Here is a 57,671-nt window from a genome sequence, read left to right on the forward strand (position 1 = left end):
TGTAGGACCATATTTTCCCTTTTTCCGTCATTTGGACGGTTTGTTTGGGTTGCCTATTTCTGTTCATACGTGCGTTAGCTGTGGATTTCAGACTTATACATTCTCCTCGAACTCTCCAACAAAATGCTCATGAACATGATTAATTAAGGTAGTATTCCGAAGATTCAGTCCATCCAAGAAGCCCTGTCTATAGATTATTTCGTTGGCAAATGCAGCTTGATAATTTGCTTTATCTTCAAAATCAAATAATAACTCTTGGCATGAATCTGGAATGCTTCGCATCATTTCTTGAAACGAACATCGTTTGGTATTCACAAGCTCCTTGTAGTATAAATTCTTCATTAAAACTACTTGCCCAATTTCTTCAGTTCTTTTTCCAACAAAACAATCAAAGTAATGCTCTAAATCTTTAAGCATTTAATTCCCCTCCAATTTGGTGATGTCACTTAGAAATCACTTCACATTTCCATTCTATGGTGAACTCGAAGTGATGTCAATATGAATGTATTCTCAGTGACTTCTAAGTGATAATATAGTGCTATCACTAAAAAGGGGCAATAATCGTGGCAACTAATAAAAGGGTCTTTACTTTAAGATTAGAGGATACAAACTTTCAAAAAATTAAATATATTGCAGACAAAAATAAACGTTCTATTGCTATGCAAATTGAATATTTGATTGAGCAGCACATCCAAGAATACGAAAAGAAAAACGGCCCCATTCCTACAGAGAATTAAAAGTCCTCCTAGAATCACTTCTAGGAGGACTTGCATATCCATAAATCCTTAACACCGCTACCTTCACCAATTCCAGGAATACTTCATCTCCCGAAATCCAACATCCCACACCTTTTCATTTCCCTCAATCGTTATTGTGAGCTCCTTGGCCTGTTCGACATAGAGGCTGGATATCTCCGGCTCTTGACGTTCATCCGTCGCTGATACGGATAGGTACTCCTGTCCATCCACGGAAATGCTCAGGCTCCCGCGAAGATTCTCTTGATCGGGAATGCCGTAGTTGAAGTAGAGATACAGCTCGTTATTGCCCAAGGAATAGGTGTACGTTTCAACATTATTGCCCCCAGCGCTGTACACATTATGCTTGGGTTCTACGTCTTGGCCGCCAACTTTGAAACTGTACGGCTTTGCTCCCATCGCCGGATTTCCGCTGCTGTCCTTCAATTCGCTTAGCGCAACAAACGGCCCCAGCTCTTGGACGTAGGCTTTGTTAAAGATCCCGAAGCTCCCCCAAACTCCGCCTAGAAGGATAACAACGGAAATGCCCGTAACGACTATATTTCTCCTGACACTCGTTGTCCGAAAGCCAATTTTGTAAGCTCCGAATCCGATTGCTGCGCCTATGGAGTTTTGAATGACATCGTTAAGATCGAAGCTGCCGAGCATAGTTAGAGCCTGAATGGTTTCAATCGCAAGAATCGACAGGATGAACAAGGCGATGAATCGAATAAAGCTGATCCGATATAACAACGGAATCAATAAGCCAAAAGGGATGAAAGCTGCGACGTTGCCAATACCCACAAGGTCCATCACGGTCGGATGCAGAAGCAGATCGGACAGACTTGGAAGCCTAAAAAAATCGAGCGGGAAGAAAAGAAAGGTGTAGCCGGCCTCTCGATCCACGGTGCCTGTTCTCCCAAAAGCGAGAAGCATAAAATAGAGAATCATAAGGGTATAACATGCGGTTATGGCTAAAACGATCTTACGTTGTTGTGTGGTCATGGGTCTCTCCTCATATACTTTCCTGCTTCAACGCATCCATCAGGTTTTCTCTTTTCACTTTCGCGGCGGAATAGAGCATCGCGGAGCCGACGATGACGAATACGGCGGCAATGACCGCAACAATGCTCGTCCAAGGCATGGCGAATGCAAAGCCGAATTTGTTCGAAAATGCTTTATAAATCAAAACCATCACGATGAAGCTGACGGGAAGCCCGAACAACAGCGACTTGACCCCATAAAAGATACTTTCGTAGTTAAGCATTTTCGTAAAGCTTTTTGGCGTCATGCCAACGGACTTCAGCATCGCAAATTCCCGTTTGCGCAGGGATACGCCTGTCGAGATCGTATTAAAGATGTTCGCAATGGAAATCGCCGAAATCAATACGATAAAACCGTAAGAAAAGACGGACATCAGTAGAACCTGTTGTTCTTCGCTTTTTCTGGATTGATATAAATTGTAGGTCTGCAGATTGGTCACCTGCATCTCCTCGATTTGCTGCTGCGTTCTCATCGGATCCGCACTTTTCAAATGGAGGAAGGTCTCAATGTTCGCCATGTCCTCTTCGTCTGCCAGGCGATTCATGACGCGCTCCGAAACGATGATATTCAGCCCGCTTACCCCTAACGGGGTCATCCCCATAGGCGCTTGATCCGTCAACGCGGCAACCGTCACACTGCTTCCCTTAGTCTCTTCTCCGGTTTCAAAATCCACATTCGTTAGCTCGATACGTTGGCCGATCTTCGTATAGATCGCCTTCGTCTGAACAAATCTCCCCGTGCCCCTTTCCTCGTAACGAATGGTATCAATCACGATCGCAGCGGGATGCTCCGGGTCCGTCAGTTGTTCGTAATCCGCACCAACCGCTTTGGCGTAGGCTTGCAGACCTGAATCGTTTAAGGCATGAATCTTAATGGTGTAAAGATATTTTCCGTCTTGAACTAAACTTATATCCTCCTTAACCAGCTCTTGCAATTCATCGGCGAGCTGTGCTTCAGCGACCCATGTGTCCTTATAAAGTTCGTCTATCACATTATATTCCGTCACGTCATCTAAGGACGCAATCGAGCGAATCAACTGGTCGTCTAACCTTTGCCCATTGCCGTATGAGACTTCAATATCGTATTTAATGCCTTGCTGAGACAGCTTTAAGGATTGTTTCAAACCCGCGGTAAAAAACGATACCGTTAAAAATAGTACGATGCTGATAACGAGCGAAAATACGATCGTATGATATCTCCGTTTGTTCCTTTTCAAGTTTTTTAATCCGATTTCCGCCTCGATTCCGAACAGCTTACGAATGAACTTCGACGTTTTCACAGATTTAACTGTAAGCTTTACGTCGGAGGTCTGGCGAATCGCGTCCATGGCAGAAATCTTGGATGCTTTGACAGCGGGGAGATACGTGGAAATAAGAATCGTCAGCATCGAAACCGCGCAGGAAATTAGAAGCGATAACGGCGTGACGGCAAGCGCCAGCTTCTCCTTGGTCCATAGCGCCCCTTGTATCATGGGATTCATAAACCAGAAAGTAATCCCGATTCCGGCAAGACCGCATAGGATTCCAACGGGAATGCTGATCAGGCCAATGACGACACCTTCAAAAAGCACTGAATTTCTCTTCTGTCTTTTCGTAGCCCCTACGCTCGCCAGCATTCCTAAATGGCGGGAGCGTTCCGAGACGGATATCGCAAAAGCATTATAGATGAGCGAAACCGAGCCGATCATAATCACCGCCATCAGGATCGCCGACAAAGAAATCATCGTGCTGGATGAAGCTCTGCTCTTGGATAAGCCGTAATAATGAAGCAAATCATTATTATATTGGACCGTTGCGATATGGTTGCTTTCCGCCAATTTTCCCGCATGTGCGAATAGCGATCGATTGACTTTCTGCAGAACGACCGCCGCATTGACTCGTTGATTAGCTCCGATGAGATCTTCGTCGATATAGCTAATAACCGTATATCCCGGAGCCCAAGCCGCTTCCCATACGGGACGCTTGATGAAGCCTACCACCGTATAATCTTGCGTCTCGATGTGCTGCAGGGTTTCGGTCAAGTTGCCTTCTTCCCTGCGGAGCGACTCGGTTTGACCCAGGGGCTGGTCGTTCCCTTGTTCGAATCGTTCGCCGACGCGAAGGGTTAAGCGATCGCCGATTTCGTATTTCACTTTGGCGTTCGTTACGACGGCTTCGGAAATGACGATTTCCTTATCCGTTTGCGGAAGACGCCCCTTGCTCAGTTCAACCTGAAATTGCGCGATCCCTTGTGCATCGTATTGTTGGATGAACAAATACGGCTTATTTGGATTTTCTCCTCCTATTGCGGCATAGCCAAGATCTCTTGTAATCGCAACGGTTTTGGTTGCGTCATCGTCCAGAATCGCCGCAAGCTGATCCTTGTTAACCTCTTGATATTGAACGTGCCATTCCCCTGAATTCGCGATGGTCTGTCTGATCATTAAATCGGAAAAGGAAGAAACAAGCGTAGCGACCGCAGTCACCATGGCTACCGAAATGACGACGCCTATGAGGGTGACAAGCGTTCGTCGCTTGTTCTGCTTCAAATGCCGGATCGTTAATTTATTGACGATGTTCATCGACGGATCACCTCGTCCTTGGCAATCCTTCCGTCTTCGATCGTAATGATCCTGTCGGCTTGCAGGGCGATTCGTTCGTCGTGCGTAATGACGATCAACGTCTGATGATAGGTTTTATTCAGCATTTTTAACAAGTCGACGATCTCGCTGCTATTCTTGCTGTCCAGATTTCCGGTCGGTTCGTCCGCCAGCATAATCGCAGGATTGCCTATGACCGCTCGGCCGATTGACACCCGCTGCTGCTGTCCGCCGGAAAGCTGATTAGGCAGATGGTTTAAGCGATGCTGCAGATCCAACGTGCTCACAAGACTGTCCAAATGCTTCCGATCTACCTTCTGTTGGTCCAGCAAGAGCGGCAGCGTCATGTTCTCCTCCACCGTCAGGACCGGAATCAGATTGAAGAACTGGTAGACCAGGCCGATCTGTCTGCGGCGAAAAATGGCTAGCTGCGTTTCATTCAAGGCATACATGTCCGTGTCCTCAACCCACACCTTACCGCCTGTCGGCTGATCTACCCCGCCCAGCATATGCAGCAGCGTCGATTTTCCCGAGCCGGACGGACCGATAATCGCGACGAACTCCCCTTTGCGAACGGAGAACGAAACATCGTCAAGCGCCTTCACCGCCGAATCGCCTTGCCCGTATATTTTAGACAGATGCTCGATTTTTAAGATTTCCATTGTCAGACCTCCATAGTGTTGCTGCTGAATATCATTTTATCCGGCTAAAATGACTTTCAAGTGACGATGAAGGTGACAATTTAGTCACTTACAGGTGCCTTTAAATGACTTGCTTATAAAATTTAATCCGGAACTGTGTCCCCGTCTCGCCGTCGCTCGTCACGTCGATCACGCCGTTCTGACTGGCCACTATGCTGTGAGCCATCGCGAGACCTATGCCGATGCTCCCTTCGGCAGCGTTCTTTCCTTTGTAGAATCGCTTAAAAATATAGGGCAAATCCTCTTTGGGGATGCCCTTCCCGTTGTCGGCAATGATTACTTCCGTAAATAACGCGTTTTCGGAAAAGGTTATGGCGATAGCCCCGCCTTCGGGCGTGTGCTCCACGCCATTCTTCAAAATATTGATGACCGCCTCGGCAGTCCAGTTGAAATCGCCAATAAACGAGACATTATCGTCGCCCACGATGGAAAGCGTCTGTCCCTTAATATCCATCGGAATCATCACCGGTTCCAGCGCTTTTTGGATCAGATTTTTGACAGATATGCGATCTTTCTTAAATGGAATCGTCTTCGCGTCGATTTTCGACAGCTTTAACAAGGAGGATACAAGCCAATCTATGCGTTCAAGCTGAACGCGAATATGGTGGGTGAACTCCGATCTCTTGGCCGGAGAGAGGTTAGGGTCGCTTAATAAATCCGCCATCATCGTCATGGACGTGAGCGGCGTTTTGAGCTGATGCGAAATGTCGGAAATGGCGTCCGTCAATTGAACCTTGTCCCGTTGCAGAAGCGAACGATGCTCCGATAACATAAGCGTCACTTTATAAATGTTGTTTTTCAAAATGCTAAGCTCGCCCTCCTGGTTATCGCGAACGTCAAGCGTATCGTTGCCGTTGCTGATTTCCCCCATGTAGACGGATAACTTGTCGAGCTCGCGGTATCTCCATCTAGTGAATAACAAACTGCTGCCCATGAGTAGAAGGGATAGGATGAAAACAAGCAATGTGGAGACAGGTGAAATGAAGGCTGCGACAAGGATCGCCGTTAAGCTGATCGCGCCCATAACAAGCAATAAAAATCGAATCTCCCGATTGCGCAGCATCTAATCACCGACCTTATAGCCTAGACCACGGACCGTCTTAATCAATGTCGGCTGTTGCGGATCATCTTCCAGTTTTTCCCTCAGCCGCTTAATGTAAACCGTTAGCGTATTATCGTTTACGAAGTCGCCGGCCACGTCCCAGATTTGCTCTAACAGTTGATTTCTGGTAAGAACCTGGCCCATGTGGTTGCCGAAAATCAGCAATAAACGATACTCCAGTGCGGTTAACGGAATTTCGACGCCGCTTTTATGCACTTTGCCTTCCAGCGTATGGATTCGCACATTGCCGATGTCTACGATCGCCTTCGTTTGCGGCGACTTCTGATATCTCCGCAGGACGGTCTTGATCCGAGAGAGCAGCTCGCGAACGCGAAAAGGCTTCGTAATATAATCGTCGGCTCCCATATCCAGCCCCATTACGACATTGACCTCATCGTCGACTGCCGTTAAGAAGATAACCGGTATGTCCCGCCGCCCTTTAACCATTTTGCACAGCTCATAGCCGCTCCCATCCGGAAGCGACAAATCCAATAAGCATAAGTCGATTTGATCGATGTTGTCGGCGAGCACCCGCTTGGCCGAAGCGACATCATGGCACAGCACCGTTGCAAAATGTTCCTGCTGCAGCGAATACTCCAGACCGGACGCAATCGTCTTATCGTCTTCGACCAATAAAATCTTCATCCTCAGATCATCCTCGCGGTGGAAATAAGATTCGTTTTGAAATTTTGAAAGCCTCCATTTATTCTAGCTGTTATTTCAGCCGCTTGTAAATTGACACTATATACAGTATCATTATAAATGACATCATGATATTACATATGGTATCACGCCATGGAGGTGAATCCCGTGTGTCTCGGATAGACAAACTGGTTCAGAAGATGAAAAACCAACCACATAACATAAGATATCCTGAAGCCGCAAAGGTATTGGAGCATTTTGGTTATCAGTTGGTTCGAGCAAGTGGTTCTCATCGTCATTTTCGGAATTCTGAGGGGTCGCTAATCACGGTAAAGGAGGACAAACCCACCATCAAGCGAGCGTATGTGGAGGATGTTTTGAGCAGGATTGGGGAATAAGATTCCCCTTTCCTGATTAAATTTAATAATAGATGATCTGTAGAGAGAGAAAATTTGACGTATTGGGGAAATCGATTCTAAGGAGGGTGCGGGTGAGGGCTTTAATGGAAAAAAATCTTGAGTATTACTTGGGATTAGAGTATACGATGGTTATCAGACATGTCATGGAGGATACAGGAAATTATTATTATGGGAAATATGTAGAATTGGAGGGATGTCAAAGTACAGCCGACACTATTGAAGAACTAATCAAAAACCTCGAAGAGGTTAAACAAGACCACATAGAAATTAAACTCGAATTCGGCGATCCTATCCCCGAACCTAGAGAACTTCCTAGTGGCAACATCATGCTTAGAATGCCAAAAACATTGCACAGAGATTTAATTGATAATGCAGAGCGTGAGGGTGTAAGTCTAAATCAGTATATTCTATATAAACTAAGCGGAAAAGCAAAATAATAACCTAACGAGAACTATGCGCGAATTGCGGACAGTTCTCGTTTTGGTTTTGAGAGCGTGAGAGCGCTAAAAAGAAACGATCTTCATTTCCCCTCTCCCCTTGGCTAGCGATATCACCTAGGAAAGAAACGCTCAATTTGTTCAAGATCCCCCTGATCTAGCTCCCACCCTAAAGCATTTAGATTATCGGCAATGTGCTCCTTTTTCGCAGCTTTAGGGATTGTAACCAAATCTTCCTGTCTTAACACCCAGTTTAACGCCACTTGATAAGCGGTCTTGCCGTGTTTGGCCCCTATGGATTCCAGGACATGGCGTTCTTGCGATCCGATCTCAGGAAAACCCTTCGCGCCGAATACATGAGGAGCATATCCAAATGGCGAGTACCCCATAATGGTAATCCCGTTCTTCTTTGCAAAGGGCAATATTTCACTCTCTATGGTTCTATCGTTCAGATGATATCCGACTTGATTACAAACCAAGGGTATGCTGCCTAGATGGGATTGAGCCTCCTGCATGAGGCGAGTGGAGAAATTGCTTACTCCCACATATTTGATTAGCCCTTTTTGAACTAATTCCGCCATAGCCCCCATCGTTTCCGAAACCTCATATTGCTCGCTGGGCCAATGCTGTAAATATAGATCGATGTAATTTGTCTTTAAACGTTCTAAACTAGCCTCTGCTGCGCTTAGAACGCCTTTGTAAGAGCAATTCTTTGCAGAAACCTTCGTTACCAGAAACACATCGCTTCTAATATCTCGAATGGCCTGGCCAACAACTCTCTCCGATCCTCCGTTGCTATATTCTTCTGCCGTATCAATCAGAGCAAGCCCATGTTCAATTCCGAAACGCAAAGCCTCGATTTCGTCTTTCTCCGAATGCGGATCTTCGCCAAATTTCCAGGTTCCTTGTCCAATAGCAGGAATACGTACTTCTGTATGGCCTAGCTTGCGACGTAGCATGCAGAATACCTCCCAGAATCGGTATAAGTCTATCCGTATTTATTCGTATTGTAACACTGTTTGTCTGAGAAAACTGTCCATCGCACCTTAAAAGGCCGCCGATGACGGCAGCCTTTGTCATGAACACTCTATATCCATAGTATAGGCAGTTAAATCTCTGGTCCGGCATTCATGGCCGTTCTATACATTTTTTCTGCTTCGATCGGACTTTCCTTGGCCGTCACATGATACGGGTTAACCCGGTATACCTGAACCGGTCCGCCGAATACAGCCGACCGATACTTGTCCACATGCTGTTTCGACAAGGGACGGTTATAGTAGCCGGGTACATATTTATTGATCATTTCCTGAAGAACATGGGTGGCTTCGTCCAGATCCGCGATTGGCTCCGCTTGACCAAAAATCATAACACTCATATACGCTGTATCCGTTTTGGCAGGAACGGGATCCGTAATCGTCCCGTATTCCTCGCATACCGTAAAACAAACCTCTGAATTGTCACTCATGATATGATTGCGTCTTCCGCCTCCCGCCCCATGAAAATAAAGCTTGCCCTCCGTCCATACATAATTAAGCGGTACAACATAAGGCAGCTTCCCGTCAACCAGCCCCAGATGGCCAATTCTCGCTTGGCGAAGGAAACCTTCGATTTTCTCTTGATCCCTACATTCCCTGATCTTGTAACGAACCGGATCCATTTCAAAATCGCTCCATTCACTCATAAGATAAGATATCATTCCACTCCAACCTGTCCTGACTCGCTATTCTTCGAAGTGCAGCAACGACCAGAAATCCCGGCGTTATTACGGTAGTATATCAGCGAGTGGATTGTAGTAAAATATCCAAAACATAACGTTGTTAGCAGTCCATAATTATTAAATGGTTGGAGCTTCTATTTGGAGATAGGTATCGAGTTCGATCCTAGCGCACAAAAACTGCCCCGGCTAGTGTCGGGGCAGCTTACTAACAAGTTAATCTCCTACTGATACTGAAATGCATCCACGAGGACATAATAGCCGGTAGATGATGGATTCTTATCCGACCGTACGACCAATTTAATGGTGTGCGAGCCAGGGGATAATCCCGTTTTGGAATACAATACCTGCTGCAATTGTTCGCTCGAGGCATATAAATCAATTGCCGAAGCATCCAGAACCCCGTCCATATACACATCCGCTTTCCCTTCGTTGATTCCTTTAGGACCAATCCAGCTTATACTCGTCCCTGTGAAGGAAAACTGTGCATAATCATTTGGCGTATTCGAGACACGGTAATCGCTATTATAGTATCCGGCATAAGCGCTGTACGTCCAACTACCGGAATACGCGATACCCGGTTCGGTATCGTTTGCTATCGTGTTGGAAGCTTCTCCTTCCGAACTCCAGCTTGTTCCGTTCACCTCCATATTGTATATCATGGCTTTATTAATATCTGAATCAAGTACGGTTTCCCTAATGTAGCGGTAACTACCGGAAACATCGGCTGACAGCTCCGAGCTTACCAGCTTTACACTGTCGATACTGAATGTACCGCTTGTCGCACTATTAACAGGGTCTATACGAAGCTGTTTGAGAGTACCGGAAGCATTGGGCGCATAATCAAGGTCGAGTTCATAGTCGGTATAGCCTTCATCGTTTGCAACAAGGTAAATCGGTATGCTCTTCGTTTCATTAAAAGTGGGATCGGCATTTGTTGTGTAATATAAAGTCCCCATCGTATCCGAAGTGCCATTTTTCATCCGAATGACAATGTGCTTATCCCCCACACCGCTGAGCAGCACATTCAGATTGTCCGGTGAGTAGACTTGCGGATCGGCTCCTGTTATTGTGCCTCCTATATATCCTCCGCTCTTCCAACCAAAGCCGCTCATATTAGAGCCAGTCCAACCTTCAGCGTTGCTGATAAAATGATGTTTTAAGTTGTTCGTATCCAATAAAGCGGTCCAGTTTGCACCGTCGTTCGAAGCTTCGATTTTGCTCTTCCACGCATCTTTTAAATAGAAGCCGCTTTTAACCGTTGATACTTGGTAAGAGCTTCCCATGTCATAGGTCAGCGTCTGCGGAAAACTGCCCGTAGATGCGCTCCAGTAGCTTGTGTTGCGATGGTCAAGCGCTTTTTCGGGGCCATGACCCGCATCCAAAGACGAGCTTGCGGAAGCTGTCGCAAATTCACTGAGATTTTGAGAATAGCCCATGCTTATACCCTCAATGGAGAACGAACCGCTTCCTGCATCCCATGCCGGAAATATCATCAACTGAGACAGTAATCCTGTATACGCCGGTGCTTTAAAGTAATAATCTGTATACCCCGTATCATTCGGTGTAATTGTAAAGTACATAGATTGACCGTAATTCCATTCCGCATCGTCAGCTTGCCTGAATATGACAAGTGCGCGACTGGAAGACGTGCTATTTTTCAATCTGACTTTGAAAGTCGGCGATCTGGAAATATCGATGTTCAAGTGACTTGGCGATAGAATATGACTGCCGTTATTAATGGTGATGTCCCCGCCCATCGTTCCCCCTATCTGCCATCCAAAATTGGAAATCCCCGTAGCTGAAGAGGCCGTCCAACCCTCCGCATCCGTCGAAAACGTCCATTTTTTCAAAACCAATGGAACTGTCTGCAATCGGATATAATCCACGCTGAAGGTACCGCTGTTTGCATCGTCAACGGGGTCCAGCCTAAGTTGTTCGATTGTGCCTGTCCAACTCGAAAGCGAAGACAAATCTACGGTGTATTCCGTATAGGCTTCATCATTCGGTATAATCGTGAAGGACTTACTCTTAGTGTCATCCCACGTCGTGTCGGCAGTTGTTGTAAACGAGAACTTGGCTTTTGTACCTACCGTATCGTTTTTCATCCTGATTCTGAGTGTTTTGTAGCTTGATGCTGTCAAATTCAAATTTTCAGGAGAATAGAAATGCGGATCATTGGCGCTCACTGTCGCACCTACAAAACCTCCGCTCTGCCATCCAAAACCGGCGCTACCCGAAGCGCTGCCCCAACTGTCGGCATCATTCGTAAAATCCCAGCCGCTCTTTGCTACGCTAGAAGGCAAACCTGGATTAGCGGTGTCGAACGCCTTAATTTCATAGATTGCAGGCTTAGTGCCGGTTTGCATAGCGTTTACGGTAAGCTTTATCAGATGGGTATTCACAGCCGCAAAAGTATCGACCTGAACATCCGCCATAGAAGACCCTGCCTTTGCAGTACTCCAGGACTGTGTAGATTCATTCCAATAGGATAGGGTGTAGTTGCCTATTCTGGAGTTGGCGGTGTTCTGTAAAGTTTCGATTTTGTCTATCGTTATCGGCCTGCCGAAGTCCAGCCATATACTTCCCGTACCCGTTCCTTGCCAGTATGAGCTGTTATCATTATCGTTTACCTGTCCGGGATTTACGGGATAAAATTTGACAGCATCAAAATTGTCCGCATAAGCACTCGACTTTAAAGCCAGATTCTCTCCAGGTGCGGGAGTTGGTATGGCAGCATTCCCAACCCTATATTCCATTGCATCATTGTACAGAGATCCGCTTTCGAATTTCCATTGTATTCGCATCGTATGATATCCATCCGACAGACCGTATTTCTCAAAGGCTACAACCTGTTTTTGAACCTGCGCGCTACTTAAATCCACGATTCCCTGAGACAAACCATCAATGAATATTTCCGCCCGGGTGGCATCCGGCGATTTCGTCGTGATCCACCTCACGCCGTTGCCGAAGAAACCGATCGAACGTGTACTGGTGCCGAATTTGAATTCCGACTGATCGGCAAAATAATTAGTTGTCGTCGCTTGCGATCCCCCCGAATAGCCGGCATCAGATTCGGTCCACCAGTTTTCATTTGGAAACGTGTTAAATTTATCCCATACCGGCAAATGATCATCCATTTTATAAAACCCGCTTGGGACTGGAGCGGGAGCAGGTAAAGTTGCCAATTGCGTCGTCTGATCGATACGTCCGGCATAGGTCGATGTACTGTATAAGTAGTTAAATCTTGCATCCGGCGCAGCATCGCCGTATTTGTAGAAATCCATTAAATTGTCATCGTTCTGCCAGTTGTCAACCCATTTAAACTCTATGCTAAGAGGATCCGCAAGATTGCCGAGTGAACTTCTGGGTATTTTAAGCATGATTTGATTGCCTGAAACGCTATAGCTGATATCGGTTGCAACGGTTGTCCAGTTCCAGCCGTCCGTACTTCTTTCAAGGGTACATTCTGTGCTTGAACCTGGAGTAGTACGGTTAATCGCATAATCATAGCCCTTCCAACCGTTTGTACCGTCTCCGTCTACATTCAGATACAGGGTCATCCAATGAGAATCTGTATACGGCGTTATATCATTAACTGTTTTTACATAGAAATATACGTTGTCTGTATCCCTTGCGATCTTGGTTATATCGAAGTCGTTTCTTCCGGTAGTATCCCTGTATACTTGATTGTCCACGCCTGGGTAATCCCTCGCCATCGTGTCGCCTGTGAAATCCTTGAGAGCAGGGTTAACGTCCGTCCATTGGCTAAAATCCGCGTTTATGGCGATGGTCTTGGCCTCACTCGGTTCGGCGGGCGCTTCCGCCCCCTTGTATCTTCTTATATTCTGAGCCAGTTGCATATAATAGTTATCGTTAAATCCGCCATCCATCGGCTCCAAATCTTTGCTGTATCTGTCATCAAATTGATCATAAATAATGTATTTATCCGTTTGCGTCGTCTTCTGCCAATTTCCCGCTATCCATTCATTCCAAGTCATTACCGTGACTAATAAAGGGTCCTGCGCTATTGCATAGTCAAACTGTTCTTGATTAAAATATCCGTAATCTTGAGACCCCGTTGAAAGATCATCTGCTCCATTATGATAAGCTCTACTCTTACTTAATGGCATTTGATTATAAATATAGGGAATAGATAACGAGAAAATATTATTTTTCCCAAAACTCTGTGCCGTATTTACCGACATATTCTCCTTTTCGCCCAAGTCATTGTAGCTGATATGTTGCGGAAGCGCATAATCCGCTCCGATCTCAAATCCATTGGTATAATATTCACCCGGCCATTGCACTATCCTAAGCGTAAAAAAGTCTTTTACGGTAGTACTTGCATGTTGGTCTCCAACAATCAGCGGCTTCCCTTTCCAGTAAAACCATGTAGTCGGATGATAGTACGGGGCATCGGGAGCATAGAAGGATTCGTAGATCTCATCCATTAAACTTACTGAATTCGTATGCGTAATTAGTGCAATCTTGGGAACTTTGGCACCTGTTCTCTGCAAATCTTCTATAGTACTCATGAGTAAATTGACTTGCGGCTGAAACACTTGATTATTCGTCAAATCTATGGCTAAAAAATCAACCCCTGCCAAAGCCAACATTTGTAATTGCTTTCTTAAAACCCATTCGTCGCCGGATGAATAATATCCGAACAAAGGTTTATTCCAATAAATAAAATCACCGTTCGGTCTCGGCATTAAAGGATTATTGTATTCTCCCGAAGCATTCGGCTGAAAAATGTTCGGATTATTATTCAGTATGCTTTGCATATTGAAAACATTATTGTATTCGTCAATCTGCTCTTCACCATGCCATAACGTATAAAACATACCTACAACCCTGTTTTCTCTTGGTTGAACGATTCCTGTATCGCCTATTTGCGGAAGCTTACGCCCAAGATCGTCGGTTCCTGCCAACGAACCCCATGATACCCTGTCTTTTGCCGCTATTTTTATATAGTCTATGCTGAAAGAACCCGTGTTCGTTGTACCATCGTCTACAGGGTCAATTCTCAATTGCTTGATTGTGCCGGTCCATCCGGCAAGGCTTGAAAAATCTATTATATACTCTGTATATCCGGTATCATTCGGAATGGTAGTAAAAGACAGATTATTCGATCCCCAATCGGGATCGGCTACTGTCGTGAAGAATACTCTTGCGATATTGCTGCTTGAGCTGTTTTTCATTCTGATTTTTAAGACAGGCTTCGAACTTGCGCTTAAGCCCAGATTGTCGGGAGAATAAAATTGCGGGTCGGGTCCCGAGATCGTGCCGTCTAAGTAACCGCCCGTTTGCCAGCCAAAGTCGGTAATATTACCTGCGTCTCCCCAGCTTTCCGCATCATGGGCGAAATCCCATCCATCGCCCGTTCTTATATAATCTATACTAAAAGAGCCTGTGCTTGTTGTTCCATCGTCTACGGGGTCAATCCTGAGCTGCTTGATCCAACCCTTCCAGCCTGATACGTCCGATAAGTCAATGGTATATTCTCTGTAGCCGGTATCGTTGGCAACCAGAGTAAATGCCTTGTTATTCGATCCCCAACCGGTATTGTCGCTTGTAGTGAAGAATATTCTGGCCGATGTTGCGGACGTGCTGTTTTTCATTCTGATTCGGATCAGACTGTTTGTCGATGCATCCAAGCCGAGATGATCAGCCGAGTAAAACTGAGCGTCGGATCCTGAGATCGTCCCCCCGATGTACCCGCCTGTCTGCCAGCCAAAACCGGATATATCGCCTGCGTTTCCCCAACCTTGAGTATCGCCAGCAAATTCCCATCCCTGTCCCGCAGCATACGCTTTAACAGGATGAAATAGCCCCCCAGGAATAACAAATAAACTGCCCAACATAACACAAACCCCAATTACAAACGAAATGATCCGGTCTTCCTTTCCGATTTTTAACATAAAATACACCTCCGTTAGTTGAATAAATGTTAGTTGAATAAATCTCTGCAAACGCTTCCAAATTTGCTTGTCTTTGAACCGCGCACCCCACTGTATTTACTCTCGTAATCGTAAATAATGCGGGAGGCACGGCGACATTCATGACTTGCCGAATACGTTCCGGATGGCTTCCAAATATCCGAAGCCGTGCTGGGTATCCGGCTCCAAACATTCCCACGGATCTCAGCCGCTTATTCCTTGACGCTGCCGAGCACAATGCCGGCCATAAAATATTTTTGGAGAAACGGATACAGCAGCAGCATCGGCACCGAAGCCATAAAAATTTGTGCCGCTTTGACCGTCCGGTCGGAAATTTCCGACAAAAATTTCACCTGCGCCGGATCGATCGTGGAAAACGCGGAAGTCGGGTTTACGACGACGGTCTGCAAATAGCTCTGCAGCGGATAATGATTGGGCGAGTTCATCAGAATGAGGCCGTCGAACCACGAGTTCCAATGGCCGACAATCGTGAACAGGGCAATCGTGGCCAACGCGGGTTTGGATAGCGGCACGAAAATGCGCCACATCGTCGTCCAATGGTTCGCTCCGTCGATAAAAGCCGCCTCTTCCAGAGCTTTGGGCAAGCCGCGAAAAAAGTTCAGCAGCAAAATGCAGTTGAATACCGGCACGGCCCCCGGGAGAATGAGCGCCCAAATGGAATCGAGCAAGCCCGTCTCCTTGATCGTCATGTACCACGGGATAAGACCGCCGTTCAGCAAAATCGTCGTTACGAATATCCAGGCGTAAAGCGTACGGCTTTTAAACTCGGACGTTCCCTTGGACAGTGGATATGCGATAAGAACGGTCAGCAGCAAGTTCACCGCAGCCCCCAACGCTACCCGTTCCACCGAAATGAAGAACGCTTCGAAAAACTGTCGCCGAATGAATACGAACCGGTAGGAGTCGAATGTGAAGTCGACCGGCCAGAAGCCTACCACCCCGGCAGCAGCCGCCGACTTGTTGCTGAGCGACATCGCCCATGTGTTGATGACGGGAAAAATGCATAATAACGCAAACCCAAGCAGAAATGCATAGTTGAAGGCGTTAAATGTATAGCGGCCAATCGATTTATCTCCGGGCATCCTCTTGCCCCCTCTGTTCTAGAAAATTCGATAGTTGACAAGCCGGTAGGCCAGGAAATAGGAAATGCCTATAAACAGGCAGGACACGAGCGACTTGAAAAGCCCGACCGCCGTCGCCACTCCGTATTGCGTGTCGATCATCCCAATCCGGTAAACCATCGTATCGATAATGTCGCCCGTTGAATAGACCTGAGGGCTGTACAGATTAAAAATTTGGTCAAAACCCGCGTTCAGCACATTGCCCAAGCTAAGCGTCGCCACCAGCACGATGATCGGCATCATCGCCGGAAGCGTGACATGGCGCGTCTGCTTCCACCGGTTTGCCCCGTCGATGATGGACGCCTCGTACAGCGTCGGGTCCACGCTTGTAATCGCGGCCAAAAACACGATCGTATGAAAACCGCTCTCTTTCCACAAATCCGATACGACGATCGTAAAGCGGAACCAGGCCGGGTCGCCGAGGAAAAAGACCGGGTTAATCCCAACCGACTGGATCAGCTTGTTGACGATGCCTTCCGACGGAGAAAGAATGTCGATCAGAATGCCGCTAAGCAGCACCCAGGAGAAAAAGTAAGGTACGTAAATCAATGTCTGTACGCCGCGCTTAACGAATTTAATCCGCACTTCGTTCAGCAGCAGCGCCAGTAAAATCGGAAACACGAGGCTGAGCACGATTTTGAACAAAGCGATCACGACCGTATTGGTCAATACCTGAGCGGTATCGGGCATATCCCAGACGTACTTGAAATTGTCCAATCCGACGAACGGGGAATGAAAAATGCCCTTGCTCGGCACATAATTTTCGAAAGCAATCCACAAGCCCGTCATCGGACCATAGCTGTAAACGAGAATAAGCGCGAGGCCGGGAAGCAACATCAGGTGCAGCGGCAGCGTCCTATTTATTCTGTGAAACATGGTTAACCTTCTTCCTGTCGAACGAACGGGGAGGTCGTTGCCTCCCCGTCCGCCGTTATGCGATTTCGGTTCAATGTTGCGCCGCAAGCCAATCGTTTACTTCCTGCGTAATCGCGTCTCCGCCGAGCTTCTTCCAATCGCTGACGAACTGGTCGAACATATCGAGCGAGCCGCCCATAATGATTTTCGTAAATCGTTCCAGTTGCAGCTTCTCGAGCGTCGCTTTTTTCTGAACCATCGTCGGCGTATCCGACCCGTAAAACTGATTGCTTGTCGTCAGGTTGTTGTCCAAATAGTATTGGAGGATGCCCAGCCCGGAATTTTCCGGAGCGGCCCACAGCGCGTTCGCATAAGAGGCCGGGTTCTTGGTGGCCATAAAGTCGGCCACCAGCTTGTAGTTCCCCACCGCGCTGTCGTTCTTCATCGCGTTCTGGTCATTGTTCTCCATGATCGCTTTTACGCCGCGGTAAATATTGATGTTCTGGTTCGGATCGGCCACAATGACGGCTGCAAGCGGCCATCTGGAATAGCCGTCGGGATTGTTGCCGTCCTTGTCGGTAGGCTGATGGAATTGCGTATCGTACCCGCCCGTCTCGAATCCGTATTCCTTGTCGACATAATAATTCGCCAGCTTGATCAGTGCTTCAGGATGCGGAGAACCTTTCTTGAACACGAAGTAGGCTTGGTCGATTTGTTCCTTGTTGATACCGAGTCCAACCGAAGGCACCGCCGGATTTGCGTCCGCCGATACGATCGGATAAGGCCGCCAATCGGCTGCCGGATCTTGTTTGTATGCGTCCGGGAATGGATAGAAAGCGTTCCAATGCGCGCCAAACTCCATGCCGATCTTACCGGAGACGACCGACTCATTCACTTTCGTGTTGTCTTTGACGCCGAACTCCGGGTCGATCTGTCCGGCTTTGAACATCTCCTGCAGCTTGCCGAGAGCCGTCTTCATGTTAGGCTGCGTGGCGCCGTGCACTAGCTTGCCGGATTCGTCTTGAATCCAGGTGTTGTATGCGTGATATCCCTCGAAGAAGCCGGTCAAATCATAGAGCCCCGTTCCGTACAAATCTTTCGTAAGACCGAGTCCGAACGTATCCTTTTTTCCGTTGCCGTCAGGGTCCTTGTTCGTGAATGCGTCGGCGATCGACAGTACGTCGGCCATCGTCTTCGGCTCGGGCAAGCCGAGCTTATCCAGCCAATCTTTGCGCACCCAGATTAACGCGGCGACGTCGATGCTCGCCGCCGGATCGGGCAGCGCCAGCAGCTTGCCGTCGAACGTGGCCGTCTTGAGCGCCAGTCCGCCGTTGTCGTTCATGAACTTTTTCAGCTGCGGAGACCCGTACTTCTCGAGTAGACCGCTCAAATCTTCAGCCAGTCCCGCGTCTACAAGCTGCTTCAACTGCTTGGCGCCGACGGGAATAATATCCGGAAGATCGCCGGACGCGATGGAGACGTTCAGCTTCTGCTCGCCCGCTCCTCCCGGCTGGTTGCCCACGACGCTCCATTTGACTTTCATGTCGATACCTAGATCTTTCAAGTACCCGTCGATCCAGATGTTTTTGTCCGCTGTTTCGCCGGGAGCGAACTTGCTGCAATCGCACAAAATTTTGACCGTAGACAGCGTAATCGGCGGATCGTATTTGCCGAACGGATCGGCCTCTTCTCCCGCCGTTGGGCTTTCTGCGACTGACGAGGCCGACGGAGCCACGCTTCCCGAAGCCGAAGGCGACTGGTCCTCCGCCTCTTTTTTAGAGCATGCCGCCGCCAACACTATCATCGCGATGAGCAGCAGCATAATCGCCCTTTTCCTAATCTTTCCGTCCATTCTGAAGTCCTCCCCCTCATTCATCAGCAGGCCTGCCTTGCTATTTCATTATAAAATCGCATTTTAGGAGGATAAATGGTACGCTTTCTACTTCGACCGTCTTCTATCTACTATTTTTGGGGCCGACGATACGAAACGTCATCTTAGGAGCGATTCGCGATACTCTTGCGGGGTCATTTTCATTGTTTTTTTGAACATCTTGATAAAATAACCGGGCTCCAGCCCCACCTGCTCGGCGATTTTCTGAACCAGCAGCGAGGTACCTCGCAGCAGCTCCAGCGCTTTCTCGATTCGACGATCCGAGATGTAATCAGCCAAACCGACTCCTTGCGTCTGCTTATACAGCCTGGACAGATAGGCCGGATTTAAATAGACGACCTCCGACAGCTTGTTCAGGGACAGATCCGAATGAAGATGCTCCGATATATAGCGATGCAGTTTGTCGACCACCGCATCCGAACGGCCCCTTTGGTCCTCGCGCATGCTTTGGGACATCAGCCCCGCCAACGCGGCAAAGTGCTCTGCAGCGGCCCTCCAGGTCGCATGCTCGCTAATATGAGCCAGCTTGTCCAGCATTCGCTTGTCCGGCAGCGCACCGGTAATACCGCGCTTGTTCCATTGCTGCAGCAGCAACGCGGCGATACTAAGATAGGTCTCCAAGTAGTGAGGGTAACGGACAACCGATCCGGACGCGATCTCCAGCATCTCCGCGCTTAGAACGGCGAATTCCGCGGCGTTGCCCGACTCCAAATAAGACTCCAGCAGACGCATGTTTTTTCCGTAAATTCTGGCATCCGGCTGGCTCGGCTCCGCTTCCGCTCCCGGATGGAACGCCGCCTCCGACAAAATGACTTCCTGCCCGAGGCCGAGTCCGCTTCCCATCTCCTGCCGCAAGACGCTGAAGTCATACGCGACCGAATTCCACGCGGTCGTCGTGCCAAGCGTTGCCAACGAAATCGGAAGCTTCAACAGCTCCTTGCACGTCGCTTGAATCGAATCCAACATGCCGCTTACCATCGCGATCGCGGAACGCCAGGCCTCCGTATTCGGTTCTTCCCCATCCAAAACCGCCTTAGGCTGCATCAGCCAAATGAAGTGCGTGTGGCTGTATGCCAAGTAAAACAAGCGCATCTCATGCAGATGCTCCTGCGCGATGTTCTGAATCGAATACAGCAGCAGCGTTTTGTCGGAGCCGCTCATGTCTTCCGGCCATTCGTCCACTCTCCCGAGAGTCAGATTGACGGGATGGCGGAGCGACAGCGGAAAGTCCAACTCTAGAAAGCGCAATTCGAGCGATTCGCTGAATATCCTTTCCCCATATAGTAAATCGAGCACGAATTCTTTTTGCAGCATAGGCCTCGCTTGTTCCGTCATTCGCTTAGCCTGCTCGATTTGCCGCCGATCGGTCGACTCGTGAACGAGCTGTTCGACGGCTTTGTCCAGCGACTCCAATATCTTCTCGTCGCCTTCCGTTTTCAGCACGAAGTCGACTACGCCATGCCTGAGCGCGGATTGCGCGTACGAGAAGTCGTTGAATCCGGTCAGAAATATTACTTTGCATTTGCGCCAGCGTTCCTGCATCTTTTTTTGCAGATCCAATCCGTTCATCCCGGGCATGTGGATATCGAGGAAGGCGATATCGATCTTATGCTTCTCCAGCAATTTCAACGCTTGCGCCGAAGAATATGCGCGGTGTACATCTAACTCCAGATGCCCGACCTCCAGAAACAAGTGATACAGACCATCCACAATGATCGGCTCATTGTCCACGATGAGAATCCGATACATGGTCGTCCCCCCTTGGAATTCGAATCGATACCTTTAACCCTCCAAGCTCACCGACCGACAGCGACAAGCCGTACTTTTCCCCGTATCGGTATTTCAGCCGGCGATGAACGTTGATCATACCGGAAGTTTCCTCCATTGGATCCGGCGAATTAAGCAGTCTATTATTCAGTTCCTGCGCTCTTGTCTCGTTCATAGCTTCGCCGTTGTCTTCAACCGAAATCATCAGTCCGTCGGGCTCCGCATCGAAACGAACGGCCAGGCGGCCTTCGTCTTCTTTTTCTTCGAGCGCGTACTTGTATGCATTCTCGATAATCGGCTGCAGAACGATCCGCGGTATTTGAATCGCCTGAAAATCTATCGGAAGTTCGTCGAAATCGACTTTGATTTGGTGCGCGAATCGGATTGACTGAATTTCTACATAGTTGAGGGCATGCTGAACTTCTTCTCGCAGACTGACTTCGGTCCGAGTGTTGCGGGTGACGAATTCGAAATAATCGCCCAAGTATTTGGAGAAGCGGATAAGCACCTCGTCGCCCGTCTTTTTCGAGAGCCTGTACAGAATGAACAGGCTGTTGTAAAAAAAGTGCGGGTTGATTTGCGACTGAAGCTGTTTGATCTCGGCATGCTGTGCCCGGTATTTCTGTTCGTACACTTCGACGATCATTTCCTGCAGCCGTCTGACCATATTGTTGAATTGGGCGAACAGGTAGTTAAATTCATCATGATGGTTGTAAGTCACCGAGATGTTCATATCGCCGCGCTCTACGCGGCGAAACGCCCGGACGAGCTGGTTCATCGGCTTGTGGATGACCCGGTAAAGAAAAAACGATACGAGCGCTATGACGATAACCGCCAAGCCGATGAGCACCCACAGCCATTCGCGAAACCGGTGAACGGAGCCGAACACTTCTTCTTCCGGTTCGTACGTGACCAATGTCGTGCCGAGAGCTTGAGATACCGCAAAAGAGACCATATACGACTGGCCGTTCCACTTCATCTGCCGAATGCCGTGCGTCTCGCCTTCTTTCTCCACGATGTCCCGGATCATCGGCTCCAGCAAGGCGGTGTTCGGCTTGTTGGCGATCGTCCACTGCCGCTTGTTATCGACCAGCAGAGTACCTCCGTGAGGATTGATCGCAAATTGGTCGAACATGCCCGTCAACTTGTCGATCGAAATTTCAACGCCAAGCACGAATTCCGGCGATGTATTATTGACCATAATCGGAAAGGACAGGCTGATGAACAGTCGGCCGTTCCAGTAGACGAAAGGCGCCTCGAACAAGTTGGTCGGCGTGTTCAGTACATGAAATTCTTCCTCGGGAATGTCGCCGAATAAGTTTATTGAGGAGATCGTACGTCCGAGAGAGGGAATGTGTACGCTTACATTTTTAACGAATTGGCTTGTGCTTTGCAGGATCTCAAGCTCTTTCTGCACTTTCAGAATCGTCTCGCGCTTTTCGTTCGCGCTGAGAATTTCGGCTTGGTTGCTTAGCAAGTCTAGCTCGTCATGGCTGGAGAATGCTTTCATCCAGTTGATGATTCTGCCGAAGTCGTCCCCCATCAGCTCGTTGTAGAAGCGGATTTTGGATTGCATCGACAGCGTAATTTCCCGGTTCACGTTGTTGGAGCCGAATTCGTTGATTTTTAGACTAAGCACGAAAAACGGCACGACGACGAACAGAAACGCCAACACGAGCTTGGAATAAGTATTAATTGGCGCCAAAATCCGCTCCATAAGCCCACGGCTCCTTCTTATACAATTATGCCTACAACATTATCACGGTTATGGGAAAGGCTCAATGCATGAGAATGCTCCCCCTTAACGTTACTCCATTTTTCCTCCAATGTTGGGCATCCTACAGGTATGAAACCAATCATCCCTTTCGAACCGCTACGCACAGACGTTATCCCGATAGGCGAAAAGTGGATTTACCAGGTCAAGTGGGATGGCGTCCGCATTCTCGCTTATTGCGACGGCAGTGAATTCCAGCTGTACAACCGAAAATTAAACGAACGGACGATGCAGTTTCCGGAGTTGATTAATCGCGGCTATTGCAGGGCATCCTCCTTCATCCTGGACGGCGAGGTTATCGCTTTAGCGGCTGATGGGAAGCCGTCGTTTCACGAGGTCATGCGCCGAGACGGAATTCGCCGGTCAGAGAACGTATCCATCGCGCAAAAAGAAGTTTCGATCACTTACATGATCTTCGATATCGTTTATTTAAACGGGCAATGGCTTAATAACCGCCCTCTCTCCGATCGTCTGGAGCTACTGCAGGAATTCGTTATTCCGACTCCCACCGTGCAACTGGTTGCCTCTCATCCTGACGGGGAGTCCTTGTTCCGTGTCGTCGAACAGAATGGCATGGAAGGCATCGTCTGCAAAGATACACACAGTACCTACGAAATTGGGCGAAAAGACGGGCGATGGGTTAAAGTCAAAAATTACGGGGATGCCGTTGTGGTGATCGGAGGATTTACTTTGCGCGATGGCGTCGTTAACGCAATCTTGGCCGGCCTGTATCATGAAGGAAAATTGAGGTTTATCGGCAAAGTCGGGACCGGAAAACTCACGGCTGAGGATTGGCGGACGCTCACGGCTACGCTGCAGGGGATTGCCACAGCAGAATGCCCCTTTGCCAATCGGCATCCCGATATGCGCGGCGCATACTGGTGCCAGCCTATATTAACCGTAAAGGTCCGGTTCACAGAATGGCGCCGGCACGAGGGGAGGACCATGCGGCAACCAAGCATTCAAGCGTTTGTCAGCGTTCCGCCCCATGAGTGCGTATTCGAATAAAGAGCAGGAGGGATCGCCTCGCTGCTCTTTGGGTTTCTTTCAAAACTCGTATTTCTCGAATCGCTGTCTAAGATCATCCTCGTACGGAATCCACTCCGCATCGCACCATAATGTCAATTTTACAAGCTCCGACAGCTTATCTACGGCTTGCCACGGGGTCGTAATCTTTATGAGATCGGCAAAATCCTCATTACGGATATCCAAAGCTTCACGCAAGTAGTCATCGTTAAGACGTTCTTCTGTGAGTCCATAATCTTCTCTCGCCCACTGTTCGCAAAAGATTTTCTCGGCTTGAATGGCTCCATCCGCGAAAACCGATAGCTCGAAGATTTCCTCATTCATATATCCGGCGGTCATGACCGGCTCCTCGATTAGTTGGGACAACCTTTTGCCCACCTTCTTCACCGTACCCCATACAAAATAATCGTGGAGCACGCTGATCCAGTTCTCGTTGCTTTTGCTTATGTACATGACAACTGGGGGCTCATGAGCCTCTTTGATACCTAATACATCCCCATGCCCTTTGCCTAGCTCTCTTAACGCTTCGATCGTCTTCTCCAGGTTATTCGACTTAATATGCAAATTGGCAAATGATCTTCCCACAGGATAGCCTCCTAGTTATTCACTCGATGCTTCTGTAAATATTTTTCGGCAAAATCAACCGCTTCCTTCAGATCGAATAAGCTGCATGTCGCATTTCCAATTTTACCATGTTGAACATGGCCACCTGCTTCGAAACGTTCCCCAATCCGTGAAAAATCGTCAGCATCGTACGCAAAGTCCGTAAACCATTCCCATACCCGTTTCCCGTCTTTTAGCATGGCTGTCCCCATCCGCTTTATCGGCATAGATTCAAGTCTGGCTTCTGCAAGATGAAAGCTCGTGCACGAGTCGAATCCTACACCGAGCAATAGCACCTTTGCACCGATACTATACAGCTTGCCGAGCGGAGAATCTTCACCAAATTGCGGGGTTAACGGATGGTCAGATGTCACATACTCCGCGTATTTCCCATTCGAGCAAAAGGAAACCTGGGGATGCTGCGATCTCAAGGTCCCCGGATAGGTTCTGAATAACTCCGCGATGCGTCCCATTCCTCTTGTCGGAGTAATCAAGGGATCGAAAGCGGGCATTTCATTATAAATCATATTAATCCATTCCTGTGGAACAGGGGGATTCTCCCATTCGTCGGGATCGCTCCAATCCCCGCTCTGTGCGGGCATGGTCAAGGTGCCGCCATCCCCTACAGATTTCACCAAGGCTTGCACAACAGCATGCGCACCTCCGCAAACCCACCCCAGGCTAGACAGCGAGGAATGGACAAGAATGTTGTCTTCCTTCCGAATTCCTAGAACCTGCATATCTCGGATCATATTGCTCACAGTAACAGGCATCTGCGTCCGATTAATGATTTCCTTTTCTTTCAAGGCTTTCTCTCCTTCATGCTTTGGGGATTAAGCATACTTTCTCCGAAACCCACGAGTATACAAGAATAACCGTAGCTCCAGTCCGATAATGGAGGAAAATCAGAGAAAGAGTCGAATAGTAGTAATTAATGTAATATATCAGCCAAGGGAGCGCGGGAATCTTTCCGGCTCCTTTTATTTTTGGAGAGAGATGCTGAAATATTATCTCGCCTATAACGGGAAACGCGTCAATGTACCGCTATCCCGAGATGAGGCATTTAAGTTGCTTATGGAGACTAAGGGGGCCGTCAAGGGATTAAGTATTATGGTATACGATGAAAAGGGAAAGTTTATACGAGAAATGGGAAGGGATCGGCATCGGTAACTCTCACTCATCAATTCGATACTCGTAAATCCTTGTTTCATCATCATTCAACGAATATCCCTTACCTATGTATTTCCATTGTGTTCTTTCATAATATCCCGTTAAGTCTGTGCAAAGATACACCGAAGAATAGCCTTTTACTTTACATTCTTTAATGGCATGCGTTTGTAGAAGTTCCCCGATTTTTCTTCCTCTGGCTTCGGGATCTACATACAGACATGCGAACCATGGGCACAAATCTTGTCTGCTATTTAGATCGCTTCTTAAAATAGCGTACGATCCTATTATCTTGTTATTTTCAAGCGCTAAATAAAATCTAGGAATGTCACTATCCGTATGACAAGATTGTTTAATGCAGTCTTTGTAAAAGTTGTAGTTGGACTCGGATCCCCACTGCGTCCAGAAATATTGAATCGCTTCTTCAAGAATCCCCGGTCTGCTGCGCACATCAAATATCTCCATCATTTATGAATCTCCTCCTTAATCACCTGCTCAATTCCCAGCAAAATCAGTCTTAGGCCGAATTCGAACGCCGAATCTGTCCCCATCAGCTCAAACAGCCCGTTCGTGAACATCCTCCGAAACAATCCCGCATCCTTCTCGCTCATGGAATCCAGAAGGCGGATCATATCCTCGCCTGGAAGCTCTTTCTGGTCTTTAAGAATAGCAGAGACATTGCGCTCATGCTGATAATCGTCCAGAACGAAGTAGAAGACATAGTTCACAAGCGTAGTCACCACTTGCATCTTCTGCTCTTGCTCGAGCGGCGTCGATTCTACGCAAAGCAGCATCCGGTTAGTGAAACGAATGATGTCCGGTTCGTGAGGCAGCGTCATCATCATGAGCTGTGTGGAGCAAGGATACCGACTGAGCACACTCCGCACCGTTACCGCCAGCCCCGTCAACTGCTCCTTCCAATCTCCCTCGGAATGGAACTCCTCCAGAATAATTTTCGATACTTGGTTGGCCAGACGCTGGTAGAGGTCTTGCTTGCTCTTGAAGTACCAGTACAATGAGGGCGCTTGAATCCCCAGCCGGTCGGCCAACCGTCTCAAGCTGAATTTTTCGATGCCCTCCGCCCCAAGAAGCTCCCACGAGGCTTCCAAAATCTTATCTTCGGAAATTTGCGGCTGCTGTTTTTTCATCGAATATCCGCCCTTTTATCTAACAGTGTAAGTTTCTTCTTTACAGACTCTTAAGTTCATGATACCATCTAACACTGTAAGTTTCAATCTAACGCTGTTAGACAACATAATCTAGAAAGAAGTGATCCACATGGATGCACAAAACCTCCACTATTTTGAAAAAGCGCCGATCGCCAAAGCCGTTGCTCATTTCGCTGTCCCGATGATGCTGGGCACGTCGATGAGTGTCATCTATTCCATCTTGAACGCTTATTTCCTCGGTACGCTGGGCAACACGGCCATGTTAACCGCTCTCGCCCTGACCTTGCCGTTATTCGCGGCCATAATGGCGCTAGGCAACCTGATTGGCATAGGCAGCGGCACGTTTATCTCCCGCTTATTGGGAGAGAAGCGATATGAGGAAGTAAAGCATGTGTCTTCGTTCGCTTTTTACAGCAGTTTATTGCTCGGTCTGATCGTAATCGCCGTCGGTCTCCCTCTGCTCGACTCCATCGTTCATGGTCTTGGTGCAACGCCCGATTCCTTCGGATTCACGAAGGACTATGTCACGGTTATGCTGATCGGTTCGCCATTCGTTGTCTTATTTTTCACGCTGGAAAATATCGTACGCTCGGAAGGTGCCGCCATTACGTCCATGACCGGTATGATTCTCAGTGTTATCGTGAATATTATTCTCGATGCGCTAGTCATCTTTGTTTTCCACTGGGGCGTGATCGGCGTTGCGTCCGCTACCGTTATTGCCAACTTGGCGGCGAGCGTATTTTACGCTTTCCATATGAGGAATAAGAGCCAATTTCTAACCGTCTCGGTAAAATGGTTCAAGGCAAACAAGGAAATTCTGAGCAATGTGTTCAAAATCGGGGTTCCCGTCTTTGTGATGAGCATCTTCCTGGGGGCCATGTCGCTGATCTTGAACCATTTCCTTGTCGATTACGGGGATCAGGCTGTGGCGGCTTACGGAATTTCGTCGCGCTTGCTGCAATTTCCCGAGTTTATTCTGATGGGCTTATGCGAAGGGGTCGTGCCGTTGATTGCCTTCTCTTTTACAGCGAATAAGTTGCGCATGAAACAAACGATTGGATTCACGATCAAAACCATCCTGGCGTTAGCGGTCGCATTCGGCCTCATCGTCTACCTGATCTCCGACCACTTAATTGGCTTATTTACGAACGATCCACAGCTAATTGAAATGGGCAGCTACATTCTGCATGTCACGTTCTTATCCTTGTTTATTACGGGAATGACCACGTTGTTTACGGGGATTTTTCAAGCGACTGCGCAAGGGACCGCCGCCTTTATTATGTCGATTATTCAGGGAATTACTCTGATCCCTGTGCTCTACATCGCCAATCGAATGAATGGTTTCCATGGGGTCGTCTGGTCGCTTGTCATTGCGGATGCCGTCGCGTTCCTGGTCGGGGCTATCATGCTGTATGTTCTGCGGAACAAGCTGCAGCCGGACTTGGATAGCTTGGTGCAATAGCAAAAAACATTAAAGGCCACCCAAGTCATTCGGTGGCCTTGTTCGTCAATCCTTCACCCTTTCCATCCTTCAAAACGGTGTATTCTCCACTCGTCGTCTTTAATCGTTTTCTCATCCTCCAGTACGCATCTATGTGCATGTTCGATTAACTGCTGTCCTTCCAGCTGCAGCCCCTCTTGCGGATCAATCAGGACGCCCTTGCATACAAGCGCCAATGATGCCGCCGAGTACCAGCCCATTCTGTATTCGAAGCTATCCTGCGCACTTATTCTAAAATCCACTTCAGTGTCAAAGATATTCGCTCCGCTCTTTCCCTTCATCAAGCTTCTAAAAAAAGAGTCTTTATTCCGCTCCATCTTCTTTACGTATAATTCGTACCCCGTCATTAACTCCACATGATTCAAGCTCTGATTCGGGCAGTCATATAGAATTGTTCTGAAAGGCAGGAACCCCCCATGTCCAGAAAAACTAAATTTGGGAGAGACTTCAACAGTCATGTTAAGTTTATTTATTTCAGAAATCCATTGAGGAATAATGCTATCGCTTAATTGTTTTAATCGAACGGTTAGTGCATAACCCATTGTATGCTCCCCCTCCTTTCGCCCGTTATTTTTTATTATAGTGAGCTTCTGCCCAGGGTCTACCTACTTCCTTCCTAAATTCAAGGATTAGTTTGGAGGCATGAGCTGGGTTATCATTTACATCTTCATTATCATATGTTACTGTTAACATATGTTATTTATAACGAGGTGCATTTTATGTCCATCCAATTAGCCATATTAGGCATACTGAGCTGGAAGTCCTCAACAGGCTATGAACTCAAAAAGATCTTTGAAGATTCCACCTTCATGTATTGGTCCGGTAATAATAATCAAATTTACAAAGCTTTATTGAGTCTGGAGAATGATGATTTTGTTACCAGTGAGGTGATCCATCAGGATAATTCCCCTTCCAAAAAAGTATACACCCTAACAGAAGAAGGACTTGCCGAACTCAGAAATTGGCTGGTGTCATCACCGGAAGCTCCCGAGATCAAGAAAACGTTTTTGGTACAGCTTGCTTGGTCGGATCTGTTAAATAACCAAGAATTAAGTGAAATGCTCGCCAAATATGAAAATGAAGTCAAACTTCAATTGATTATGCAGAAGGAGAAATACAGACGCGCTCTTCATACGCCTAATCGAAGTCCAAGGGAAAGCTTAATATGGGAGACGATTTCGGAAAACATGATTTCAACCTATAACAATGAATTGAATTGGATCCGGGAAACCCGTCAGAGGTTGTTTGAAAATGAAAATATGGAGGAGAAGGAAAAAATGAACCATCAAATAAGAGAAGTAGAGGGCAAAAAGTATATTGAAGTGATCTCTTCTCCTGAACCTTTAAGTTCAGAAAACCATGCACTGGATATCATCTCTTTATGCTGGGAGCACGATATAACTGCGATTATGATACACTACGCAGCCTTGTCAGAAGACTTCTTCAAACTTAAAACCAAAGTGGCCGGTAATATGATTCAGAAATTTATAAACTACGGCGTACAAACTGCTGCTATTGTCCCACAGGAGGCAATCGGAAAAGGCAGATTTAAAGAAATGGCTATGGAGATGAACATGGGCAGCCATTTTAGATTGTACGAAAGTAAAGAAGAAGCTGAAAAATGGCTCCTCAAGTAGAAAGAAAGGCGAGAACTTATGGGAAATATATATAAGTCAGAAGCAGGCAAACAAGAGGTTTTGGGACAGTACCGACAAATTCTTGCCGGCTGGCCGGTGGAAAATCACCAATACGAAGTTGATACAAAATTCGGACCGACTTTTATCATCGAATCAGGATCAAAGGATAGCCCCCCTCTGATCCTCCTGCATGGAAGCGTATCGAATTCTTTCACCTGGTACGGCGATGTAGCTGCCTTTTCTAAAACTCACAATGTTTATGCAATCGACATTATTGGAGAAGCAGGATTATCAGCAGCAAGCCGACCAGGTTACGAAAGTGATGCATATGCTCTCTGGTTGAATGAAATCATAAATGCACTTAAATTAAGCTCCTGTTCCATAGTAGCTATGTCATTAGGCGGCTGGATGGCATTGAGCTTCGCTACCGTTTATCCCGATAAGGTTGATAACTTGGTGTTGCTTTGTCCCGGAGGGCTTGCACATGAAAAAGCCAGTTTCCTGTGGAAAGCAATCTTTTTCTCCCTTCTTGGCAAATGGGGGCAGCTACAAACACTTAAATTAGTGGGCGGCGGTAATACTTCTTCATCACCCTCATCCGAATTGGGTGAAGACCTTCGGTTCGCATCACTTATATTCAAATATTTCAAACCACGAACGGCAAAAATGCCCCTGTTTAGTAATCAGTCGCTTCGTCAATTAACTATGCCGATATTCATGCTGTTCGGCGATTCTGATCAGCTAATACCTGCTGACAAGAGTACTAATCGACTTAAACAATTCGCACAACAAGCTAAAATCGAACTTCTACCGGGTACGGGCCACCTCATTGTCAGCCAAGCAGATCGGATACTGCATTTCTTAGAAACTGAAGGGGCTGTCTCATAAGCTAACGGAACCGTACCGAAAGATTATCGATGGATGCAGGGGAATGGGCATCTATCTCCTTCCGATGCTATACGATCCTGAAATCTTGAATAGGTAGACCCGTGACAGGGTCATTTCAGGACCGTATGAGGCAATATCCAGGAGGTAGATGCCCTTCTCTTTAATCGATAATCTTGTACGTTTCTACTTATGGGACAGCCCACTGTTCTTATATTTACAATTTAGATTTTTTGGGCATTAAGGAGGTCCCGGCTCCGCCAAGGCACTTTCTTGGCCTCCGCGCCCCGGCCCCGGCTCCGCCAAGGCGCTTTCTTGGCCTCCGCGCCCCGGCCCCGGCTCCGCCAAGGCGCTTTCTTGGCCTCCGCGCCCCGGCCCCGGCTCCGCCAAGGCACTTTCTTGGCCTCCGTGCCCCGGCCCCGGCTCCGCCAAGGCACTTTCTTGGCCTCCGTGCCCCGGCCCCGGCTCCGCCAAGGCGCTTTCTTGGCCTCCGTGCCCCGGCCCCGGCTCCGCCAAGGCGCTTTCTTGGCCTACAGATCATGGAATGTTCCTTTTTCAAGTATAGGAAATGGAAATGAGGACCAATTTAAGAATATCTGTTAGGCAAGGAGCCCTGCACATGACGTATGGAGAAATTTTATTTCGTACGGCAACGTCCTTTGTTGTTCTACTCGTTTTGACGCGACTGCTCGGTAAAAAACAAGTCGGACATCTCACGTTTTTCAATTATGTTACAGGGATCACCTTCGGCTCCACCACTGCCGAGATTATCGTCAACAAACACATCACTCTGCTGCAGGGAATATCCAGCCTGGTCCTATGGTCGCTCTTGGCCTTCATCCTCGCCTCGATGGGATTACGCTCCGTCAAAGCGCGCGAGATTCTCGACGGCCAGCCTACAATCCTCATCAAGCAAGGAGAGATTCTGGAAAAGGCCTTGGCGAAGCAACACCTCAATATTGATGATCTAAGCATGCTTCTTCGGAACAAGGATGTGTTCTCGCCAGAAGAAGTCGAATTTGCAATTCTGGAACCTGACGGTCAACTCAGCGTGCTAAGAAAAGAAGAACTGCTGCCGGCAACAAAAAAGGATATAAAGGCACCCGTTACGCTCATTCACAGAATCCCGACTGAACTTATCGTTGATGGTAAAATCGTAGAAAAAAATCTTGAAAAAATAGATGTCTCTGTCGTCTGGCTTAACCAACAATTAAAGAAAGCCAACATTCACTCTTTGGACCAAGTATTTTACGCAGAACTCCAACTGGATGGGACGTTGTATGTCGACAAATACGAGGACTCTGTCCCCTAAGAGTTGATTAATTTTATGAAAAATGATATTTCGCCACAAGAACGCCTCGGCTAAGCAATAGCATTCTGGGAACCAGCTTTTGCTCATTGCTATCGGCAGAAAGAAATCCGTCCGGATGGAGCGCTCTTCGCAATAACCGCAAATAGCGAGTCACAATCCATCGGGTGCCCTTGGATTCCAGCGGGTGCACTTCAAAGCCCAGTCCGTGAATGATGCCGCGGTGGAGCAAAGTGATTCCGGTGAGAGCCTTAACCTGGGAGAGCTCGGGATCGTTCTGTAACGCTTCGCTAATCAACTTCATAGATTTGCGCAGTTTTCTGGCGGTGAGCAGCCCTGCCCGATTGGCGCCAACTTCTCTGGAAAGTTGCAGCACTTGCCGATTATCCAGATGCAGTTCGCCGATCCAATCGCCGGCATGGATTTGCTGCCCATCCTGACATATAAGACTTTTACCGCGATATCGTCGGAGTACCAGTTTGCAAATGCCATAATTTTTGACGCATTTGCTTCGTATCTTGGTAACCTGGTCCATGAAACCTTCCCACGCCATCCAGATTTGCTGAACGGCCTTTGACACTAAGACTGTCATGTTATGGAGAACCCTCTTTGCTCTAGACAATATCCTTGTCGTCTATGTTCCGTATCGAGAGGTAGGCGATCGCTATTCCGAGTGCCGCTAACAGAAGGGGAACGAACACAATCGAACTCAGCGTAAAATCGCTCCCGGCATTGGAATTGAGCAGCGCACCGATAAAAATCGCCGATACGATCGTGGTTACGGTCGAATGCTTGCGCATTCCGAAGAAGAGCGGGATGAGCGTGATGAAACTGGTCATGACGGAATTGATCAATATTTTGATACTTTGCTCCATCCATGAGATCTGGCTTAAATCGTTCGGAATGAATTGAGCAAAATGATTAAACAGGTAGAATCCCGAGACGGTCAGCACTCTAGTCATCACGCCGAACGCGAATGTGAACAGAACGACGATCGCAAGCTTGGCAACGAGCAGTTTTCGGCGTTGAATCGGATACATGAACAGCACCGTAATCGACTTGCTCTTAAATTCGTCTATGATCAGCTTGGATAACAGCACGGCCCCAAAGATGGTAAACGTAACCGATGCCAGTATATCGGCAACCTTAAAAGCTTCCTCGTAATTGCCAACAGCCTGATCGGCCGAATCTATACTCATGAGAATCATAAAAGCCGTAATGATGACGATGGCGATAAACCCGCCGATAATGTTCCCTCTGAATCTGTACTTTCTCATTTCCAACTTCATCAAATTAAGCATGGAGGCTGCCTCCGTTCAGTAATGAAATAAAATAGTCCTCAAGCGAACTGTTCTTTTTGGTGATCGACTCGATCATGCAACCATTGATAATCAAAGCTTTGGTAATCTCGTTCTGCGATTTTTGGAGATTGTATATGCGCAGCAAATGCTCATCGATGACTTTAAAATTTGCCAGATCCAATTCGTTGGAAAGAATGAATGCCGCCTTCTTGCTGTCGTTGACGACAAGCTCCACATACTCTGTGTTTCGGTCCCTCACCATTTGCATGGAGACCTCCTCCAACAGCCTTCCGTGATTGATTACCCCGATCGTGTCTACCATCTGCTCCATCTCGCCCAGAATGTGACTGGACACTAGCAACGTCATCCCGTATTCGCTGGACAACATTTTGAATACATCCCGCATTTCCCTGATCCCTACCGGGTCCAATCCGTTAATCGGCTCATCAAGAATCAACAGTTCGGGCTTCGTGAGAATGGCTCTAGCGATGCCGAGCCGCTGCTTCATTCCCAGTGAGAAGTCTTTAACCGGTTTCTTGTCGATATTCGTCAATTTGACCAGCTCAAGCACGTCGTCGATTTTCTTTTTGTTGTAATACCCCATATATTCACAGTGCAGCTCCAAGTTTTCCCGCGCCTGCAATCGGTCGTAAAAAACCGGATATTCAATAATCGACCCCATTCGGCCTAACAGATGATAAGATTGCTTTGTCAGCTTTTCGCCAAAAATTTCAATCTCTCCGCTGGTTGGCTTCACTAAATTCGTGAGCATTTTCATAATCGTCGTCTTGCCTGCCCCATTCGGACCCAGAAAACCGTAGATTTCCCCTTGCTTGATATTCATATTAACGTCGGTGACTACCTCTTTGCCTTGAAACACCTTGGTTAATCCAATCGTTCTCACTACATAGTCCATACCAATTACTCCTTCGTTCATCATGTCTTATAATCCCATTATAAAAGCCAATCCCGTCTTATCTATTTCTCGATTCTTACTTATTTCTTAAATGGAGCATTGAAAAAAGCCTACAAAACGCAGCTCCTCCTGCATCTCATAAGCTTCTCCGCTTCATGGCGATTAATATCGGAACGGCCTCAGTCGAACCGTGAAGATGGTTTTCTCATAGGGCTTGCTGTATAACCGAATATCCCCGCCTTGGCTTTGCGCCAATCTCTTCGAAATCGTTAAGCCTAGCCCGCTGCCTTGAAACGATCTACTCCGGGAATCCTCCAACGTGTATAAGCGTTCGAATACCCGGCTCTGATGCATTTCACCGATTCCTTTGCCTCGATCCCATACATCCATGCAGATTGCATCCGGCTCCTGCCGCAAGGTCAATCCAACAATGTTCCCGTCCTTCCCGTAGCGGATCGCATTGGAAATCAGATTGTGCAGGATCCGGTTAATTGCTTCCTCGTTCGCATAAGCATAAATCGGCTCTTCGGGAATTTCAATATCGACTGCAAAGCCTGCGTTTGTTAACACCTCGTAAAAATCCAATATGTTTCGGCGACAAACCTCATTGAGATGTACGCGGGTCAGCGGCAACGGTTGATCCTCCGATTCCAGCTTGGCGAGATCAAAAAATTGCCGAATCAAGTCCATAGCCTCGTTCGTCTTGCGCTGAACCTTAATAAGCATTTCGGCGCGATCCTCCGCCTTCATGTCAGGATCTAAATTAAGCGTTTCAATATAGCCGAGAACGACGGTTAGCGGGGTTCTCAAGTCGTGGGAGGCGTTGGACAGCATCCGCCGTATGGATTTCTCCGTTCCCGACCGCTCTGCCCGGATTCGCTGGTTGTGCTCCAGTACTCGATTAATATGTACCAGGAGCAGCCTCAGCTCGGCATCCTCCGTAAACAGCAGCATCTTTTCACTCGTATTTTGCGCTAGAATTATGTCCAGCTTGGCATGAACCCGTCTAAGCTGGGCGCTCCGCCTTGCGTTCTTTCTCCGCTCTCGGATTAAAGCGCCTGCTAAGAGAATAATAAGGCACGTCAGCACATAAGCCATCACGCGTTGCCTTCCCACTTGTAGCCTATGCCCCATAGAGTCTTTAAGTATTTCGGCGAGGACGGCTCCTCCTCCACTTTCTCCCGCAATCGACGGATCTGCACATTAATGACGTTCTCATCGCCCATATACTCGTCGTTCCAGATCAAGCTGTAAATTTGCGCTTTCGTGAATACCCGATTCGGGTTTTTGAGGAACAGCCTTAAAATCTCCGCTTCCTTGGCGGTTAGTTTGCATTCTTCGTTGCCCTTGAGGACCCTGTAGTTGTCCAAATCGACCACGATATTGCCGAACTGCATTTGGGTTCCGGGATTTGCTTTCTTATCGGGCTCCCGCTGGGCATATATCGTGGCTCTACGAATCGCGGCTTTAATCCGGGCCGTAATTTCGACCAGCGAGAAGGGCTTGGCAATGTAATCGTCCGCTCCAAAACCAAGACCTATCGCTTTATCGACATCGTTGTCATTCGCCGACATGATCAGAATCGGGACCGAGCTGGTCTCCCGCACCCTCTTGATGACCTCGATTCCGTCCAGCTTAGGCATCATAATATCCACTACCAGCACATCGAAGCTATCCCTATTGAATAATGCGAGACCGGCTTCGCCGTTATCGGCCGACTGGACGAGATAGCCTGCCTTCTTCAAGTGTCCCTCCAACATCTCTACGATGGAGGCATCGTCTTCAATCAACAAAATCTTGTGCGTCACCGTTCGTTCACCTCTCAGGTTGAGTCCATTATACTATTTAACAGAAGAGAGGGCATCAGGATTGACCCACAACGTTTCCAATTGATTGAAAATTTAACTTTTGCGGCGGATTTATTTGTACACAAAAGTTTGCGTGGGGAAGTTAGTCGGAAAATTGTACAAAGCTGCTCGGATCTGGCTCAAGTAGCGGGCGTTTGTTCGAAAAATCGTACAAAGCTGCTCTGCTCAGGCCCAAACGACGAACGATTGTAGGAAAAACCGTATAAATACATCAAGATCAGGGATGGTGTCACTAAAGCGTCTTCGACGATTATATGCTAGCTCCTCGCTTCGCACCCCTTCGACAAGAGCCATTGCTCTATAACGGCAGAAGCCGGTTGTGCTTCCTGTTCATAGAAGACGGCCACCTCTTGCTGATTGGCGTAATTCAGTCGTACATAGCCACCTAGTTGCTGATAGAAAAGGAAGCAGGTATAGGGGGTTTCAATGGACAAGTCCGGTGGGAAATCCGCTTTGCACGCTTCGGCCAGCTCGGGTAGCGAAAGCTGGTTCTCCCCTGGTGGCAAACGTAAAAAGAGATGGCTTCGAGTGCCCGTCCACGGTTCGTAATAGACGGGTCCCTCTTGGCTCTTCCCATACATCTGAAGGTATATTTCATCCAGCACCAAGGCGTATGTGCTTTCATCTTCCGATTCTCGTGCCTGCAGGGAGATGGCCTTTATGCGCTCTGCATGCCGAGGCAGCCAGAGCAGCCCGGCCGTCTGAGGGTGTATGGCCAGAAAATCGCCGTCCACCGTTGTGCCAATAGCGATACATTCGCCAATCTGCTCCTCAGTAATAGGGCTATCTTCGTCATGCTCCCATAAGCCGTACTCGGCAAACGGTTTTAGCACCTCGGTATCGGGTAGTTGAACATTCATCCACCCAATGTATGTCCCTTCCCCGAATTGCCGCAAAAACCAAAAGTAGCCTGGCGGATAAATAGTGGCGTCTTCCATCGCAAGCCCTCGGTTTTGACCGTCAGACAGCGACTTGGGCCGAGATACGATATACATGAATACTCCCCCGTTTCAGTCATCCGTACATATTTCACACAAAATGGGAATACTTAAACTCGATGATATCCGGGACAGACAAGAAGGAATTGTAGCCGATAAAAGGTATTTGCTCTTGTTGTCCATTCTATGTCAGCAAATATATAGAAGTCGTCGGTCCGGAGTCTACGACAGAGTAACCGGCAGCTTGCCGCGGGCCTCGTTCTGACCTAGAATCACCCTTAAACCTGCCGTAAGGTTCGGCTCCTGGGCACCATAGACCGCGATTGCATTTTTCACCCCGCGAAGATGCAGCAGCTCATACGGGTTGCCCAGGGAAAGAAGAACATACCGTGTCGAACGCGTGTTCAAGTCATCTATAATCGCTTGGTAACCCGCCCAATCGTAGCTGCCCTGAGCAGCTCGGGAAAGATTAGACGACACGATTACAAAATCGGCTTTGGAGGTTGCTTGCGCAATTTCCTCACGGCTTAATTCGCCTTGGACAACCGTCTTCACGCTGGTCTGCTTCGGTAATCCGAGCGCCTTCAATTGACTCTCGATCTGCTGCGCCTGTGCGGAAGTCGATGCCACAACGGCAATTATGCGGTCAGTCGTTACCGGATGCGGAAGCTGGCCATCCTCGGCCTTTAATACAGTAACGGACTTCTCTGCGATCTCCCGCTCCACCGCAAGGTGTGATTTCGAACCGACAGTACGCTTAGCCTGCTCAAGCTTAACCTGTAGCGATCGGGACGGCTCAAACAACCCATAGGCTTGCTTCAACTGTAAAATGCGCTTTACGGACCTGTCTATTTGCTGTGGACTGAGCTCCCCTTCATTAACGGCTTGCACAATTGCATCGTGTGCTCCGGTTATATTTTTCGGCATCAACACGATATCTACGCCCGCGGATACAGCGCGCACTACGGCTTCCTCCTCGCCGAAGTGCTCCGCAATGGCCTTCATCGTAAAAGCATCGGATACCACGACGCCCTGGAAGCCCATCTCTTCTTTTAATAACTCGGTAATGATTTTCTTCGAGAGCGTGGCCGGAAGAACGACTTTCGAACCGTCTTTCTTGGAGACGACCGTTGCGTTATCCAGAGCCGGGAAGGCGATATGACCGATCATAATCATGTCTACTCCCTGCTTAATCGCTTCGCGAAACGGCCGCAGTTCTACTTGTTCCAAACGCTGGCGGTCGTGGGCCACAACGGGCAACCCCAGATGGGAGTCCACATCCGTATCCCCGTGTCCAGGGAAATGCTTGGCCGTAGCGATGACGCCCTCTTGCTGCAATCCTTTCATAAACGCCGTCCCCAGCTCCGAGACAAGTCCAGCCTCCGAACCGAAAGAGCGAATGCCGATAACCGGGTTGTCGGGATTAACGTTCACATCCAGCACCGGCGCGAAATTCAAATTCACGCCAAGCGTTTTGAGTTCAGCTCCAGTGACTTTCCCCGCTTCCAACGATAATGCCGAGTCCGCTACAGCGCCAAGCGCCATGGCACCGGGAAGATTGGTACCTCCAGGTATTCTTCCGACGCTGCCGCCTTCCTGATCGATGCTCAGAAATAAGGGGATATCGCCGGCAAGCGCCTGCAACTGATGATTAAACGTTGTCAACTGCTCTGTACTCTCAATATTTTTATCGAATAAAATAAGGCCCCCCAGCTTGTGGTCCTGGACCGTTGACGTAATGCCGGCGTTAATTGCAGTTGTAGGTTTGTTCTGCCACATGCGGATATCGGGCATCAGCATTTGGCCCGCTTTCTCCTCCAAGGTCATCAACGACAACAAGGCATCCCAGTTCTCTCCCTCGATGGCCTGCGTTCTCTTAAACTGGATGACTCTGGATAGGAAAACGGCATACTCCGCCCGATTAACGGAACGGTTCGGCTTGAAGGTTCCGTCGGGGTATCCCCCTGCCAAGCCGTTGGATGCCAGCCTTTGAATGGAACCTTCAGCCCAGTGTTCTCGAACGTCCAGTAATTTCGTCTGAAGATTCCCGGCCGCAAGCGAATAGGCGCGGGTCAGCATCGCAGCGGTCTCCGCACGGCTAATCGGCTCATCCGGCCTGAACGAGCCGTCCGGGAACCCCCCGACCAGGCCCATGTCCGAAGCGATGCCGATCTCTCGTTGGAACATATGGGACTTCGGCACATCCGTAAAGCTTTTTTGATAAGTCGGAGAGGTTTCCGGATATAATTCGCGCACCAAATAAGTAGCCGCCTGCGCCCTGGTAATGGAAAGCAAGGGTTTAAATTTTCCGGCGCCATAGCCGGCCACCGTTCCCCGATCGGCCAAATAGCCGATGCCATCGTTTGCCCACTTGGCTCCTCCCAAATCCGTAAAACGCTGCTCTGCCGCTGCCTCGCCGGGATTTGTATGGGTTGCAACCAGAAGTATACTCGTGAACCCTAATACTAGACTAAGCCTGCGCCAACCTTTCAATGCTGTCATCCTTCCTATTGTATGCCGGCTGCGATAGTTTCTACTAAGTAACTGATATATATGTGGACGTCAAATTTTCTCAAAAGTTACTGCGGATTAAATAGTTAATATGTGGGGGATAAAAAAAAGGGGGCTGTCCCCTAAGTTGGAGCGTACAAGATTATCGATAAATGAGAAGGGCATCTATCGATAATCTTTCGGTACGCTCTGTTAACTTAAGAGACAGCCCCATATTTGAATCTTAATATTCTCCTTTGATCACGAAGAACGAGCCTCGGATCGTCCCGGCCAGCTTCGACTTCTGCCTTGCAAACTTAAACTTCTTCTCCTCCAGCTCCCGTGGCACTTCCATCCCCTCGGAAAGCTTAAAGCCAACGGCCCGCTTCTTAGGGTCATCCACCGTATACAGGACGTTGACCGCTAGACCATCTTCATAGAAAACGAAGGTCCACTGAATATTTTCTACTTGCAAACGCGATGTTTCTAACGGCTTGGCCGCAAACTCAATCCCCCGTTCTTCTTTCAAAATCCGGCTCACATACTCCAGCGTCTCCTGGCTCTCGCTGGCCGGTACAACCGTAAATTCATGCTTGTACTTGTTCATAAAGTAGCGGGCTTCATTCGCACGCAAACCCGCCAGAGCCTCCGCTACGGGCGAAGATTCTAAACCAACTGTAGACGGATTTTTGAAATCGACGATATAGGACATTGCCATTCCTCCTCTTTTATGTTTCGCTTACTTCTCCCCTTTAACGACCAGGTATTGTCCCTTAGGGAATTGGATCACTCTGTGCTCTTCCGGTACAGTTGCTTCTGTCATGACGCCGTGCCAATACCAAGAACGATAAAGCTGTCTTACTCCTCAAGGGTATATAATGTCATCATTAAAACTCCTTTTTATTGAATTGATCAAATGGCTTGTGTTTCCTTGATAGGTCTATCATAACTTTGAAACATGTCAAAATATGATACTGTTTAGAGGGTCCTATGAAGAAAGTTGAACGAATTAACGTCATTATGCGGTACATTAACAATCGTGCCCATTTTACCCTTACTGTCCTCGAACTTGGTCCAAAGGCGATTGCCCAGTTTAAAACGTACCATCCGTTAAAAATTTCAATTGCCTACACGAATCCTTACCAAACTACAGCTATATTAAAGACTCCCATCCATGTTCATGATCCGGATGAGGTGGCCGAAATCACCAATTGGCTGCTTTTCCTGGGCCGAGATATCAAGATCAGGAAAGTGCCGAAAGAAGTTGTGGAAAGGAGGTGGGAGAGAATGGTTGTATTTGGGAATAGCTGAAAACAATCGTCAATTTTATCACTGGAACTCAATTGAATTGGACATCATTAATCCTAAAAACTCTTCAAGATTATTTGCCACCTTGTCAACTTCTTCGAATTCAGGTTCATATCCGCGTACAATCGCACCATTTGTTAGATCAATCGCATAGAAGGAATATCCACCCTCAACCGACATCACGATCGGCAAGTGATTATCCCACCACGCCGTGATCTCTGATTTCCAAACAGCATCCTCCATTGCCGCTTCCAGACTGAGCAATTCGTACTCATTCCATTTAAATTCAGTGTCTGAGCTATTATTGAACTCATTCTCGCAAATAAACCAAGTCGTCTCGTTTGGTGTAACACATTTCTCAATCACACTTAAAAATTCCAAATATTCGTTAGGAATTTCTTTATACCTAGCGATAATGCTGCTATCTAAATTTAATTGAAGCCCCGATTTTTTGGCTATATCCCAACCGTTATCATTAGCCCAAACCATAAATTCGCCGATTTTGTCAATCATTATTCATCACCTTCTATTCGTTTACTTGTTATTCATAACCAGCCTATACTTCTTGAAAATCCAGGAGTTAATCAGATCGTTCATCGCATTTTTGCTTATGCGAACAGGCGGTTTTTGCTCTTGCAAGGCATCTGCTGCAGGTGCCGAAAAACGAAGCGGCTTTGTCATTTTCTTGATCTCGTTCGCAACTTCATCAAAAAACGCATACGTTAACGGTCGATGTTCCCGAATATCCTCATAAATATAATACTTCCCTTTTTCATCCTCCAAATCTATTTGAAAACCTTTGGGAAACGAAAGCATGACATAGGATAGTTCGTCTTCTGCCCATTGTCGGTTATGGGGAAAGCGAACACCTTCATTTCTTACAAAAAAACCGGAGTTTTCGTTGCCAATAGCAAGAGAAACAGAATATACAAAGAAGGGGTGGTACCCGGGCTTTTCTTGGAGAGTAAAATATTCGTAAAATCTTCTATACGCCTCGTACACTTCATTAAGATTGTGTTTTGTCCGGGTACTATTACTAAGATGGAAATCGGCTTGTTTTCGCTCGAAGCCTTTCAAAACGCCTTGAAATTCCTCCGGAGTGATGAAAAATTTTAGTTTATAAAATCCGCTATGTTTCAATCTATCCACCTCCGGTTATCGTCGTACATACCTTCTATTATTCATAAGAAATCGTGCCTTCGATACAAGTAACCGCACGACCGCCGACTAGAATTTCTCCGTTATCTCGAAATCGAACTTCGACCCTGCCATTTCGTCCTACACAATATCCCTGACTGGCAACATAGTTCGGTTTTTTTATCAGCTCGAGCTTTCTAACGAGAGCAGCCACACATCCATTGCCGCTGCCGCACACGGGGTCTTCATCTATTCCCTCGTTAGGAGCAAAAGACCGGACCTCAAGATCGGACTCTGTATTTTCAGAATCTAGACCGAATACAGTAACACCCGTTACTCCTGTCGGAATCCATGTAGAAAGCTTCGCCATGTCTGGACGCAGACCTCGAACCTCGTGCGCATCAGATAGCTGCAGCGTAATCCATACTGCTCCAACATCAATCGTTGCACCTGCACTTACACTATGCGAAGATACTCCCAAAGCACTGGCGAGTTCAATTAAATCAGCGGGTTGTATACTTTGCACATTAGGCTCAGGCAAGCTAAGGAATAGTTTATCTTCATCCACAAAAATAGAGACTAACCCGCTTCCGCACTCCTGTATCAATAATCCCTCTTTCTTCTGTCTAAGACCATGTTTGAGTACAGCAAAAGCCGATCCTATAGTAGGATGTCCTGCAAATGGAAGCTCGCTGTTAGGGGTAAAAATACGCAATCTATAGTCGGCTCGAGGGTCCGTTGGTGTACATACAAAGGTGGTTTCAGATAAGTTGGTCCAATTAGCAATAGCTTGCATCTCCACCGTTGACAGTTCATCCCCATCGAGAACTACGGCAACGGGGTTGCCCTTAAATCGAACATCTGTAAATACATCTACTTGTTGAAACGGAGCTTGGCGTTTCATACCTTTCTCCTCCTGTCTATTGCAGGTGCCTACAATATAAATCTCTCAATTGCAACAGCAACGCCATCGTTATCATTCGAATCGGTTACGTGGGCCGCACAATTCTTTAGTTCAATTATCGCATTTTTCATTGCGACCGGGAATCCGGACATATGGAATAGACCTAAATCGTTATAATCATCCCCGAAGACCATGACATTTTCCGATTTCACCCCGATATCGCTTAACACCCCTTGTACAGCTTTTTCCTTTGAGGCTGATTTATGCATGATTTGGACCAATACTCCATCATCTGTTGCGATTACGTTCACATGGTCACCGAATTGATCGCATAGATCCCTCCATGAGTTGCAGCCTAAAACCAATATTTTAGTCGGGGAAAGTGAACTCATATCATCTTTATCGATCACCTGAGGCCTCGGATCATTCGAGCGAATCCCTAATTGAGCGACTTGGGAGTCGGGGACGGGCCTACATGTATACCATAAATCATTAACCTCGTATGAGACGATCGATTGCGGTACTCGTAACTCGATGAATTGATTTATCTGCCGACTAATCTCCATAGGGATACTAATGTGCCGTTCATTTTGCTTAGATTTGCATACAACTAAGGCGCCGTTGTAATAAATCATGTAGTCTACAAAAGGAAACTTCTCCAAAAATCGATTAGCCGCTCTAGGCGGCCGCGCTGTGGCAATAATAATATGAATTCCCGAATCAAAACATCTTTTAACAGCCTGATAATTCCTACAAGATATCGATTTATCACTGTCGAGCAAGGTTCCGTCCAAGTCCAATACAATTGCCTGAATGTTAGACATCTGTACCTCCTGCATAATAAGTTAAATTGGTAAGATTCTACTATCCCATGTAGGTACTGTCAACAAAGAATGTTGCATTGTCCTGCCTGTAGTTGGGTGCATTCTAGCTAACGAAGCTATCGTTGAAAATACAAAGGAGCTGCCGCCGGCAGCTCCTTTATTATTTCCTTTCCTGCTTACCCACAGGAATACTCTGAGCAAAACGAAACACATTATGAGGATCGTACTTTCGTTTCACCTGCTTCAATCTACGGAAATTGCCCCCGTAATACGCCTTGGGCCAATTCTTAATCTGCAAATCTGGAAAGTTCACATAATCCCCTTTAACAAAAGGGCGTAGCGCTCTGCGGAACCTTTCCACCCACCGAATATTCCGCTGCTGCTCGTTGTTGTTCCTCCAGCGGGCCGACAGTTCGTAGATGATCTCAGCCTTTCGATGGGGATAGGCCGTTGCCGTAGCCGCTACCCGGCTCACCGCGCTTCCTGCACCGCCCAAGCTTTGACTCCATACGGTAGAGTGCCTGTTCGGCGCTTTGGACAGAAAGTCGCGTATAATTCGTACTCCTTCACGGGGCAAAGATTGAAACCCATATGCCCCGGTTATTTTGAACTTCGGTTCCAAATTCAGGTCCGATTCGGCGAAAAATCGGGTCGCTTCAATAAAAGGTACTGTCTTGACCATCACCTTGATCGGAGTGCCTGTTCGCAAGAGCGGCCTAATCAATCGACGCAGCTCTTCTGCTCCGCCAAGCAATTGCCCGGTAGAGACAATCGTTCCCACCTGCTTGGCGGACACCTCAATGGTTGAGGTTAAACGATTCGTGACAGAAGGGGCCCAGCGTTGCCAGGCCGGCAGCACCTTCTCAAGATCGGCCCATTTCCACGTAATACTGTAGATAGATACCGATGAAATAGGTCTAACCCGAAAAGTATAGGCGGTAGCAACTCCAAAGTTCCCTCCCCCGCCGCCTCGCGATGCCCATAACAGATCGGAATTGATCCTCCTATTGGCCACAATCGCCTTTGCCCCATACCGCCCCGAAGCTACGACCATCTTCACTTGTTTCAGGTTATCGCACGTAAGACCATATTTGCGGGACAGAAGTCCAATCCCGCCTCCCAGGGTAAGCCCGGCTACGCCTACGTCGGGCGCGGTCCCCGCAGGAAGCGCCACGCGCTTATTCCACAGCTTCCTGTACACACGGGCGAGCGGATTTCCCGTCTGTACAATAGCCACCCTATTTTTGCGATCAACCTTAACCTTGTTCATCTCGCTCACATCGATAATAATACCGCCATTGACAGTCGAGAAGCCTTCATAGCTGTGCCGCCCGCTGCGCGCTCGCAGCCTTACGCCCCGCTCGCGGGCCCATTTGACTGCGTTGATCACATCCTGAGTTCGTTTGCAAAAAACGATGACCCTTGGAAACTTGGAAAAACGTCTGTTGAACTCCATTCTGGCCGCATTGTATGACGGATTATCCGGAAATACGATCCTTCCGGTTAGTTGCGTACCTGTCTTTTTCCGGTTTTGCGCCATCCCGTTTGCACCGTCCCTGTTCCTGACATAAGCCTTGCTCATCAGCTTATATTTATGTAGGGATACCTGACCTAGTAACGGCAAATGCCTTGTTGCCAGCACTAGAATCTCCTTCAAACGCCCGAGTTATAACAATAGCTCCAATCGTCAATAGTGTTACTATCGAGTCGTCTGACGGCCCCACAAATTGGAATAAGGAGCCCGCCCATTGCAAGCATACGTTGAAGTTATTATTCGAACGATCGCCGCTTTTGTCCTCCTCATGATCACGTCGAGAATTCTCGGCAAGCAGACGATATCCAATATGACCTTCCATGACTTCGTGAGCGGCATCACACTGGGCGCTATTGCAGCCAATTTGGCGTTTAACGATAAGCTCAACCATTGGCCCATCGTCGTGTCCCTGCTGATGTTCTTTGGAATTTCTTTTCTTGTATCCAAAATAGCGCTCAAAAACCGGGCATGGAACCGATGGGTATCCGGTACTCCGACTGTCGTCATCGAGAACGGCGAAATTCTCGAGAACAACATGCGAAAAATCCGCTACACGTTGGACTCCTTGGTCCAATCTTTGCGTGAGAAAGGGATTTTTAATATGGAAGAGGTCGAGTATGCTTGCTTGGAGGATCACGGAAAGCTGTCGGTTAAGAAAAAAAGCGAGCATGAGTGGGTAACTCGCAAAGATCTGAAGCTGCACGTCGCAGCCATCCAGTCGTTCCCTGTCGAGCTGATTATGGACGGTAAAATCATCGAAGACAATCTCTCTCACAACGGGCTGACCGTCCAATGGCTGGAGCAGGTGCTGCGGCAGCGGAGCAAGTCCGTATCCGACGTGTTCTATGCCGTGAGAGGTACACAGAATCAGTTATATTTTGACTACTATCGGGACCACATTGACAAGCCTATCGACTAATGCCCCTAACAAACACGCCCCCTTCCGGGGGCGCAGCCTCTAGATTTATTAGCAAGCTTAGACTTCGTCTTAATAAGGATCCGCCTCGCGGCTCTCTTTCACCGCTTCTTTGACCGCTTGATTAGCATCCAACGAACCTTCGCCATATTTGGAGATCCCCGCCTCGCGGCCCGGAGCTTTGGATTCCGTTCCCATTTGTTCGATTTCTTTCATTTTCTTTTCGATGCCTTCCTTTACCCGGCGACCGTAGTTCTCATCTGCTTGCGTGAAGTGCCCGATCATGGCCTCTTGAATGCGTTTATCGCATACCGCAAGCGCTTCGGACAGATTTTTGATCAATTCCTCGCGTTCCCAATCTGCAAATTTGCGGTACGTCTCCCCTGCTTGTCCATAGTTATTCGGGCGATCGATAGGCTCACTCATTACCGCCGCGTTATAGGCAGGTCGGTGCGGAGGACGCTCTTCCTTACTTGCTTCCTGAAAGCCGCCGATCATGGACGGTTCATAGTTAATATGCGGACTTTCTCCGGATTCCTTCGGATTGCGGAAATCCATTTGGCCCCGATGCTGGTTCGAATGAACCGGCGCTTTCGGCGCATTCACGGGCAATTGCAGATAGTTGGCCCCAACGCGATAGCGCTGCGTGTCGGAGTATGAGAAGGTGCGGCCCTGCAGCATTTTATCGTCGGAGAAGTCCATTCCGTCGACAAGAACTCCCGTACCGAAAGCGGCCTGCTCAATTTCCGCATGGAAATCAACCGGATTGCGATCAAGAACCATTCGTCCCACCGACAGCCAAGGAAACTGATCTTCCGGCCAAAGCTTCGTATCGTCCAGCGGATCAAAATCAAGCTCCGGATGGTAGTCGTCCTCCATGATTTGCACATAAAGCTCCCATTCCGGAAAATCCCCTCGCGCAATGGCTTCATATAAATCTTGCGTCGCATGACTCACATTTTTCGCCTGTATCGCATCCGCCTCTTCTTGGATTAAATTGCGAATCCCTTGCTTTGGTTCCCAGTGATACTTCACCAACACCGCATCGCCTTTGTCATTCACCCACTTATAGGTGTTGACGCCCGACCCCTGTATATGGCGGTAGGTTGCGGGAATCCCCCAGGGGGAGAACAAGAAGGTAATCATATGGGTAGCCTCGGGCGTACGGGAAACGAAGTCGAACATCCGCTGCGGGTTAGGAACGTTCGAGGCCGGGTCCGCCTTAAAGGCATGGATCATATCGGGGAATTTCATCGCATCGCGTATGAAGAAGATTTTCAAATTGTTCCCCACCAGATCCCAATTCCCGTCCTCCGTATACATTTTTACAGCAAAACCGCGCGGGTCTCTTGCAGTCTCCGGCGAATCCTTCGCTCCTGCTACGGTAGAGAACCTGACCATTAACGGCGTTCGTTTGCCTGCCCCGGAAAATACTTTTGCCCGGGTGTATTTCTCCACGGGCTCGTCCCCAACCTTTCCATACGTTTCAAAATATCCGAATGCCCCTGCTCCGCGAGCATGAACTACCCGTTCCGGCACTTCTTCGCGGTCGAAATGGGAGATTTTTTCGATAAAATGGTAATTCTCCAGCGTACCCGGACCCCGATTGCCCACGGTTCTGATGTTCTGATTATCCGTTACGGGATGGCCCTGTCGTGTGGTCAATGTTTCGCGATGTACGTCTTTCCGGTTCTCATTCATTAAATTGCTTCCTCCAGATTTTTCATATTAGAATCCCCCCGGCTGGAAGATTTATGCCTGAACAAAAAGAAGCTGCCCCATAAGCAAAGTTGTCTGGTGATCGAGATTCAAGAAGGTATATACATACCTTTGCCTTGTTCATCGATTCCCTTTCAGAGCAACTGAGTTGACTTATGGAGCAGCTTCCACTTATATACGATAGATTTTACGGCGTTTCGCTTGCTGTCTCCGCAGCTGCGGGCTGCTTCATCAATTCTTGAACGGAGCCAAGAAACGGGCGTATCGACTTGACCATGCCGTATCCTAACTTCACGACCGGGATAAACCGCTGGATCATGCCGAACAACCCTCCTATACCGCCGAGACCGCCGCCGAGACCGCCTCCGAGACCCCCACCGAGTCCACCGCCAAGCCCGCCGCCTAACGCCCCGAACAATGAGCCCATATTCGGTAGAAAGGCAGATATTCGGACATCCGGCTTGCGCGAGCGGGAACGGCTGGACGGCTTATGCCAATCCTTTCGACGACTGCCGGAGCGACTGCCCGAGCCATGGGAGCCGCCTCTGTGCCGCTTAGGCCGAGGACCCCGCTTCCCGGGCGATGTGCGCGGCGGGAGCACTCCAGCGTTAGCCAGCGTCAAGCCGGTGCTGTGGATGTCGGTGATGTAACCGACGTATGTCTTTCCGCTGTGTAGGGTAATGCATACCGGCCGGCCCTTCAGCCGTTTAGCCCTAGCGAATACCGCTTTGGATTGTGCCATGAAAGTTCACCTCGCTCACCTGGTTATGGTTCATTGTACGTCAGGGGCGGGTGTTCTGCTTGTGTGAATACAGCATCGCGTCGATCGCATACTTCAGTTCAACGTCTTCCCCGTCCATCACGCTTGCTTTGAACGTATCTTCATTTAGGGGGATTTTGATGTCGGGAACCGCGCCTCCGACTCCGGATGAGTCGGCATCTCCCTGGACCTTTTTGTTCGAATTGAGCGACCTTCCATCCGGGAATTGGACGACGTAATCTCCCGGCATCTTGATTTCGATAGGACTGCTCATAATTCCGAACGAACCGGCCGTTGAGGTAAACCCTACGATTTTGACATTCGGCTCGCCTTTTAGAACAAGGGGCATCCCTTCTCCCGAGCTCCCGGTTCTGCTGTTAATCAAGATGGCCACGGGCCCGTCGAAATAAGGCTTGGCAGGCTTGACCTTGACGACTTCATTCCGATTCAATTCAAATTTACCTGTATATCTGTTGTAATAACTGACATATTCGTAGTGCTTTATCTCCTTGACGAAGAAACCGGCCAGATCGGCGGCAAGCTGGTCTTCCCCGCCAGGATTGTTCCGCAGATCGATGACCAAGCCTTTTGCGTGTCTGTCCTGGAACATTTTCAATAGGTCGGCTAGGCTCTTCTCCGGCGATGCGACGCTTGAGTTGGGAAGAAAATGCTTGATTTTCACATATCCATAGCCGTTTTCAAGAATTTCGCCTTCAATGGGGGAAGCATCCAGATCGGTTTGTGTGAATCTAATCTTCGTCTTCTTCAACGTCTCGTATTGATCGTCGTATGCCGTCAGCTTCGTACGGGTAGTATCCGACTCCCCCCAATTACGAAATTCGACCTGTATTTCCTTGCCGATGGGCGCACGCGCCATAAATCGTCCCTGATTGAGTCTCTTCACCTCATCCGTAGCCATGCTGCTCTCGCTCCAAGTCGTCCGATCGAACGCTTCCTTCCCCGTTTTCCCGTCCCACGCGACGATTTCCGCCCCTAGCTTTATTCCGCTCTTCGCCGCCGGGCTGTTCTCCAAAACCAGACTTACAAGAACTCTACCGTTGTCCAATTGAACGGTGCTTAGTCCGAAGCCGCCGCCAACTTCCTTTTTAAATACCATATTCCCGTCGAACACGTTATCGTTAACGATTTTGATATGTCCGTCCCGCAGAGAAAACAGGTATTCTCTCAACGTTTTATAGTACAAGTCGAAGTTTTGGGTTTTCTCGGCTTGTTTGAATAGGGGCTCGTACTTGCTTCGGAGCTCGTTCCAGTCGATCTTCTTCCATTCCCCGAACGGATATTCCCGCGACAATCTTTCATTCATGGCGACGAACGCCTTGGAGTAGCTCATGCCGCTAAAATCGCTAGCAGGGTTATACCGCATTACACCCGCGTTTGCTACTGCAAACACAATGAGAGCAGCTCCGCATACACAGATGATGCTCCTCACGACCCTGAATGCTTTCTTCTTCGGAGCCGCCCAAGCCTTAGACTTTAGCAGCCTCCCAATTGTGCATATGAACACGAGCACCGTCAGCGACCCGATGACCAGAGCCAGAAGGGTCGTATCTCCGGACAGGACGCTTGCAATAACAACGAGCACACCCGCACTGGGTAAAAAATCAAACCATCTGTAATGCTTCTTGATAGGTACCGCGTAAACCGTCAATACGAATAAACTGACGATGCACATCGCCCACTCGTAGACCGTCAACCATTTCACCGAATCGATCGTTCCGATAACGCTCATTATCCGTCTCCTCCATTCACTTCCTCTTAGTACCGTCATTGCGATACATTGCGAAGATTATGGGAGAAATATGAACGGAGCGTGAACCGGTTTACGCTCTGTCGGGTGGGGCGGCGGGCAGATGAACGACGACTTTCGTACCTTGCCCGACCTTGCTTTCCATATGAATATCGCCCTGGTGGAGAGCGACAATTTTTTGGACGATAGCGAGTCCAAGACCGTTGCCGCCGCTGCTGCGATTCCGGGATCGGTCCGTCTTGTAGAAACGCTCGAAAACGCGGCCCAGTTGTTCAGGCGCAATACCGACTCCGGTATCGGATAAAGTCACGGTGTATCCGTCCATGCCAGCCCGTATCTGAATATGGATGAGTCCGCCTTCCGGCGTAAACTTGATGCTGTTGCCAAGCAGATTCGTCCATATTTGATTGAGTTGATCCTGATCGGCCGTTATTTTAGCGCCCTGGGGCAGATCCAGATCAATATCCATGTGTTTCTCCGACCATAGAGGTTCGCAGTTCACGACGACCTGCCTGATTTGTTCGTCAAGATGATAGGTGGCGTACTCCAAAGGATGGTGACTGGAATCGAGGGACGCGAGGTTGAGTAAATTATCGCTGAGCCGGGATAATCGGCCGCTTTCCGCCAGGATGATATCCAGATACTGAATGCGTTCGTCCTCGGCGATGGAATTCATGTCCTTCAGCGCTTTCGCAAAACCGGATATAGACGTTAACGGAGACTGAATCTCGTGCGACACATTCGAGACAAAGTCCTGTCGCATCCGCTCCAATTGTTTAAGATCAAGCGCCATCCCGTTAAAGCTCCGCGCCAAATTTCCTAGCTCGTCCTTGCGCTTTAGTCCCAATTCCACGTCGAAATCGCCTTTCGCAAGTCGTTTAGTCGCGGCAGTAAGCATCTTGATCGGTTTTACAACGTAGATAGCGGCTATGAGAATAAAGATGCTTCCCGCAACCAGAACAAATAAAAGAATGGTTAACATCAAGTGCGTGAGGGTCGATTCGTTTTTGGATGAGGGCAGCAAAAATAAAGCATGACGCTCACCGCCGATTGGAAACGGCAGCCCGATGAACGTCATCTTATCCTTGGAGGAAGATCGGTAGATCTCGCCTTCCCTTACTTTCCGAATAGAATCCTGCGAAATCGCAAGATCGTCCGTGTCGGAACTATATCTGAAGGATTTCATAGTCCCGGAGTCCGCATATAGTTGAACGGAGTACGAGGTCAGCTTCACCATGCTTTCCATGAACCGGTCCAAATCCTCCGGCCTTGTCTGTTCGTAAACGCGAACGATCTCCTCGCCCGTAGCCACCAAATCGTTCTGCCCGATTCGGTCTATTTTTTTCTCAAATAGGGCTAGCCCGGCCAGAACGGAGACAAGCAGGCCTATTCCCAAGGCAGCCACAAACGTTAGCACGACGCGGACATATAGAGACCTTGTCATTTCTTCACCTCTAGCCGATAGCCGAGACTGCGGACCGTCTCGATGCGGAAATGCTCGGCATCCTCGGCGAAACGCTCCCTAATTCTCTTAATATGGACATCGACGGTTCGGTCGTCGCCTTCGTAATCCATCCCCCAGATTTGCAAAATGAGCTGCTCTCTAGTTAAGATTTGTCCAGGGTGACTGGCCAGCTTGAACAGCAGCTCAAACTCTTTTAACGGCAAAATGAGCTCTTCGCCGTCTCGGATCACCTTGAATGCCCGCCGGTCCAACACGATTCCGCCTAATTGAACGATCTGAGAGGACGCGATTCGATACCGCTTTAGCAATGCTTTTACCCGCATCACAAGCTCCAAAGGATCGAAAGGCTTGGTCACATAATCGTCCGTGCCCAACTGAAAGCCTTTCACCTTTTGCCCGGACTCTCCTTTGGCCGTGACCATAAGCAGCGGAATTTCCGGATATAGGCGGCGGATCTCCCTGCACAGCTCCCAACCGTCCATATGCGGCATCATAATATCGAGAATAACAATATCGACGGTCGAATTCTCCATGATGGAGAGTGCCTCGATCCCGTCTTCCGCCTCGATCGTATCGAACCCCTCATTCCGCAAGTACAAGGCGATGAGCTTACGAATATGGGCGTCGTCGTCCGCGATAAGAATTTTGGTCATTTTCTTGATAGTCCCCTTGGAAAATCAATTCAATTGTGCACGAGAGAATAAATCCCTGATAGCAGCGTCATCCTCGCATGCCTCTTTAAACCCTATCGCAAATTTTTGTATAGCCTCTCTATTATCGGAATAAGCGCAGAACATACTGCCTTCCGGGTCAAAGTGTACGCTACCGGTCAACTTCCTTTTATCCAATAAATGATCAGCCATTAAATCGTGCAAGTTCCGACCCGCCCTATCTAAAAAAATCCGAAAGCAGCGGAAGCAGTTTTTTGGCGCTAACCATGTGGTTTTGGCCTGTGAGCTGGGAGTGCTTTGCGTTTGGAATTGCCTTCGCCAATTGCCGGGCGACATCATGCAATCCTACGGGACTCTTCTCGCCAACGCCGATTAACGTCGGGACGGTTACTTTGGCAGCTCTTTCGATGGGAGGTAGATCCTGCGTGAGCGCGATATCGTAGGCCAAGGTTGGCGCAAGTGCCTTCATTTTCTTCCAGCCGGGGAATAGCGGCAATAGCCAGACGAACGCCGACGGCATCCCGATCCCCTTCAGAAAGGTACGCATGGCCCCCGCGTTCTTACCGTCATCGAGAAGCTTTTGTACGGTCTGACTTAATTGACGATATTCGACCTTTTCTTTCTCGTCATGCACATAAGACGCATCGTACAACGCTACCTTTCGTACTTTGCCTCTCAGCCGAAGAGCAGCCTCTAGCGCCAACACGGCACCCGAAGAATGGCCGTACACATACGCGGTGCCGCCGGCTGCATCGATCATGGCTTCAATATCCTCGATCTCACGCTCCAGCGAATATGGCAGCGTATTCCCGCTATCGCCGCGTCCGCGTCGATCGTAATTGTAGACCGTAAAAGATCTGGAAAATACTTTGGCATCCTCCACAATCGGCTTAAAAGTGCGGTAACAGGATGCCCCCGTGATGTAAATGAGCGCCGGACCGCTGCCATAGACATCATACGCTATGGTTGTACCGTCTTTGGACTGAGTTGAGTTCATGATCACACCTACTTCCTTATTCAGCTTGGAGTATAGATTTATAGATGTTGAAGGCCAATGCGGTTTCCTTCGCTGTCTAAAAACATCCCCACATACCCTGCGTGATCGCCCAAATAGGTTTTATCCATAATCACTTGGCCACCGGCTTCGGAAACTCTCGAAAGAATAATATCCAGATCGGGACTTCCATCCATATAGACCGTAACGCCATCGGGAGAAGGCGTATGACGCGGCCCCTTGACCAGAATCCCTCCGTTCTGCTCTTCCTTAACCGGAAAAAAAGCGTATTCCTCATCCCCTATGTGCATCGATTGCATCTCCGTTGCCAGAATCCGCTCATAAAATGCCTTCGCCCGTCTCATATCGGACACGGGAATTTCCACCCAAATAAATACTCGATCCCTCATTGTTCATTCTCCATTCACTCTGAAATTTGCTTACTATTCTATAAGACGGATGAACGGTCGTAAAATCATCGGTCAGCTCTAAATTTGCCGGCAAGTTCTTCATGGATTTCGCTCACTTCCATCCGCCTCTCTTGACTCGCTCGGACCTTTTATTAGCATCTAGCCATTTTTAATCATGATTCAGTTGCTCTGCTCATAAAATTACCGCTCAACTTCCGTGAATGGAAGCGAGCGGCAACAATTGGTTCGTATTCGACTACTTTATATCGAGTTTTTCAACTTGTATCAAAGGTATCGTGATATTCCCGCCCATTGTTGACTGGTATGTATGAAGCCCTTCTGATACCCCATACAAGTTAACATTATCATCCTTTAACACTCTGACTTTTGTTAATGATGAAGGATAGTAGACAAATATTACATTGTTATAATTGCTATTTACCGCAACTCTAAGATTTACTTCAGACTCACCCTCCACAACTTGAAGCACTTTGCCTGAAAACTTGACCTTCTTTCCTTCATAATCATCAGGTGTTCGCGCCAACTGCTTATATGTAATTCCTGTTTCATAACCCTTTTTTTCCTCTGCCTCTGCATTAGCAAGTTTCTTAGCAGCTTCAGCTTCAGCCTTTTCTTTTTCTTGAGCTAGTAATTGTTCTTTAGCTTGTCTATCTTGTTCAGCTTTCAAGTCATTTGCAGCTTGTTGAGCGCCAACTTCAGCTTCTGACAAATTTTTATATTTAGCCTCAAGCACAGAGAATTCATCAATACGCTTTTTTACCGTTTCTAGTTCCTCCATCGTTTTTTGCGAATCGCTTTTAAGTTTGGCATTGTCATCCAAAGCCTTTTGATAATCACTTTGCAGTTTGGCATTGTCATCCAAAGCCCTTTGATAATCATCTTTGGACGCACTAGAGCAAGCAGACATACCTACAGTTAGAATAAGTACAATACCAATAAGAACTAACCTTTTCATGTTTTTTATACCCCTTTACTGATCAAAAATAGTTACTCAGCTCATAGAATCGCATGAGATACAAATAGCGAGCCGCTTTTTGGAAAGCAAGCTCGCTTTGCTGATCATGACAATCTCTCCATTCTGGGAGTAGTCAACTGATCGCCGCTATCTAGCATAGGGTCTCCCAGTATTGTAAACAAGCTGCCAATGCAATAATACCCCTATGCACATATTTTGTCATTCATATTTCTACAAATTTATACAATCGATGTTGTCACTCATAATAAATTTACAAAGAGCTTGCAAAATGAATCAAACTGCTGTATTATAAGATTTCTGACCGACATTAACGTCGTCATGCTCAGTAATACTATCGCGGGGTGGAGCAGCCCGGTAGCTCGTCGGGCTCATAACCCGAAGGCCGCAGGTTCAAATCCTGCCCCCGCAACCAACTTACAATTTATGCTTTGCACATATTAAATGCCTTTAACCCGCTGATGTGGATTAAAGGCATTTTTCGTTCTAATCGCTCATGTCTATCCCTTACTTATACAGCACCTTATCGACATTGTACTTGGCCTTATGTTCGTTAATAATAAACGTTTCATAAATTTCTCTATGAACGGCATTCTCGACTAAACAAACCTCGATTTTGGTCACTTCATTCCGATGGTCTTTGATGTCCGACACCGTATCCTCAAAGTGCTTCTTGATTCGAGGTCTTAACTTCCGCGCCTTACCGACGAATAGGAGTTCATCCTTATCATTGTAGAACATGAAGATCCCCGCTTTATCACGAGGAATCAGAATGAAATCCGTAAACCCGTAAATATGGCTTAATGTCGGCGCCTCCTGTTTGTAAATTGTGACTTCGGGAGTCGGAATCTCTATTTGTATCACTACTTTTCACTCTCTCTTCTGCGTCATTGTTATTTCATCTTACCACAAGAGAACGAACAAGCGCCCTATAACCGGCAGCGTCAGTCCTTTTTCTCTACAAAACGCCGCCCCACGGAGTAGAATTCATCCTTATTCACGGCATCGTCCAGCCACTTCAGCAGCTTCACCCCGTCCTGTTCGGCATTGTAAAAATGTTTTACGGGGGAGAGCGTATGCGGCGTCCTGCCAGTCTTCTCGTTAAGACCGTAATCCGTGATGTAATAATAGTAGCCCGGCAATGCCTCAGTTAGCTCTCCGGCAGAACGCAGCATGCGGGCCGACCAGCGCTGCAGATATACGTCATCCTCCGAACCGTCGCCGTTCAGATCCTTTTCAAAGTCGAACAACAGCTCATCATACAGCGTATTGGACTGCAAAAGTATCGCGTTGTCCGGGAGCAGCTTGCGATTCGCCGCGAATACGGACGAGATTAAATCCCCGTGCACTTCATAACCGAAGGTTGCTGCAAAGTTGGCCTTCCATTCGGTGTCGATAATATCCGGCCAGCGATCGGCGTTTAAGTAGGAGCTGTCCGAATATTGATAAATGCGGGCATTCGGGTAGCGCTTCGCAATCTCGGGCGCCCAGAAAGCAGCTCCGAATCCCCCGGCGCTTTCTCCCGCAACGAGGATCTTGTCCGGCTCGGCGAAACGGCTCGCAATCCATTCCAATGCTGCGCGCGTATTGGCTTGACCGTTGTACCGCATGGTAAACGGCTTGCCTTTAGCGTCCGTATATTCCTTGAATGCATTCCCGATATGCAGATCGCCGGTAGAATAAGGGATATAGACAATATTCCAACCCTTGAACGGATTGTCGGGGTTATTATTTTTCAACAGGCCGCCAAGCGTACTTACTTTAAAGAACGGAATGTTCGGAAAGTAATATTTGATCTCGCCGTTCTTCAGTACATTACCAAGACTGATCGGCTGTGAGGCAGTCGCCGCATCCCAGGCCACACCGCCCCCGGAAAAATAAATGATCAATTTATTTTCATCAGCGGCTCCCTTATTGGCAAGTAAGTAGTAGTCCGAACCGTCGGCAGATAGGACTTGTGCATCCGGGTCGAACTTGATTTTGTTCCAAGCATAGCGCTCGGCAGTGGCCCATTCATCCGGCTCAGCAGGCTTTTCAAGTACGAAAAAGTAAAGATAACCTGCCACAATACCTAAGACCAGCACAATTCCGCCTATCGTCGTCAGGAGAATCTTAACGCTTCTTTTCATTGTTTTCTGTTTTGCCACACATAGACCGCCTTCTAATCATAAAGTCGTTCCCATAATTCATCATATCAGTCCGATGATAAGTCAAAACATAGAGCTAAAGTAGCTATTTTCTCCAGTGTTTGCCGCATTCTGGAACACAAATAGGCGGGTGCACATAGGCTATGGTTGACTTCCGAATCGATTCCTTTAAGGAGTGCGAATAATGAGTGGTAATAAAGACAGAGCGAAAACCCATCAAATCCCGCTAAAAAAGCTCCCGCCCGTAAGCGTTGCACAAAAATTCCCCACCGTTCAAGGGAATGAGAAAGCTTCTGTTGCAGGTCTCAAGCTTAATCATAAAGAAGATGGCGTAGCCTCTGTGCTTAACGAATGCGTGGACCGCGCGTTCCGCATTCCTATATTTTTAAGTACGACCAATTCCGTAAACCCCATTCAAGAACAATTTCTCAATCGTCTTATATTAGAAATCGAAAATGCGCTGCTGTTTCCTCGCACATTGCCTCAAAGCGAACAATATCCCGAAACCATCCTGACCAATATCCGCCGTTTGGTAATATCCAGTTATGGCTTGTTGGCGATCAATTTC

General features: G+C 48.0%; 54 protein-coding genes, 1 tRNA gene and 2 pseudogenes (1 of these 57 running past the window's edge). 12 read left to right on the forward strand and 45 right to left on the reverse strand.

Going from position 1 to position 57,671, the window contains the following annotated elements; genetic code table 11:
* Nucleotides 1–93: 93 nt before the first annotated feature.
* Complete coding sequence (locus tag DFP98_RS11630) at nucleotides 94–417, reverse strand: hypothetical protein (protein ID WP_116060769.1); 324 nt, start codon at nucleotides 415–417, stop codon at nucleotides 94–96.
* 146 nt (nucleotides 418–563) lie between these two features.
* On the opposite strand from DFP98_RS11630, the gene DFP98_RS11635 reads away from it, so the two are divergent.
* On the forward strand, nucleotides 564–737 hold the full coding sequence (locus tag DFP98_RS11635; RefSeq protein ID WP_116060770.1) for an Arc family DNA-binding protein: 174 nt from the start codon (nucleotides 564–566) through the stop codon (nucleotides 735–737).
* A gap of 63 nt (nucleotides 738–800) precedes the next feature.
* Here DFP98_RS11635 and DFP98_RS11640 read toward each other — a convergent pair whose 3' ends face one another.
* The 5 genes from DFP98_RS11640 to DFP98_RS11660 form a co-directional block, all read right to left on the reverse strand.
* Complete coding sequence (locus DFP98_RS11640; RefSeq protein ID WP_116060771.1) at nucleotides 801–1,739, reverse strand: VanZ family protein; 939 nt, start codon at nucleotides 1,737–1,739, stop codon at nucleotides 801–803.
* Nucleotides 1,740–1,749: 10 nt separating this feature from the next.
* Entirely contained in the window at nucleotides 1,750–4,338 is a 2,589-nt protein-coding gene (locus DFP98_RS11645) for an ABC transporter permease (protein WP_116060772.1), read from the reverse strand.
* Nucleotides 4,335–5,018 carry an ABC transporter ATP-binding protein gene (locus DFP98_RS11650; RefSeq protein WP_116060773.1) on the reverse strand — a complete coding sequence of 228 codons (684 nt, stop codon included), beginning with the start codon at nucleotides 5,016–5,018 and terminating at the stop codon, nucleotides 4,335–4,337. The genes DFP98_RS11645 and DFP98_RS11650 overlap by 4 nt, the downstream gene beginning before the upstream one ends.
* A 100-nt stretch (nucleotides 5,019–5,118) precedes the next feature.
* A complete protein-coding gene (locus DFP98_RS11655) occupies nucleotides 5,119–6,120 on the reverse strand; it encodes a sensor histidine kinase (RefSeq protein ID WP_116060774.1) in 1,002 nt (333 codons plus the stop codon).
* Nucleotides 6,121–6,804, reverse strand: coding sequence for a response regulator transcription factor (locus tag DFP98_RS11660; RefSeq protein ID WP_116060775.1), 684 nt, complete (start codon nucleotides 6,802–6,804; stop codon nucleotides 6,121–6,123).
* Between the two features lie 197 nt (nucleotides 6,805–7,001).
* On the opposite strand from DFP98_RS11660, the gene DFP98_RS11665 reads away from it, so the two are divergent.
* Together DFP98_RS11665 and DFP98_RS11670 are read left to right on the forward strand one after the other, a co-directional pair.
* Nucleotides 7,002–7,199 (forward strand): type II toxin-antitoxin system HicA family toxin, encoded by a 198-nt coding sequence (locus DFP98_RS11665; RefSeq protein ID WP_246016512.1) that lies wholly within the window; start codon nucleotides 7,002–7,004, stop codon nucleotides 7,197–7,199.
* Between the two features lie 92 nt (nucleotides 7,200–7,291).
* Nucleotides 7,292–7,657 (forward strand): type II toxin-antitoxin system HicB family antitoxin, encoded by a 366-nt coding sequence (locus tag DFP98_RS11670; protein WP_246016501.1) that lies wholly within the window; start codon nucleotides 7,292–7,294, stop codon nucleotides 7,655–7,657.
* A gap of 113 nt (nucleotides 7,658–7,770) precedes the next feature.
* Here DFP98_RS11670 and DFP98_RS11675 read toward each other — a convergent pair whose 3' ends face one another.
* From DFP98_RS11675 to DFP98_RS11710, 8 genes are all read right to left on the reverse strand, one after another.
* Nucleotides 7,771–8,616: an aldo/keto reductase gene (locus DFP98_RS11675; RefSeq protein ID WP_116060777.1), complete on the reverse strand. Its 846-nt coding sequence runs from the start codon at nucleotides 8,614–8,616 to the stop codon at nucleotides 7,771–7,773.
* Between the two features lie 149 nt (nucleotides 8,617–8,765).
* Nucleotides 8,766–9,314: a pyridoxamine 5'-phosphate oxidase family protein gene (locus DFP98_RS11680; protein WP_116060778.1), complete on the reverse strand. Its 549-nt coding sequence runs from the start codon at nucleotides 9,312–9,314 to the stop codon at nucleotides 8,766–8,768.
* A gap of 281 nt (nucleotides 9,315–9,595) precedes the next feature.
* Nucleotides 9,596–15,295: a discoidin domain-containing protein gene (locus DFP98_RS11685; RefSeq protein ID WP_116060779.1), complete on the reverse strand. Its 5,700-nt coding sequence runs from the start codon at nucleotides 15,293–15,295 to the stop codon at nucleotides 9,596–9,598.
* Nucleotides 15,296–15,525: 230 nt separating this feature from the next.
* Complete coding sequence (locus DFP98_RS11690; RefSeq protein WP_116060780.1) at nucleotides 15,526–16,416, reverse strand: carbohydrate ABC transporter permease; 891 nt, start codon at nucleotides 16,414–16,416, stop codon at nucleotides 15,526–15,528.
* 18 nt (nucleotides 16,417–16,434) lie between these two features.
* Nucleotides 16,435–17,331, reverse strand: a complete 897-nt coding sequence (locus DFP98_RS11695) for an ABC transporter permease (RefSeq protein WP_116060781.1) — start codon at nucleotides 17,329–17,331, stop codon at nucleotides 16,435–16,437.
* 70 nt (nucleotides 17,332–17,401) lie between these two features.
* Nucleotides 17,402–19,162 carry an extracellular solute-binding protein gene (locus DFP98_RS11700; protein ID WP_181917637.1) on the reverse strand — a complete coding sequence of 587 codons (1,761 nt, stop codon included), beginning with the start codon at nucleotides 19,160–19,162 and terminating at the stop codon, nucleotides 17,402–17,404.
* A 138-nt stretch (nucleotides 19,163–19,300) separates the two neighbouring features.
* Nucleotides 19,301–20,950, reverse strand: coding sequence for a response regulator transcription factor (locus tag DFP98_RS11705; protein ID WP_116060783.1), 1,650 nt, complete (start codon nucleotides 20,948–20,950; stop codon nucleotides 19,301–19,303).
* The gene (locus DFP98_RS11710; RefSeq protein ID WP_116060784.1) at nucleotides 20,922–22,685 is read right to left on the reverse strand and encodes a sensor histidine kinase; all 1,764 of its coding nucleotides are present in this window, start codon (nucleotides 22,683–22,685) and stop codon (nucleotides 20,922–20,924) included. Before DFP98_RS11710 ends, DFP98_RS11705 begins: the two co-directional genes overlap by 29 nt.
* Before the next feature lie 129 nt (nucleotides 22,686–22,814).
* On the opposite strand from DFP98_RS11710, the gene DFP98_RS11715 reads away from it, so the two are divergent.
* Nucleotides 22,815–23,750 (forward strand): ATP-dependent DNA ligase, encoded by a 936-nt coding sequence (locus DFP98_RS11715; protein ID WP_116060785.1) that lies wholly within the window; start codon nucleotides 22,815–22,817, stop codon nucleotides 23,748–23,750.
* 39 nt (nucleotides 23,751–23,789) lie between these two features.
* Here the strand turns inward: DFP98_RS11715 and DFP98_RS11720 are convergent, their stop codons facing one another.
* The 4 genes from DFP98_RS11720 to DFP98_RS11735 form a co-directional block, all read right to left on the reverse strand.
* Nucleotides 23,790–24,353 carry a hypothetical protein gene (locus tag DFP98_RS11720; RefSeq protein ID WP_116060786.1) on the reverse strand — a complete coding sequence of 188 codons (564 nt, stop codon included), beginning with the start codon at nucleotides 24,351–24,353 and terminating at the stop codon, nucleotides 23,790–23,792.
* A gap of 11 nt (nucleotides 24,354–24,364) precedes the next feature.
* On the reverse strand, nucleotides 24,365–25,177 hold the full coding sequence (locus tag DFP98_RS11725) for an AAC(3) family N-acetyltransferase (RefSeq protein WP_116060787.1): 813 nt from the start codon (nucleotides 25,175–25,177) through the stop codon (nucleotides 24,365–24,367).
* Between the two features lie 367 nt (nucleotides 25,178–25,544).
* Nucleotides 25,545–26,006 (reverse strand): GNAT family N-acetyltransferase, encoded by a 462-nt coding sequence (locus tag DFP98_RS11730; protein ID WP_116060788.1) that lies wholly within the window; start codon nucleotides 26,004–26,006, stop codon nucleotides 25,545–25,547.
* Nucleotides 26,003–26,686 carry a TetR/AcrR family transcriptional regulator gene (locus DFP98_RS11735; RefSeq protein WP_116060789.1) on the reverse strand — a complete coding sequence of 228 codons (684 nt, stop codon included), beginning with the start codon at nucleotides 26,684–26,686 and terminating at the stop codon, nucleotides 26,003–26,005. The genes DFP98_RS11730 and DFP98_RS11735 overlap by 4 nt, the downstream gene beginning before the upstream one ends.
* A 130-nt stretch (nucleotides 26,687–26,816) precedes the next feature.
* Between DFP98_RS11735 and DFP98_RS11740 the strand changes: the two genes are divergently transcribed.
* Nucleotides 26,817–28,169, forward strand: a complete 1,353-nt coding sequence (locus DFP98_RS11740; protein WP_116060790.1) for an MATE family efflux transporter — start codon at nucleotides 26,817–26,819, stop codon at nucleotides 28,167–28,169.
* A gap of 53 nt (nucleotides 28,170–28,222) precedes the next feature.
* Here the strand turns inward: DFP98_RS11740 and DFP98_RS11745 are convergent, their stop codons facing one another.
* A complete protein-coding gene (locus DFP98_RS11745; protein WP_116060791.1) occupies nucleotides 28,223–28,750 on the reverse strand; it encodes a hypothetical protein in 528 nt (175 codons plus the stop codon).
* A gap of 177 nt (nucleotides 28,751–28,927) precedes the next feature.
* On the opposite strand from DFP98_RS11745, the gene DFP98_RS11750 reads away from it, so the two are divergent.
* Both DFP98_RS11750 and DFP98_RS11755 read left to right on the forward strand, forming a co-directional pair.
* Complete coding sequence (locus tag DFP98_RS11750) at nucleotides 28,928–29,845, forward strand: PadR family transcriptional regulator (protein WP_116060792.1); 918 nt, start codon at nucleotides 28,928–28,930, stop codon at nucleotides 29,843–29,845.
* An 18-nt stretch (nucleotides 29,846–29,863) separates the two neighbouring features.
* Nucleotides 29,864–30,733 (forward strand): alpha/beta fold hydrolase, encoded by an 870-nt coding sequence (locus DFP98_RS11755; RefSeq protein ID WP_116060793.1) that lies wholly within the window; start codon nucleotides 29,864–29,866, stop codon nucleotides 30,731–30,733.
* Nucleotides 30,734–30,970: 237 nt separating this feature from the next.
* Here the strand turns inward: DFP98_RS11755 and DFP98_RS11760 are convergent, their stop codons facing one another.
* Nucleotides 30,971–31,204 (reverse strand): hypothetical protein, encoded by a 234-nt coding sequence (locus DFP98_RS11760; RefSeq protein ID WP_220377082.1) that lies wholly within the window; start codon nucleotides 31,202–31,204, stop codon nucleotides 30,971–30,973.
* A gap of 145 nt (nucleotides 31,205–31,349) precedes the next feature.
* On the opposite strand from DFP98_RS11760, the gene DFP98_RS11765 reads away from it, so the two are divergent.
* Nucleotides 31,350–32,042, forward strand: a complete 693-nt coding sequence (locus DFP98_RS11765; RefSeq protein WP_116060795.1) for a YetF domain-containing protein — start codon at nucleotides 31,350–31,352, stop codon at nucleotides 32,040–32,042.
* 13 nt (nucleotides 32,043–32,055) lie between these two features.
* Here the strand turns inward: DFP98_RS11765 and DFP98_RS11770 are convergent, their stop codons facing one another.
* The 9 genes and pseudogenes from DFP98_RS11770 to DFP98_RS11810 form a co-directional block, all read right to left on the reverse strand.
* Nucleotides 32,056–32,631 (reverse strand): YkoP family protein, encoded by a 576-nt coding sequence (locus tag DFP98_RS11770; RefSeq protein WP_246016502.1) that lies wholly within the window; start codon nucleotides 32,629–32,631, stop codon nucleotides 32,056–32,058.
* 22 nt (nucleotides 32,632–32,653) lie between these two features.
* Nucleotides 32,654–33,340 carry an ABC transporter permease gene (locus DFP98_RS11775; protein WP_116060796.1) on the reverse strand — a complete coding sequence of 229 codons (687 nt, stop codon included), beginning with the start codon at nucleotides 33,338–33,340 and terminating at the stop codon, nucleotides 32,654–32,656.
* Nucleotides 33,333–34,256, reverse strand: a complete 924-nt coding sequence (locus tag DFP98_RS11780) for an ABC transporter ATP-binding protein (protein WP_116060797.1) — start codon at nucleotides 34,254–34,256, stop codon at nucleotides 33,333–33,335. The genes DFP98_RS11775 and DFP98_RS11780 overlap by 8 nt, the downstream gene beginning before the upstream one ends.
* Nucleotides 34,257–34,418: 162 nt before the next feature.
* Nucleotides 34,419–35,354, reverse strand: a complete 936-nt coding sequence (locus DFP98_RS11785; RefSeq protein WP_116060798.1) for a sensor histidine kinase — start codon at nucleotides 35,352–35,354, stop codon at nucleotides 34,419–34,421.
* Complete coding sequence (locus tag DFP98_RS11790) at nucleotides 35,354–36,064, reverse strand: response regulator transcription factor (protein WP_116060799.1); 711 nt, start codon at nucleotides 36,062–36,064, stop codon at nucleotides 35,354–35,356. Before DFP98_RS11790 ends, DFP98_RS11785 begins: the two co-directional genes overlap by 1 nt.
* Nucleotides 36,065–36,381: 317 nt before the next feature.
* Nucleotides 36,382–37,119 carry a hypothetical protein gene (locus tag DFP98_RS11795; protein WP_116060800.1) on the reverse strand — a complete coding sequence of 246 codons (738 nt, stop codon included), beginning with the start codon at nucleotides 37,117–37,119 and terminating at the stop codon, nucleotides 36,382–36,384.
* Between the two features lie 165 nt (nucleotides 37,120–37,284).
* A complete protein-coding gene (locus DFP98_RS11800) occupies nucleotides 37,285–39,564 on the reverse strand; it encodes a glycoside hydrolase family 3 N-terminal domain-containing protein (protein WP_116060801.1) in 2,280 nt (759 codons plus the stop codon).
* A gap of 232 nt (nucleotides 39,565–39,796) precedes the next feature.
* On the reverse strand, nucleotides 39,797–40,264 hold the full coding sequence (locus DFP98_RS11805) for a phage tail protein (protein WP_116060802.1): 468 nt from the start codon (nucleotides 40,262–40,264) through the stop codon (nucleotides 39,797–39,799).
* Nucleotides 40,265–40,297: 33 nt separating this feature from the next.
* A pseudogene (locus DFP98_RS11810) lies at nucleotides 40,298–40,390 on the reverse strand (transcriptional regulator); the annotation flags it as partial.
* Between the two features lie 152 nt (nucleotides 40,391–40,542).
* Between DFP98_RS11810 and DFP98_RS11815 the strand changes: the two are divergent.
* Nucleotides 40,543–40,863, forward strand: a pseudogene (locus tag DFP98_RS11815) (helix-turn-helix transcriptional regulator); the annotation flags it as partial.
* Nucleotides 40,864–40,881: 18 nt separating this feature from the next.
* Here DFP98_RS11815 and DFP98_RS11820 read toward each other — a convergent pair.
* From DFP98_RS11820 to DFP98_RS11840, 5 genes are all read right to left on the reverse strand, one after another.
* The gene (locus DFP98_RS11820; protein WP_116060803.1) at nucleotides 40,882–41,373 is read right to left on the reverse strand and encodes an SMI1/KNR4 family protein; all 492 of its coding nucleotides are present in this window, start codon (nucleotides 41,371–41,373) and stop codon (nucleotides 40,882–40,884) included.
* Nucleotides 41,374–41,394: 21 nt separating this feature from the next.
* Nucleotides 41,395–42,009: a hypothetical protein gene (locus DFP98_RS11825; protein ID WP_116060804.1), complete on the reverse strand. Its 615-nt coding sequence runs from the start codon at nucleotides 42,007–42,009 to the stop codon at nucleotides 41,395–41,397.
* A gap of 28 nt (nucleotides 42,010–42,037) precedes the next feature.
* On the reverse strand, nucleotides 42,038–42,901 hold the full coding sequence (locus DFP98_RS11830) for a PhzF family phenazine biosynthesis protein (RefSeq protein ID WP_116060805.1): 864 nt from the start codon (nucleotides 42,899–42,901) through the stop codon (nucleotides 42,038–42,040).
* A 29-nt stretch (nucleotides 42,902–42,930) separates the two neighbouring features.
* Nucleotides 42,931–43,725 (reverse strand): Cof-type HAD-IIB family hydrolase, encoded by a 795-nt coding sequence (locus DFP98_RS11835; protein WP_181917638.1) that lies wholly within the window; start codon nucleotides 43,723–43,725, stop codon nucleotides 42,931–42,933.
* 160 nt (nucleotides 43,726–43,885) lie between these two features.
* Complete coding sequence (locus tag DFP98_RS11840) at nucleotides 43,886–45,265, reverse strand: FAD-binding oxidoreductase (protein ID WP_116060995.1); 1,380 nt, start codon at nucleotides 45,263–45,265, stop codon at nucleotides 43,886–43,888.
* 208 nt (nucleotides 45,266–45,473) lie between these two features.
* On the opposite strand from DFP98_RS11840, the gene DFP98_RS11845 reads away from it, so the two are divergent.
* Nucleotides 45,474–46,178 carry a DUF421 domain-containing protein gene (locus tag DFP98_RS11845; RefSeq protein WP_116060807.1) on the forward strand — a complete coding sequence of 235 codons (705 nt, stop codon included), beginning with the start codon at nucleotides 45,474–45,476 and terminating at the stop codon, nucleotides 46,176–46,178.
* A 69-nt stretch (nucleotides 46,179–46,247) separates the two neighbouring features.
* Here the strand turns inward: DFP98_RS11845 and DFP98_RS11850 are convergent, their stop codons facing one another.
* From DFP98_RS11850 to DFP98_RS11890, 9 genes are all read right to left on the reverse strand, one after another.
* Nucleotides 46,248–47,876, reverse strand: coding sequence for a catalase (locus DFP98_RS11850; protein ID WP_116060808.1), 1,629 nt, complete (start codon nucleotides 47,874–47,876; stop codon nucleotides 46,248–46,250).
* A 205-nt stretch (nucleotides 47,877–48,081) separates the two neighbouring features.
* Complete coding sequence (locus DFP98_RS11855) at nucleotides 48,082–48,636, reverse strand: hypothetical protein (protein WP_116060809.1); 555 nt, start codon at nucleotides 48,634–48,636, stop codon at nucleotides 48,082–48,084.
* 40 nt (nucleotides 48,637–48,676) lie between these two features.
* Complete coding sequence (locus DFP98_RS11860) at nucleotides 48,677–50,404, reverse strand: S41 family peptidase (protein ID WP_181917639.1); 1,728 nt, start codon at nucleotides 50,402–50,404, stop codon at nucleotides 48,677–48,679.
* Nucleotides 50,405–50,495: 91 nt separating this feature from the next.
* Nucleotides 50,496–51,866 (reverse strand): HAMP domain-containing sensor histidine kinase, encoded by a 1,371-nt coding sequence (locus DFP98_RS11865; protein WP_116060811.1) that lies wholly within the window; start codon nucleotides 51,864–51,866, stop codon nucleotides 50,496–50,498.
* Nucleotides 51,863–52,540, reverse strand: a complete 678-nt coding sequence (locus DFP98_RS11870) for a response regulator transcription factor (protein ID WP_116060812.1) — start codon at nucleotides 52,538–52,540, stop codon at nucleotides 51,863–51,865. The genes DFP98_RS11865 and DFP98_RS11870 overlap by 4 nt, the downstream gene beginning before the upstream one ends.
* Before the next feature lie 24 nt (nucleotides 52,541–52,564).
* The gene (locus tag DFP98_RS40120; RefSeq protein WP_342772489.1) at nucleotides 52,565–52,894 is read right to left on the reverse strand and encodes an Imm51 family immunity protein; all 330 of its coding nucleotides are present in this window, start codon (nucleotides 52,892–52,894) and stop codon (nucleotides 52,565–52,567) included.
* Complete coding sequence (locus tag DFP98_RS11880; protein ID WP_116060814.1) at nucleotides 52,776–53,555, reverse strand: alpha/beta fold hydrolase; 780 nt, start codon at nucleotides 53,553–53,555, stop codon at nucleotides 52,776–52,778. Before DFP98_RS11880 ends, DFP98_RS40120 begins: the two co-directional genes overlap by 119 nt.
* 38 nt (nucleotides 53,556–53,593) lie before the next feature.
* Nucleotides 53,594–53,962, reverse strand: coding sequence for a VOC family protein (locus tag DFP98_RS11885; RefSeq protein WP_116060815.1), 369 nt, complete (start codon nucleotides 53,960–53,962; stop codon nucleotides 53,594–53,596).
* Between the two features lie 256 nt (nucleotides 53,963–54,218).
* Nucleotides 54,219–54,938 carry a toxin regulator gene (locus DFP98_RS11890; RefSeq protein ID WP_116060816.1) on the reverse strand — a complete coding sequence of 240 codons (720 nt, stop codon included), beginning with the start codon at nucleotides 54,936–54,938 and terminating at the stop codon, nucleotides 54,219–54,221.
* A 356-nt stretch (nucleotides 54,939–55,294) separates the two neighbouring features.
* On the opposite strand from DFP98_RS11890, the gene DFP98_RS11895 reads away from it, so the two are divergent.
* Nucleotides 55,295–55,371 (forward strand) — tRNA-Met (locus DFP98_RS11895).
* 92 nt (nucleotides 55,372–55,463) lie between these two features.
* Here DFP98_RS11895 and DFP98_RS11900 read toward each other — a convergent pair.
* Nucleotides 55,464–55,820: a nucleotide excision repair endonuclease gene (locus tag DFP98_RS11900; RefSeq protein ID WP_116060817.1), complete on the reverse strand. Its 357-nt coding sequence runs from the start codon at nucleotides 55,818–55,820 to the stop codon at nucleotides 55,464–55,466.
* An 80-nt stretch (nucleotides 55,821–55,900) separates the two neighbouring features.
* Nucleotides 55,901–57,103, reverse strand: coding sequence for a pectin acetylesterase-family hydrolase (locus tag DFP98_RS11905; RefSeq protein WP_116060818.1), 1,203 nt, complete (start codon nucleotides 57,101–57,103; stop codon nucleotides 55,901–55,903).
* A gap of 184 nt (nucleotides 57,104–57,287) precedes the next feature.
* Between DFP98_RS11905 and DFP98_RS11910 the strand changes: the two genes are divergently transcribed.
* A protein-coding gene (locus DFP98_RS11910; protein ID WP_116060819.1) for a hypothetical protein crosses the window boundary here: on the forward strand, nucleotides 57,288–57,671 show its 5' portion. 342 nt of this gene lie beyond the right edge of the window; only the first 384 of its 726 coding nucleotides appear in the window; its start codon is at nucleotides 57,288–57,290; its stop codon lies off the right edge, out of view.

The organism is Cohnella phaseoli, assembly GCF_003386235.1.
In the GTDB taxonomy this organism is placed as follows: domain Bacteria; phylum Bacillota; class Bacilli; order Paenibacillales; family Paenibacillaceae; genus Cohnella; species Cohnella phaseoli.

Excerpts from the sequence above, each read along its gene's own strand:
- DFP98_RS11840 (WP_116060995.1), bottom strand. The coding sequence starts at position 45,265 with ATGGCGCAAAACCGGAAAAAGACAGGTACGCAACTAACCGGAAGGATC.
- DFP98_RS11690 (WP_116060780.1), bottom strand. The coding sequence starts at position 16,416 with ATGCCCGGAGATAAATCGATTGGCCGCTATACATTTAACGCCTTCAAC.
- DFP98_RS11890 (WP_116060816.1), bottom strand. The coding sequence starts at position 54,938 with ATGAAAAGGTTAGTTCTTATTGGTATTGTACTTATTCTAACTGTAGGT.
- DFP98_RS11770 (WP_246016502.1), bottom strand. The coding sequence starts at position 32,631 with ATGACAGTCTTAGTGTCAAAGGCCGTTCAGCAAATCTGGATGGCGTGG.
- DFP98_RS11830 (WP_116060805.1), bottom strand. The coding sequence starts at position 42,901 with ATGAAACGCCAAGCTCCGTTTCAACAAGTAGATGTATTTACAGATGTT.
- DFP98_RS11680 (WP_116060778.1), bottom strand. The coding sequence starts at position 9,314 with ATGGATCCGGTTCGTTACAAGATCAGGGAATGTAGGGATCAAGAGAAA.
- DFP98_RS11765 (WP_116060795.1), top strand. The coding sequence starts at position 31,350 with ATGACGTATGGAGAAATTTTATTTCGTACGGCAACGTCCTTTGTTGTT.
- DFP98_RS11675 (WP_116060777.1), bottom strand. The coding sequence starts at position 8,616 with ATGCTACGTCGCAAGCTAGGCCATACAGAAGTACGTATTCCTGCTATT.
- DFP98_RS11660 (WP_116060775.1), bottom strand. The coding sequence starts at position 6,804 with ATGAAGATTTTATTGGTCGAAGACGATAAGACGATTGCGTCCGGTCTG.
- DFP98_RS11710 (WP_116060784.1), bottom strand. The coding sequence starts at position 22,685 with ATGGAGCGGATTTTGGCGCCAATTAATACTTATTCCAAGCTCGTGTTG.
- DFP98_RS11695 (WP_116060781.1), bottom strand. The coding sequence starts at position 17,331 with ATGTTTCACAGAATAAATAGGACGCTGCCGCTGCACCTGATGTTGCTT.
- DFP98_RS11805 (WP_116060802.1), bottom strand. The coding sequence starts at position 40,264 with ATGTCCTATATCGTCGATTTCAAAAATCCGTCTACAGTTGGTTTAGAA.
- DFP98_RS11640 (WP_116060771.1), bottom strand. The coding sequence starts at position 1,739 with ATGACCACACAACAACGTAAGATCGTTTTAGCCATAACCGCATGTTAT.
- DFP98_RS11800 (WP_116060801.1), bottom strand. The coding sequence starts at position 39,564 with ATGACAGCATTGAAAGGTTGGCGCAGGCTTAGTCTAGTATTAGGGTTC.
- DFP98_RS11775 (WP_116060796.1), bottom strand. The coding sequence starts at position 33,340 with ATGCTTAATTTGATGAAGTTGGAAATGAGAAAGTACAGATTCAGAGGG.
- DFP98_RS11650 (WP_116060773.1), bottom strand. The coding sequence starts at position 5,018 with ATGGAAATCTTAAAAATCGAGCATCTGTCTAAAATATACGGGCAAGGC.
- DFP98_RS11750 (WP_116060792.1), top strand. The coding sequence starts at position 28,928 with ATGTCCATCCAATTAGCCATATTAGGCATACTGAGCTGGAAGTCCTCA.
- DFP98_RS11850 (WP_116060808.1), bottom strand. The coding sequence starts at position 47,876 with ATGAATGAGAACCGGAAAGACGTACATCGCGAAACATTGACCACACGA.
- DFP98_RS11655 (WP_116060774.1), bottom strand. The coding sequence starts at position 6,120 with ATGCTGCGCAATCGGGAGATTCGATTTTTATTGCTTGTTATGGGCGCG.
- DFP98_RS11880 (WP_116060814.1), bottom strand. The coding sequence starts at position 53,555 with ATGAACTCAACTCAGTCCAAAGACGGTACAACCATAGCGTATGATGTC.
- DFP98_RS11665 (WP_246016512.1), top strand. The coding sequence starts at position 7,002 with ATGAAAAACCAACCACATAACATAAGATATCCTGAAGCCGCAAAGGTA.
- DFP98_RS11865 (WP_116060811.1), bottom strand. The coding sequence starts at position 51,866 with ATGACAAGGTCTCTATATGTCCGCGTCGTGCTAACGTTTGTGGCTGCC.
- DFP98_RS11730 (WP_116060788.1), bottom strand. The coding sequence starts at position 26,006 with ATGATGGAGATATTTGATGTGCGCAGCAGACCGGGGATTCTTGAAGAA.
- DFP98_RS11885 (WP_116060815.1), bottom strand. The coding sequence starts at position 53,962 with ATGAGGGATCGAGTATTTATTTGGGTGGAAATTCCCGTGTCCGATATG.
- DFP98_RS11835 (WP_181917638.1), bottom strand. The coding sequence starts at position 43,725 with ATGTCTAACATTCAGGCAATTGTATTGGACTTGGACGGAACCTTGCTC.
- DFP98_RS11645 (WP_116060772.1), bottom strand. The coding sequence starts at position 4,338 with ATGAACATCGTCAATAAATTAACGATCCGGCATTTGAAGCAGAACAAG.
- DFP98_RS11785 (WP_116060798.1), bottom strand. The coding sequence starts at position 35,354 with ATGGCTTATGTGCTGACGTGCCTTATTATTCTCTTAGCAGGCGCTTTA.
- DFP98_RS11820 (WP_116060803.1), bottom strand. The coding sequence starts at position 41,373 with ATGATTGACAAAATCGGCGAATTTATGGTTTGGGCTAATGATAACGGT.
- DFP98_RS11715 (WP_116060785.1), top strand. The coding sequence starts at position 22,815 with ATGAAACCAATCATCCCTTTCGAACCGCTACGCACAGACGTTATCCCG.
- DFP98_RS11780 (WP_116060797.1), bottom strand. The coding sequence starts at position 34,256 with ATGGACTATGTAGTGAGAACGATTGGATTAACCAAGGTGTTTCAAGGC.
- DFP98_RS11700 (WP_181917637.1), bottom strand. The coding sequence starts at position 19,162 with ATGGACGGAAAGATTAGGAAAAGGGCGATTATGCTGCTGCTCATCGCG.
- DFP98_RS11630 (WP_116060769.1), bottom strand. The coding sequence starts at position 417 with ATGCTTAAAGATTTAGAGCATTACTTTGATTGTTTTGTTGGAAAAAGA.
- DFP98_RS11860 (WP_181917639.1), bottom strand. The coding sequence starts at position 50,404 with ATGAGCGTTATCGGAACGATCGATTCGGTGAAATGGTTGACGGTCTAC.
- DFP98_RS11855 (WP_116060809.1), bottom strand. The coding sequence starts at position 48,636 with ATGGCACAATCCAAAGCGGTATTCGCTAGGGCTAAACGGCTGAAGGGC.
- DFP98_RS40120 (WP_342772489.1), bottom strand. The coding sequence starts at position 52,894 with ATGTCGCCCGGCAATTGGCGAAGGCAATTCCAAACGCAAAGCACTCCC.
- DFP98_RS11735 (WP_116060789.1), bottom strand. The coding sequence starts at position 26,686 with ATGAAAAAACAGCAGCCGCAAATTTCCGAAGATAAGATTTTGGAAGCC.
- DFP98_RS11705 (WP_116060783.1), bottom strand. The coding sequence starts at position 20,950 with ATGTATCGGATTCTCATCGTGGACAATGAGCCGATCATTGTGGATGGT.
- DFP98_RS11745 (WP_116060791.1), bottom strand. The coding sequence starts at position 28,750 with ATGGGTTATGCACTAACCGTTCGATTAAAACAATTAAGCGATAGCATT.
- DFP98_RS11870 (WP_116060812.1), bottom strand. The coding sequence starts at position 52,540 with ATGACCAAAATTCTTATCGCGGACGACGACGCCCATATTCGTAAGCTC.
- DFP98_RS11755 (WP_116060793.1), top strand. The coding sequence starts at position 29,864 with ATGGGAAATATATATAAGTCAGAAGCAGGCAAACAAGAGGTTTTGGGA.
- DFP98_RS11685 (WP_116060779.1), bottom strand. The coding sequence starts at position 15,295 with ATGTTAAAAATCGGAAAGGAAGACCGGATCATTTCGTTTGTAATTGGG.
- DFP98_RS11795 (WP_116060800.1), bottom strand. The coding sequence starts at position 37,119 with ATGTATATCGTATCTCGGCCCAAGTCGCTGTCTGACGGTCAAAACCGA.
- DFP98_RS11740 (WP_116060790.1), top strand. The coding sequence starts at position 26,817 with ATGGATGCACAAAACCTCCACTATTTTGAAAAAGCGCCGATCGCCAAA.